General features: G+C 65.5%; 53 protein-coding genes (1 of these 53 cut by a window edge). 22 read left to right on the forward strand and 31 right to left on the reverse strand.

Going from position 1 to position 55,375, the window contains the following annotated elements:
• Positions 1-187: 187 nt before the first annotated feature.
• The 6 genes from speB to gabT all read right to left on the reverse strand — a co-directional run bounded on the left by speB (position 188) and on the right by gabT (position 6,988).
• Entirely contained in the window at positions 188-1,144 is a 957-nt protein-coding gene (gene speB, locus D3F03_RS16655) for an agmatinase (protein ID WP_119110604.1), read from the reverse strand.
• Positions 1,145-1,155: 11 nt separating this feature from the next.
• Positions 1,156-1,977 (reverse strand): ABC transporter permease, encoded by an 822-nt coding sequence (locus D3F03_RS16660; RefSeq protein ID WP_119110563.1) that lies wholly within the window; start codon positions 1,975-1,977, stop codon positions 1,156-1,158.
• A 183-nt stretch (positions 1,978-2,160) separates the two neighbouring features.
• Positions 2,161-3,414: an ABC transporter permease gene (locus D3F03_RS16665; protein ID WP_119110605.1), complete on the reverse strand. Its 1,254-nt coding sequence runs from the start codon at positions 3,412-3,414 to the stop codon at positions 2,161-2,163.
• A 48-nt stretch (positions 3,415-3,462) separates the two neighbouring features.
• Entirely contained in the window at positions 3,463-4,497 is a 1,035-nt protein-coding gene (locus D3F03_RS16670) for an ABC transporter substrate-binding protein (protein WP_119110564.1), read from the reverse strand.
• Positions 4,498-4,549: 52 nt separating this feature from the next.
• Positions 4,550-5,659 (reverse strand): ABC transporter ATP-binding protein, encoded by a 1,110-nt coding sequence (locus D3F03_RS16675; protein ID WP_119110565.1) that lies wholly within the window; start codon positions 5,657-5,659, stop codon positions 4,550-4,552.
• Between the two features lie 36 nt (positions 5,660-5,695).
• A complete protein-coding gene (gene gabT / locus D3F03_RS16680; RefSeq protein ID WP_119110606.1) occupies positions 5,696-6,988 on the reverse strand; it encodes a 4-aminobutyrate--2-oxoglutarate transaminase in 1,293 nt (430 codons plus the stop codon).
• A gap of 218 nt (positions 6,989-7,206) precedes the next feature.
• On the opposite strand from gabT, the gene D3F03_RS16685 reads away from it, so the two are divergent.
• Both D3F03_RS16685 and D3F03_RS16690 read left to right on the forward strand, forming a co-directional pair.
• The gene (locus D3F03_RS16685) at positions 7,207-8,619 is read left to right on the forward strand and encodes an aminotransferase-like domain-containing protein (RefSeq protein WP_119110566.1); all 1,413 of its coding nucleotides are present in this window, start codon (positions 7,207-7,209) and stop codon (positions 8,617-8,619) included.
• Between the two features lie 77 nt (positions 8,620-8,696).
• Positions 8,697-9,257, forward strand: coding sequence for a BON domain-containing protein (locus D3F03_RS16690; RefSeq protein ID WP_119110567.1), 561 nt, complete (start codon positions 8,697-8,699; stop codon positions 9,255-9,257).
• Between the two features lie 98 nt (positions 9,258-9,355).
• On the opposite strand, the gene D3F03_RS16695 is transcribed toward D3F03_RS16690, so the two are convergent.
• Positions 9,356-10,780: an FAD-binding oxidoreductase gene (locus D3F03_RS16695; protein WP_119110568.1), complete on the reverse strand. Its 1,425-nt coding sequence runs from the start codon at positions 10,778-10,780 to the stop codon at positions 9,356-9,358.
• Between the two features lie 90 nt (positions 10,781-10,870).
• On the reverse strand, positions 10,871-11,269 hold the full coding sequence (locus D3F03_RS16700) for an EF-hand domain-containing protein (RefSeq protein ID WP_245960665.1): 399 nt from the start codon (positions 11,267-11,269) through the stop codon (positions 10,871-10,873).
• Between the two features lie 196 nt (positions 11,270-11,465).
• On the opposite strand from D3F03_RS16700, the gene D3F03_RS16705 reads away from it, so the two are divergent.
• Entirely contained in the window at positions 11,466-12,041 is a 576-nt protein-coding gene (locus tag D3F03_RS16705) for a cob(I)yrinic acid a,c-diamide adenosyltransferase (RefSeq protein WP_119110569.1), read from the forward strand.
• A 287-nt stretch (positions 12,042-12,328) separates the two neighbouring features.
• Here the strand turns inward: D3F03_RS16705 and D3F03_RS16710 are convergent, their stop codons facing one another.
• From D3F03_RS16710 to D3F03_RS17330, 5 genes are all read right to left on the reverse strand, one after another.
• Entirely contained in the window at positions 12,329-12,751 is a 423-nt protein-coding gene (locus D3F03_RS16710; RefSeq protein ID WP_119110570.1) for a hotdog fold thioesterase, read from the reverse strand.
• 88 nt (positions 12,752-12,839) lie between these two features.
• Complete coding sequence (gene scpC / locus D3F03_RS16715) at positions 12,840-14,357, reverse strand: succinyl-CoA:acetate CoA-transferase ScpC (RefSeq protein ID WP_119110571.1); 1,518 nt, start codon at positions 14,355-14,357, stop codon at positions 12,840-12,842.
• A gap of 92 nt (positions 14,358-14,449) precedes the next feature.
• Positions 14,450-15,766: a solute carrier family 23 protein gene (locus D3F03_RS16720; RefSeq protein WP_119110572.1), complete on the reverse strand. Its 1,317-nt coding sequence runs from the start codon at positions 15,764-15,766 to the stop codon at positions 14,450-14,452.
• An 86-nt stretch (positions 15,767-15,852) separates the two neighbouring features.
• The gene (locus D3F03_RS16725; RefSeq protein WP_199665499.1) at positions 15,853-19,158 is read right to left on the reverse strand and encodes a carboxyl transferase domain-containing protein; all 3,306 of its coding nucleotides are present in this window, start codon (positions 19,156-19,158) and stop codon (positions 15,853-15,855) included.
• On the reverse strand, positions 19,159-20,772 hold the full coding sequence (locus tag D3F03_RS17330; RefSeq protein WP_199665500.1) for an AMP-binding protein: 1,614 nt from the start codon (positions 20,770-20,772) through the stop codon (positions 19,159-19,161).
• A 92-nt stretch (positions 20,773-20,864) separates the two neighbouring features.
• Between D3F03_RS17330 and D3F03_RS16730 the strand changes: the two genes are divergently transcribed.
• Complete coding sequence (locus D3F03_RS16730; protein ID WP_119110573.1) at positions 20,865-21,545, forward strand: TetR/AcrR family transcriptional regulator; 681 nt, start codon at positions 20,865-20,867, stop codon at positions 21,543-21,545.
• A gap of 28 nt (positions 21,546-21,573) precedes the next feature.
• On the opposite strand, the gene D3F03_RS16735 is transcribed toward D3F03_RS16730, so the two are convergent.
• Positions 21,574-22,308 (reverse strand): TetR/AcrR family transcriptional regulator, encoded by a 735-nt coding sequence (locus D3F03_RS16735; protein ID WP_119110608.1) that lies wholly within the window; start codon positions 22,306-22,308, stop codon positions 21,574-21,576.
• Between the two features lie 89 nt (positions 22,309-22,397).
• Between D3F03_RS16735 and D3F03_RS16740 the strand changes: the two genes are divergently transcribed.
• Both D3F03_RS16740 and pssA read left to right on the forward strand, forming a co-directional pair.
• Positions 22,398-24,473 carry an acetoacetate--CoA ligase gene (locus D3F03_RS16740; RefSeq protein WP_119110574.1) on the forward strand — a complete coding sequence of 692 codons (2,076 nt, stop codon included), beginning with the start codon at positions 22,398-22,400 and terminating at the stop codon, positions 24,471-24,473.
• Positions 24,474-24,725: 252 nt separating this feature from the next.
• Entirely contained in the window at positions 24,726-25,358 is a 633-nt protein-coding gene (pssA, locus tag D3F03_RS16745; protein ID WP_119110575.1) for a CDP-diacylglycerol--serine O-phosphatidyltransferase, read from the forward strand.
• A gap of 67 nt (positions 25,359-25,425) precedes the next feature.
• Here the strand turns inward: pssA and D3F03_RS16750 are convergent, their stop codons facing one another.
• Positions 25,426-26,364, reverse strand: coding sequence for a DMT family transporter (locus D3F03_RS16750; RefSeq protein ID WP_119110576.1), 939 nt, complete (start codon positions 26,362-26,364; stop codon positions 25,426-25,428).
• A 97-nt stretch (positions 26,365-26,461) separates the two neighbouring features.
• Here D3F03_RS16750 and D3F03_RS16755 point away from each other — a divergent pair, with 97 nt between their 5' ends.
• From D3F03_RS16755 to minE, 4 genes are all read left to right on the forward strand, one after another.
• Positions 26,462-27,352, forward strand: a complete 891-nt coding sequence (locus tag D3F03_RS16755) for an ion transporter (protein ID WP_119110577.1) — start codon at positions 26,462-26,464, stop codon at positions 27,350-27,352.
• Between the two features lie 87 nt (positions 27,353-27,439).
• Positions 27,440-28,186: a septum site-determining protein MinC gene (gene minC / locus D3F03_RS16760; protein WP_119110578.1), complete on the forward strand. Its 747-nt coding sequence runs from the start codon at positions 27,440-27,442 to the stop codon at positions 28,184-28,186.
• Positions 28,187-28,557: 371 nt separating this feature from the next.
• Entirely contained in the window at positions 28,558-29,373 is an 816-nt protein-coding gene (gene minD, locus D3F03_RS16775) for a septum site-determining protein MinD (protein ID WP_119110579.1), read from the forward strand.
• Positions 29,374-29,376: 3 nt separating this feature from the next.
• Positions 29,377-29,643 (forward strand): cell division topological specificity factor MinE, encoded by a 267-nt coding sequence (gene minE, locus D3F03_RS16780; RefSeq protein WP_119110580.1) that lies wholly within the window; start codon positions 29,377-29,379, stop codon positions 29,641-29,643.
• Positions 29,644-29,726: 83 nt separating this feature from the next.
• On the opposite strand, the gene D3F03_RS16785 is transcribed toward minE, so the two are convergent.
• The 3 genes from D3F03_RS16785 to D3F03_RS16795 all read right to left on the reverse strand — a co-directional run bounded on the left by D3F03_RS16785 (position 29,727) and on the right by D3F03_RS16795 (position 31,767).
• Positions 29,727-30,302 carry an MOSC domain-containing protein gene (locus tag D3F03_RS16785; RefSeq protein ID WP_119110609.1) on the reverse strand — a complete coding sequence of 192 codons (576 nt, stop codon included), beginning with the start codon at positions 30,300-30,302 and terminating at the stop codon, positions 29,727-29,729.
• A 35-nt stretch (positions 30,303-30,337) separates the two neighbouring features.
• Entirely contained in the window at positions 30,338-30,775 is a 438-nt protein-coding gene (locus D3F03_RS16790) for an SH3 domain-containing protein (RefSeq protein ID WP_245960666.1), read from the reverse strand.
• Between the two features lie 548 nt (positions 30,776-31,323).
• Positions 31,324-31,767 (reverse strand): flavin reductase family protein, encoded by a 444-nt coding sequence (locus D3F03_RS16795; protein WP_245960667.1) that lies wholly within the window; start codon positions 31,765-31,767, stop codon positions 31,324-31,326.
• 147 nt (positions 31,768-31,914) lie between these two features.
• Here D3F03_RS16795 and D3F03_RS16800 point away from each other — a divergent pair, with 147 nt between their 5' ends.
• The 5 genes from D3F03_RS16800 (at position 31,915) to D3F03_RS16820 (ending at position 36,863) form a co-directional block, all read left to right on the forward strand.
• Complete coding sequence (locus tag D3F03_RS16800) at positions 31,915-32,697, forward strand: alpha/beta fold hydrolase (protein WP_119110611.1); 783 nt, start codon at positions 31,915-31,917, stop codon at positions 32,695-32,697.
• Positions 32,697-33,620: a M14 family zinc carboxypeptidase gene (locus D3F03_RS16805; protein WP_119110582.1), complete on the forward strand. Its 924-nt coding sequence runs from the start codon at positions 32,697-32,699 to the stop codon at positions 33,618-33,620. Before D3F03_RS16800 ends, D3F03_RS16805 begins: the two co-directional genes overlap by 1 nt.
• A gap of 97 nt (positions 33,621-33,717) precedes the next feature.
• On the forward strand, positions 33,718-34,929 hold the full coding sequence (locus D3F03_RS16810) for an ABC transporter substrate-binding protein (RefSeq protein ID WP_119110583.1): 1,212 nt from the start codon (positions 33,718-33,720) through the stop codon (positions 34,927-34,929).
• Between the two features lie 290 nt (positions 34,930-35,219).
• Complete coding sequence (locus D3F03_RS16815; RefSeq protein WP_119110584.1) at positions 35,220-36,128, forward strand: LysR family transcriptional regulator ArgP; 909 nt, start codon at positions 35,220-35,222, stop codon at positions 36,126-36,128.
• Positions 36,129-36,248: 120 nt separating this feature from the next.
• Positions 36,249-36,863 carry a TetR/AcrR family transcriptional regulator gene (locus D3F03_RS16820; protein ID WP_245960668.1) on the forward strand — a complete coding sequence of 205 codons (615 nt, stop codon included), beginning with the start codon at positions 36,249-36,251 and terminating at the stop codon, positions 36,861-36,863.
• Between the two features lie 55 nt (positions 36,864-36,918).
• Here D3F03_RS16820 and D3F03_RS16825 read toward each other — a convergent pair whose 3' ends face one another.
• From D3F03_RS16825 to D3F03_RS16840, 4 genes are all read right to left on the reverse strand, one after another.
• Complete coding sequence (locus D3F03_RS16825; protein ID WP_119110585.1) at positions 36,919-37,341, reverse strand: universal stress protein; 423 nt, start codon at positions 37,339-37,341, stop codon at positions 36,919-36,921.
• Positions 37,342-37,570: 229 nt separating this feature from the next.
• Entirely contained in the window at positions 37,571-38,419 is an 849-nt protein-coding gene (locus tag D3F03_RS16830) for a metallophosphoesterase (RefSeq protein ID WP_119110586.1), read from the reverse strand.
• Between the two features lie 35 nt (positions 38,420-38,454).
• Positions 38,455-39,456, reverse strand: coding sequence for a hypothetical protein (locus D3F03_RS16835; protein WP_119110587.1), 1,002 nt, complete (start codon positions 39,454-39,456; stop codon positions 38,455-38,457).
• Positions 39,457-39,628: 172 nt separating this feature from the next.
• The gene (locus D3F03_RS16840) at positions 39,629-40,603 is read right to left on the reverse strand and encodes a LysR family transcriptional regulator (RefSeq protein ID WP_119110588.1); all 975 of its coding nucleotides are present in this window, start codon (positions 40,601-40,603) and stop codon (positions 39,629-39,631) included.
• A gap of 162 nt (positions 40,604-40,765) precedes the next feature.
• Between D3F03_RS16840 and D3F03_RS16845 the strand changes: the two genes are divergently transcribed.
• The gene (locus tag D3F03_RS16845; RefSeq protein WP_147414733.1) at positions 40,766-40,972 is read left to right on the forward strand and encodes a hypothetical protein; all 207 of its coding nucleotides are present in this window, start codon (positions 40,766-40,768) and stop codon (positions 40,970-40,972) included.
• 57 nt (positions 40,973-41,029) lie between these two features.
• Here the strand turns inward: D3F03_RS16845 and D3F03_RS17185 are convergent, their stop codons facing one another.
• On the reverse strand, positions 41,030-41,296 hold the full coding sequence (locus D3F03_RS17185) for a hypothetical protein (RefSeq protein WP_147414734.1): 267 nt from the start codon (positions 41,294-41,296) through the stop codon (positions 41,030-41,032).
• A 14-nt stretch (positions 41,297-41,310) separates the two neighbouring features.
• Between D3F03_RS17185 and D3F03_RS16850 the strand changes: the two genes are divergently transcribed.
• The 5 genes from D3F03_RS16850 to D3F03_RS16870 are packed head-to-tail and all read left to right on the forward strand — an operon-like array spanning position 41,311 to position 45,864.
• The gene (locus D3F03_RS16850; RefSeq protein ID WP_119110590.1) at positions 41,311-41,856 is read left to right on the forward strand and encodes an iron transporter; all 546 of its coding nucleotides are present in this window, start codon (positions 41,311-41,313) and stop codon (positions 41,854-41,856) included.
• Between the two features lies 1 nt (position 41,857).
• Positions 41,858-43,267 (forward strand): carbohydrate porin, encoded by a 1,410-nt coding sequence (locus tag D3F03_RS16855; protein ID WP_119110591.1) that lies wholly within the window; start codon positions 41,858-41,860, stop codon positions 43,265-43,267.
• The gene (locus D3F03_RS16860; RefSeq protein WP_119110592.1) at positions 43,267-43,605 is read left to right on the forward strand and encodes a cupredoxin domain-containing protein; all 339 of its coding nucleotides are present in this window, start codon (positions 43,267-43,269) and stop codon (positions 43,603-43,605) included. The genes D3F03_RS16855 and D3F03_RS16860 overlap by 1 nt, the downstream gene beginning before the upstream one ends.
• 10 nt (positions 43,606-43,615) lie before the next feature.
• Positions 43,616-44,437, forward strand: a complete 822-nt coding sequence (locus tag D3F03_RS16865) for an FTR1 family iron permease (protein WP_119110593.1) — start codon at positions 43,616-43,618, stop codon at positions 44,435-44,437.
• 47 nt (positions 44,438-44,484) lie between these two features.
• On the forward strand, positions 44,485-45,864 hold the full coding sequence (locus D3F03_RS16870) for a 4Fe-4S binding protein (RefSeq protein ID WP_425453168.1): 1,380 nt from the start codon (positions 44,485-44,487) through the stop codon (positions 45,862-45,864).
• A 244-nt stretch (positions 45,865-46,108) separates the two neighbouring features.
• Here the strand turns inward: D3F03_RS16870 and D3F03_RS16875 are convergent, their stop codons facing one another.
• The 7 genes from D3F03_RS16875 to D3F03_RS16900 all read right to left on the reverse strand — a co-directional run bounded on the left by D3F03_RS16875 (position 46,109) and on the right by D3F03_RS16900 (position 52,566).
• A complete protein-coding gene (locus D3F03_RS16875; RefSeq protein ID WP_119110594.1) occupies positions 46,109-48,001 on the reverse strand; it encodes a phosphoenolpyruvate carboxykinase (GTP) in 1,893 nt (630 codons plus the stop codon).
• 255 nt (positions 48,002-48,256) lie between these two features.
• Positions 48,257-48,967, reverse strand: a complete 711-nt coding sequence (queC, locus tag D3F03_RS16880; RefSeq protein WP_119110595.1) for a 7-cyano-7-deazaguanine synthase QueC — start codon at positions 48,965-48,967, stop codon at positions 48,257-48,259.
• A 61-nt stretch (positions 48,968-49,028) separates the two neighbouring features.
• Positions 49,029-49,169: a hypothetical protein gene (locus D3F03_RS17335; RefSeq protein WP_199665501.1), complete on the reverse strand. Its 141-nt coding sequence runs from the start codon at positions 49,167-49,169 to the stop codon at positions 49,029-49,031.
• A 48-nt stretch (positions 49,170-49,217) separates the two neighbouring features.
• On the reverse strand, positions 49,218-50,417 hold the full coding sequence (locus D3F03_RS16885) for a threonine ammonia-lyase (RefSeq protein WP_119110614.1): 1,200 nt from the start codon (positions 50,415-50,417) through the stop codon (positions 49,218-49,220).
• Between the two features lie 143 nt (positions 50,418-50,560).
• Positions 50,561-50,794 (reverse strand): thioredoxin family protein, encoded by a 234-nt coding sequence (locus tag D3F03_RS16890; protein ID WP_425453167.1) that lies wholly within the window; start codon positions 50,792-50,794, stop codon positions 50,561-50,563.
• A gap of 62 nt (positions 50,795-50,856) precedes the next feature.
• Positions 50,857-51,903, reverse strand: a complete 1,047-nt coding sequence (locus D3F03_RS16895; RefSeq protein ID WP_119110597.1) for a permease — start codon at positions 51,901-51,903, stop codon at positions 50,857-50,859.
• A gap of 114 nt (positions 51,904-52,017) precedes the next feature.
• Positions 52,018-52,566, reverse strand: coding sequence for a sigma-70 family RNA polymerase sigma factor (locus tag D3F03_RS16900; RefSeq protein ID WP_119110598.1), 549 nt, complete (start codon positions 52,564-52,566; stop codon positions 52,018-52,020).
• Between the two features lie 409 nt (positions 52,567-52,975).
• Between D3F03_RS16900 and D3F03_RS16905 the strand changes: the two genes are divergently transcribed.
• Positions 52,976-54,418, forward strand: a complete 1,443-nt coding sequence (locus D3F03_RS16905; RefSeq protein ID WP_119110599.1) for a diguanylate cyclase domain-containing protein — start codon at positions 52,976-52,978, stop codon at positions 54,416-54,418.
• 434 nt (positions 54,419-54,852) lie between these two features.
• Here D3F03_RS16905 and D3F03_RS16915 read toward each other — a convergent pair whose 3' ends face one another.
• A protein-coding gene (locus D3F03_RS16915; protein WP_158606176.1) for a methyl-accepting chemotaxis protein crosses the window boundary here: on the reverse strand, positions 54,853-55,375 show its 3' end. Its footprint extends 1,097 nt past the window's final position; the window shows 523 of its 1,620 coding nt (coding positions 1,098-1,620); its start codon lies beyond the right edge, outside the window; its stop codon occupies positions 54,853-54,855.

Here is a 55,375-nt window from a genome sequence, read left to right on the forward strand (position 1 = left end):
ACGAGCTTGGCGCCGGTGGCGGGGTCATGGACGGCGAAGCGGCTGGCGCCGGCGATCCACTCTCCGTTGATGAGGGCGTCGGTCTTGAGGAGGGTTGGGTCGTTCAGCAGCGCGAGGGGAGAAGTCTTGGTGTCCATGGTGTCGTGTCGTCTCGGAAGGAATGAGTAACCGGTGCGGGCAGCCCGTGTCAGCGGAAGGGAACGCCGGGAAGCACGCAGAGCATTTCGTAGAGCAGGTTGGCGCCGAGCAACGCGGTGTTGCCGCTCGTGTCGTAGGGCGGGCTGACCTCGACCAGGTCGGCGCCCACCACGTTCAGGCCGCGGCAGCCGCGCACGATCTCCAGCGCCTGCGGCACGGTGAGCCCGCCTATCTCGGGCGTGCCGGTGCCGCCAGCGAAAGAAGGGTCGATGCCGTCGATGTCGAAGCTGATGTAGACCGGATGTGTCGGCCCGATGCGCTCGCGCACCTGCGCCATCAGCGGCGCGAGCGACTGGTACCAGACCTCGTGCGCCTGCACCACAGTGAAGCCCTGCGCGCGCGGCCAGTCGAAATCATCGGCCGCGTAGCCGGTGCCGCGCAGGCCGATCTGCCAAACCTTGTCGCAGGCCAGCAGGCCTTCCTCGACGGCGCGCCGGAACGGCGTGCCGTGGGCGATGCGCTCGCCGAACATGTCGTCGTTCACGTCCGCATGCGCATCCACGTGCACCAGCGCGACCGGGCCGATCCTGCGCGCCACCGCGCGCAGGATCGGCAGCGCGATGGTGTGGTCGCCGCCAAGCGTCAGCGGGGCGCATCCGGCGGCCAGCACCGTGTCGTAGAAGGCCGAGACGATGGCCAGCGACTTGTCCAGCGAATAGGTGTTGATCGGCACGTCGCCCAGGTCGGCAACGTTCAGCCGGTCGAAGGGCGCGGCGCCGGTGGCCATGTTGTAGGGGCGCAGCAGTGCCGATTCGGCGCGGATCTGGCGCGGCCCGAAGCGCGCGCCCGGGCGGTTGGAGGTGCCGATGTCCAGCGGCACGCCGATGAACGCGGCATCCAGTCCCTCCGGCGAGGTTGCCGAGGGCAGCCGCATCATCGTACCGGGGCCGGCGAAGCGCGGCATGGTGTTGCCGCCTAGCGGCTGGTTCGGAGTTGCAGTGTGCATCGTGCGTGTGTTCAGCGCCGCCGGCCGCGCAACCACTCCAGCGCCAGCAACAAGCAGGTCGTGAAGATGATCAGCAAGGTGGCCACGGCGGCAATGGTGGGCGAGATGTTTTCGCGAATGCCGGTGAACATCTGGCGCGGCAGCGTGGTCTGCTCGGCACCGGCCAGAAACAGCGTGACCACCACCTCATCGAACGACGTTGCAAAGGCGAACAAGGCGCCCGAAATGACCCCCGGCGCAATCACCGGCAGCGTCACCCGAAAGAAGGTTCTGAGCGGCGTCTCACCGAGGCTGAGCGAGGCGCGCACCAGGTTGTGGTTGAAGCCCGCCAGGGTCGCCAGCACGGTGGTCAGCACAAAGGGCGCCCCCAGCGCGGCGTGCACGATGATCAGGCCCAGGTAGCTATCGGCCAGGCCCAGCGGCGCAAAGTACAAATAGGTGGCCACACCCACCACGATGAGCGGGACCACCATGGGCGAAATCAGCACGGCCATGAGCAGGCCCTTGAAGCGAAATTCGGTGCGCGAGAGGCCCACGGCCGCCATCGTGCCCAGCACGGTGGCAATGACCGTGGCGGAGGGCGCGACGATGAAGCTGTTGCGCGTGGCGCGCGTCCATTCCTCGGCCTGAAACAGGTTGCGGTACCACTTGAGCGACCAGCCGGGGATAGGGTAGGTAAGGAAAGAGCTGTCCGAGAACGACAGCGGCACCATCACCAGGATGGGTGCCAGCAGAAACAGCAGCACCGCCACGCACAGGGCGCGCACCAGCCACCAGCCAATCTTGTCGGCCAGGGTGGCGTAGCGCGGAAATTCAGGCATTCGAAGAAACATGGTCACCGTTCTCTCTCTCTAAGGCAATGCTGAATAAGTCACCGCGATGACGCGCGCCGTGCGTCGGGATGGGAAGCAAGGCGCAAACCGCAGTCATAGCCACCGCTATGGCGAGGATTGGCAACGCCGCAGACCGCCCGAGGGACGGATGCGCGGCGCGTGAGGGGCTTGTTCAGCATTGCCCTAACCCAGACTGAGCTCGGCCTTGCCAAAGCGCCGGTACACGCTGTAGAGCAGCAGCGTCGCGACCAGCAATACGGCGCCCAGCGCAGACGCCATCCCCCAGTTCACCACCACGTTGGTGTAGCGCGCGATGTAGTAGCTGAGCATCTGGTCGTCCGCGCCGCCCAGCAGCGCGGGGGTCACGTAGTAGCCGATCGACAGGATGAACACCAGCAGCACGCCCGCGCCTATGCCTGGATAGGTCTGCGGTACGTACACCCGAAAGAACGCCGCCAGCGGCGAGCTGCCCAGCGACACGGCCGCGCGCACGTAGGTGCCAGGCACGCTTTTCATCACGCTGTAGAGCGGCAAGATCATGAAAGGCAGCAAGATGTGCACCATGGCAATCACCACGCCGGTGCGGTTGAACAACAGCGCCAGCGGCTCGTGGATGATGCCCAGCCCCATCAAGCCCCGGTTGACCAACCCCTCCGACTGCAGCAGCACGATCCACGCGGCCACGCGCACCAGGATGGAGGTCCAGAACGGCACCAGCACCAGAATCATCAGCACATTGGCCGGGCGCGGCGGCAAGTTCGCCAGCCACCAGGCCAGTGGATAGCCCAGCAGCAGGCAGATGGCCGTGACCACCAGGCTGATGTAGAAAGTGCGCAGCAGGATGGCACCAAAGGCGCGCTGCTCCACGGGCATGCGCTCCACGTCGCCCATGGCATCGCGGCGCAGGTCCACCGACGCCAGCAGGTAGTCGGGCGTCCAGCGTGCGCCATTTTTCGCAATGGCGCGCCAGAATGGCGCCTCGCCCCAGCGCGGGTCGGCGTCCAGCAGGCGCTGCTTGATGGCCTCGGCGTTGCCCTCGAAGGGCAGGCCGCGGTAGGCGCCCATCACCATGGAGCGCGCGCCGGGCACTTCGGCATTCAACCTGCGCGCCAGCGCTCCGGCGTCGGAGATGTCGGGCAGCCGAGCCAAATCGCCCACCAGTGCCGCATAGGCGGCCGCTGGGGGCGCGGCACGGCGGTCCCATTTTTTAAGCACGGGAATCGTCGCCGGCAGCGCACTGGCGACTTCCGGGTTTTCCACCGCACGCATGAGCAGCGCGGCGATCGGCACCAGCAAGGTGAACACCAGGAACACCAGCAGCGGCAGCGTCAGGCTGAAAGCCCGCCACTTGCGCCGCAGTTGCGCGCGCGCCAAAGCCTTGCGCAAGGCGGCGGGGTCGGTGCCATCCAGCCCTGGCCCAGAGAGGGGCATGGCCATGGCGTCTGAAGCTGCCTGCATGGTGTCGCTCACCGCAATGCCGTGCAATTACTGCGTGGCCCAGGAGGCAAAGCGCTTTTCAAGCGATTCGCCCTGGTCGGCCCAGAAGGCGACACTGAACTGCAGAGCCTCCTTGGCGTTAGCAGGCGAAGTCGGCAGGTCGTCCAGCACCTTCTTGTCGAGCTTGGCCAGCGCCTTGTTGTTGGCGGGGCCGTAGGCAATGTTCTGCGCGTACGCCGCCTGTTGCTGGGGCTGCAGGGTGTACGAGATGAACTTGAGCGCCGCGTCCTTGTTGGGCGTGCCACGCGGAATGGCCCAGTAGTCCAGGTCGTAGATGCCGCCGGGCCAGTAGATCTTGAGGTTGCGGCCTTCGCGGTTGGCGGCGTCGATGCGGCCGTTGTAGACCGTGGTCAGCACCACGTCACCCGCGACGAGAAATTGGGGTGCCTGGGCGCCGGCTTCCCACCACTGGATGTTGGGCTTGAGCTCGCTCAGCTTCTTGAAAGCGCGGTCGGCGCCCTCTTTGGTGGCCAGCACCTTGTACACGTCGGCGGGCTTGACGCCATCGGCGAGCAGAGCAAATTCGAGGTTGTAGCGAGCCCCTTTGCGCATGCCGCGCTTGCCTGGGATCTTCTTGGTGTCGAAGAAGTCGGCCCAACTGGTGGGCGCCGTCTTGAGCTTGTCGCCGTTGTAGGCCATGACGGTGGACCAGACAAAAATCCCCACCCCGCAATCGGTGACAGCAGCCGGCTGCAAGTCGGCCTTGTTGATGATTTTGCTGTAGTCGAGCTTTTCAAACAGACCTTCGTCGCAACCGCGTGCCGCGTCGGGCGATTCGACTTCGACCACATCCCAGGTGATCTTCTTCGTCTCGACCATGGCCTTGATTTTTGCCTGCTCACCGTTGTATTCAACCGCCACGAGCTTGTTGCCGGCCTTCTCATAGGGCTCGTAGAACGCCTTCTTCTGGGCGTTGGCGTTGGCGCCGCCAAAGTTCACGACGGTGAGCGACTGCTCGGCAAAGCTGGGCAGCGCCACACAGGCAGACAGGGCTGCGCAGGCGATCAGGCTCTTGTGTTTCATGGTGTGTCTCCTTGGGTGTTATCGAACGGAACGGGAAAGCGCTAATAAAAGGCTAATGGAGCGCGGGTGCGGTGTAGATGCGCGTCGACCCAGGCGGGAACTCCAGCCCTACGGCATCGCCCGGTTGCGGCAGTGCGCTGGCACCGACACTGCTGAGTGCCAGCCGCACTGTGGCAAGAGACTGGCCGGCGCCCACATCGCACATCAGGCGCAGGTGGTCACCGTGGTAGATGGCACGGCTGACCGTGGCGCGCAGCACCTGCCCGGCAGGCGCACTGGATGCGGGGTGCAGCACGATGCGCTCGGGGCGCACACAGGCTTCTGCGCGTGCGCCGTCCGCTGCGGCGTTCACGTTGACGCCGGCGAGGCGCTGCCCATCGGGCAGAACCAGAGCGGCACTGCCGGCGCGGATTTCAAGCTTGCCAACGAGCACCGTGCTGTCACCGACAAAACCCGCCACAAAACGGTTGGAGGGCGTTTCGTACAAAGACGAGACATCGGCGAGCTGCTGAATCACGCCCTCGTTGAACACGGCCACGCGGTCGCTCATGGTCAGCGCCTCACTCTGGTCGTGCGTCACGTAGACAAAGGTCACGCCGAGCTGCTGGTGCAGTTCCTTGAGCTCTATCTGCATGTGCTCGCGCAGCTGCTTGTCGAGCGCGCCCAGGGGCTCGTCCATCAGCACCAGCTGCGGGTTGAAGACCAGCGCGCGCGCCAGCGCCACACGCTGCTGCTGGCCGCCAGAGAGCTGCGAAGGCAGGCGATCGGCCATGCCGACAAGGCGCACCATGTCGAGCGCCTTGGCCACGCGCTTGGCCTGGTCGTCCTTGGAGACCTTGCGCACCGTCAGCGGGTAGGCGACGTTCTGGCCCACGCTGAGGTGCGGAAACAGGGCGTAGTTTTGAAACACCATGCCGAAGTTGCGCTTGTGCGGCGGCGTGCTGGTGATGGGCGCGCCATCGAGCAGGATGTCGCCCGCCGTGGGCGATTCAAACCCTGCCAACATCATCAAGGTCGTGGTTTTGCCGGAGCCCGAGGGCCCCAGCAGGCTCAGAAACTCGCCCCGCTGGATATCGAGGTTCAGCGAGCGCACCACGAGCTGCACGCCGTCGTAGGTTTTCTGCACGCCGCTAAAGCGGACCAGGGGTTCTGCGTGGCTCATGGCTTGGGCAATCGATGCGGGTAGAGGGCGCGCGCGTCAGGCGAGTGCCGCCAGGGTGTCGGCCAGGATCGCCAGGCCTTCTTCCAGCAGCTCGTCGGATGCCGTCAGCGGCACGAGGATGCGGATCACATTGCCATAGGTTCCACAGGACAGCAAGATGAGGCCCCGGCGCGCCGCCTCGGCCACCACTTTTTTCGCCAGCGCGGCATCGGGCCGGTGCACGTCACCGCCTTCGAACAGCTCAATGGCCACCATGGCGCCCAGTCCCCGCACATCGCCGATGCTGGGCTGCTTTTCTGCCAAGGCCTTGAGCCGCGTGACCAACAGCGCGCCCATGGCACGGCTGCGCGCCAGCAGTTGCTCCTGCTCAAACGCCTCGAACACGGCGAGGGCCGCGGCGCAGGCCACAGGGCTGCCAGCGTAGGTGCCGCCAAGCCCACCGGGGGCGGGTGCGTCCATCACCTCGGCGCGCCCCACCACACCGGCCAGCGGGAAGCCGCCCGCAAGCGACTTGGCGGTGGTGATGAGGTCCGGCGCCACGGGCCATTGTTCACAGGCAAACCAGGTGCCGGTGCGGCCGGCGCCGGTCTGTACTTCGTCGGCAATCAGCAGGATGCCGTAGCGGTCAGCCAGTGCCTTGAGGCCGTTGATGAATTCCACTGGCGCCACATAGAAGCCGCCCTCGCCCTGCACCGGCTCGATGATGAAAGCCGCGACACGCTCGGGCTCGACATCGTTCTTGAACAGCAGCTCGACCGATTGCAGGGCCTGCGCGACGCTCACGCCGTGCAGGGCGTTGGGGAACTGCGCGTGGTAGACCTCAGCAGGGAACGGACCAAAGCCGGTCTTGTACGGCACCACCTTGCCGGTCAGCCCCAGCGTGAAGTTGGTGCGGCCATGGTAGCCACCGGTGAACGCAATCACGGCCGGACGCCGGGTGTGGGCGCGGGCAATTTTCACGGCGTTTTCCACGGCTTCGGCGCCAGTGGTGAGCAGCAGCGTCTTTTTGGCGAAATCGCCAGGTGCCAACGCGTTCAGTCGCTCGGCAACCTCCACATACGGTTCGTAGGCGACCACCTGGAAGCAGGTGTGGGTGTAGCGATCGAGCTGCGCTTTCACAGCCGCGATGACACCCGGATGCAGGTGGCCGGTGTTGAGCACGGCAATGCCACCGGCAAAGTCAATGTAGCGGCGGCCCTCCACGTCCCACAGCTCGGCGTTGCGCGCCTTCTGCACAAAGATCTCGTGGGTCTGGCCCACGCCGCGTGCCACGGCCGCATGGCGGCGGGCAAGCAGGGCGGCGTTGGTGAAATGGGGTTCGTGCTGCATGGTGGTCAAAGGCTCTGGCGAGCGGGAAGAAGAGCGATGGGAGGGATTCTGGAAGCCGCCCGGCGCTTCGTCCATGTACACGCGCGCAGGTTTTTCCGCGCACTGTGCAGGTCTAGAATCCTCTACAGGCAAACCCCTATACGGCGCCGCCCATATGGCACAAGGCGCCACCCTGGCTGCGGCACACTCGCTGCACTTTCCCTTCCTTGGTTCGTCCGATGCTCACCCTCCGTGCAGACCTTCCGACACCGCTGGTGAGCCAGATCGTGGACGGCCTGCGCGAGCAGATTGCCGGCCACGTGCTCAAGCCTGGCAGCAAGCTGCCGTCCATCCGCGCCTTTGCTGCGGCGCACGGCGTCAGCGTGTTCACCGTCGTCGAAGCCTACGACCGCCTGGTGGCGCAGGGTTGGCTGGTTTCGCGCGCCAACGCCGGTTTTTTCGTCAAGCGGCGCGGCGACGAAATCGCGCAAGTGGGCGCTGCCGAACGCCCTGCCCCGCGCTTCGATACCCGCTGGTACCTCAAGCAGATCTTTGAAAACCGCAATTTGCCGATGAAACCCGGCTGCGGCTGGTTGCCCAACGACTGGCTGTTTGGCGATGCCGTCAAGCGCAGCATGCGCCACCTGTCCACAGGGAGCGCCGACCTCGCCGGCTACGGCCTGCCCCACGGTCACATGCCGCTGCGCAGCGTGGTGGTCGAATCACTGGCAGAACACCAGGTCAGTGTGGGAGCCGACCAGGTGCTGCTGACGCAAGGCTCCAGCCAGGCGCTGGACCTGATTGCGCGCCGCCTGGTCAAGCCCGGCGACGTGGTGCTGGTGGACGACCCCGGCTATCCCAACCTGATGTTCATGCTGCGCTTCGTTGGCGCGCAGGTCGTCGGGGTCCCACGCACCCCCACTGGGTACGACCTGGGCGCGCTCGAAGCCTTGCTGACGGCGCACAGGCCGAGCGTTTTTTTCACGCAGCCACGGCTGCAAAGCCCGACCTGCTCGCTGGCCTCGGTAGCGCACCTGCACCGCCTGCTGCAACTGGCCGAGCAGCACGGTTTCATGCTGGTCGAGAACGACCTCTATGCCGACATGGACACGGGCGTGCGCCCGTCGCTCGCAAGCCTGGACCAGCTCAACCGCGTGCTGTACGTGGGCAGTTTCTCCAAGACCATTTCACCCAACCTGCGCACCGGCTTTGTGGCCGCCCGGCCCGGCCTGGTGGAGGAACTGGTGCAGCTCAAGATGATTTCGGGCCTTACCTCGTCAGAGATCACCGAGCGCATCACGCTGGGCGTGGTGACCGACGGGCGCTGGCGCAAGCACCTCAAATCCTTGCGCGAACGGCTGGCCGAAGCACACCGCACGGTGGGGCGCCGCCTGGAGGGTTTGGGTTTCGAGCTGTTCCATGAACCCGAAGCCGGCATGTACCTCTGGGCACGCCACCCCGACATGCCCGACAGCGCCGAACTCTCGCGCGCAGCCACCAGCGCCGGCATCATGCTCGGGCCGGGCGAGCTGTTTCTGGTGGAGCCGCGCACCACGGGGTGGCTGCGCTTCAACGTGAGCTTCAGCCTGGATGAGCGGCTCTGGTGCTTTCTGGAAGAGCGTATTGAACAAGGTGCGCAGACAGCGCTGTGAGCGCTGTCTGCACCTGCTCCCGCCCATCGAAAGGCGTACAGTCGCGCTCGCCCCATGTGACAGCAGAAGGTAGCGCCATGACTTCTTCCCCCAACTTAAGGCTTCTACGGCGCGCCGCCCGCGCCGGCGCCTTGGGAGCGCTGTTGATCGCTTGGCTGTGCACGGCCAAGGCTCAGCCTGCGGCACCCACTGCCAGCACAGAACCGCGCAGCAACGCCTTTGGCGATCCGTTTCTTCAGGTCACCGACGCAATGCCGGGTTGCCCCATGCCCGAAGGCCCGCTCTACACCGCGCAGCAAGTGCGCGAACTCGCCCATGTGCGCGCCCAGCACGGCGGCAGCTGTTACAGCGCGGGACGCTGCAGGCTCCCCAATTCCTACTTGTACGACGCAGACATCGCCCCACGCTTGCAGCGCTACCTGCGCCAGGACGGCCGCTTCAATGACACCAGCGTGTGGATACTGAGCCAGCGGCGTATCGTCACCCTCATGGGCTGCGTGCAAACCGCCACGCAGTCCGAGTCGATGGAGCACGCGGCCGCACTGGTGGACGATGTGATGGGCGTCGTCAACCTGCTCTCGGTGGGAACAGCGCCGCAAGCAACCCGTTACCCAGTAGCAGCGCAGAAGCGGCCTTGAGGCCTGGACAGGCCTTGGGCGCCGCTCACCAGGGACAGCTTTGCGGGGCGTTCCCAACCGTTCCTTGCAAGTTTGAAGCCTTCCTCTGAGCCGAACGCTCAAAGGGCAAAAATCTTCCCCGGGTTGAGGATGTTCTTCGGGTCCAGCGCCTGCTTGATGGCGCGCATCGCGCCCACGGCGCCAGCGCCGGTCTCGTCCAGCAGAAAACCCATCTTGTGGATACCCACACCGTGCTCGCCGGTGCAGGTGCCGCCGAGCTGCAGGGCGCGGGCGACGAGTTGGTGGTTAAGCTGCTCAGCCCGGCTGCGCTCGATGGGGCTTTCGGGGTCGATCAGGTAGCCGAAGTGAAAGTTACCGTCGCCCACGTGACCAACGAGAAAGTAGGGGATGCCGCTGGCGTCGGCCTCCTGCACCGAATCGAGCAGGCAGTCGGCCAGGCGGCTGATGGGCACGCAGGTATCGGTGGAGATCGCACGGCAGCCGGGGCGGCTTTGCACCGCAGCGAAATAGGCGTTGTGCCGCGCCGCCCACAGGCGCGTACGCTCTTCCGGCGTGCTGGCCCATTCAAAAGCCTGGCCGCCAAATTCGCTGGCAATGTCCTGCACGGTCTCGGCCTGCTCCTTGACGCTGGCGGGTGAGCCATGGAATTCCATCAGCAGCAGGGGCTCTTCGCGCAGCGTCAGTTTGCTGTACGCATTCACCATGCGCACGCTGTTGGCGTCAATCAACTCGCAGCGCGCAATGGGCACACCGAGCTGAATGGTCTGAATCACCGTGCGCACCGCCGCCTCAATGCTCGGGAACGAGCAAATGGCGGCCGATACGGCTTCCGGCAAGGGGTAGAGCCGCACCGTCACTTCGGTCATCACGCCCAGCGTGCCTTCGCTGCCGACCAGGAGGCGCGTGAGGTCATAGCCAGCGCTGCTTTTCTTGGCGCGCGTGCCGGTGCGAATCGCCTCGCCGCTGGCCAGCACCACTTCGAGCGCCAGCACGTTCTCGCGCATGGTGCCGTAGCGCACGGCGTTGGTGCCACTGGCGCGGGTCGCTGCCATGCCGCCAATGCTGGCGTCGGCGCCGGGGTCTATCGGGAAAAACAGGCCGGTGTCTTTCACCGCCTCGTTGAGCTGTTTGCGCGTGATGCCGGGCTGCACGGTGACGGTGAGGTCTTCGGCGTTGACCGAGAGGACCCGGTTCATGCGGTTCACATCCAGGCTGATGCCCCCCTGCACGGCGAGCAGATGGCCTTCGAGCGAGGAGCCTGCGGCGTAGGGAATAACCGGCACACCGTATGCGTTTGCCAGGCGCAAGGCATCTTGTACGTCCTGCGTGGTTTCGGCAAACACGACAACGGACGGCGGCGGTGCCTGCATGGAGCCCTCATCGCGGCCATGCTGTTCGCGCACAGAGAGCGCCGTGGAGCATTGCGCGCCAAAGCGCTGCTGCAGCGCCTCCAGAAAAAGCTGCGGCACGGGCCGCAGGGCGATGGTGGGAAGCAGGTGGGCGGCTTGGGCGGGGGCGTTCATCGGTGGTCTCCAGTGCGGGAAAAAGAATACCACCGCACCCCCACCTTGTACCCTGACCCGTCATCGGTGCGTCAGGGTCCATGGGCTGCCTCAGGGCTTGGCACCCTGGTCGAATTCTTCGCGTGACAGAGCGCCGTCGTGGTCGGTGTCGATCTGCTCAAAGCGGTTGTCTATGGCGGGCAGCACTTTGGCCTCCTGGGGGCTGAGTTTGCCGTCGTGGTTGGTGTCGGCGCGGGCAAAAGCAGCGCTGGCAGGGCCAAATGTGGCTGTGGGGGCAGCGTGGCCCGAGGAAGCTTGGGAAGTGCCACCGGTGGCGAAGGAGCTTTGCCCTGTGGAATGTGCGGGCGCGGCGGGCGTCTGGAGTGGCGGCTTGGTTTGGGCATGCAGCGAGGCACTGCCGCCCAGCGCCATGGCCGCGATCAGCATGACGCTGCGGGTGTCAAAAAAGTGGTTGGTACGGGGCATGGTGCGGGGAGCGGTACTTTTCATGGGTGGCGCCTTTGCCAGAGTTGAACAGGCCTGCATTGCACTGCAGCATGAACGCCGAGACCAGCACTTTTGCCACCTGTTGCCTGGACCAACATTTCGGCGCACGGTGTAAAGGCCTGTGCTGGCGGGAACCCACCGCCGTTGGGGGTATCGGGTGTCACGCACAATGCGGCCCACATTGCGAGGAGGCATCTACATGGGCAAACGACTCACACAAATCGCCACGCGCACCGGCGACGACGGCACCACCGGCCTGGGCGACAACACCCGCGTGCCCAAGTACCACCTGCGCGTGCAGGCCCTGGGCGACGTGGACGAACTCAACTCCCATATCGGCCTGCTGCTGTGCGAACCATTGCCGGCTGAGGTGCGCGAACTTCTGATCGACGTGCAGCACCAGCTCTTCAACCTGGGCGGCGAACTGTCGATTCCGGGGTTCGAGTTGCTGAAAGAAGCGGCTGTGCTGCAGCTCGACCAGGCGCTGGCGACCCACAACAGCACACTGCCGCGCCTGCAGGAATTCATCCTACCCGCTGGCACGCGCGCCGCAGCCCAGGCCCACATCTGCCGCACCGTAGCGCGCCGCGCCGAGCGCGCCGTGGTGGCGCTAGGCGCCCAGGAGGCGGTGCGCGAGACGCCGCGCCACTACCTCAATCGCCTGTCGGACCTGATGTTCGTGCTCTCGCGCGTGCTCAACCGCATGGACGGCGGCGACGATGTGTACTGGAAGAGCGAGCGGCTTGCACGCAGCGAGGCGGACGACGCGGCGTGAGGCGAAATGCTATTGAAATAATAGCTATTAGCGCTTTCTGAATAAGCGTGAGGGGCTCTTTATCTTCCATATTCCAGGAGCCGTAAAGCAGCCATGCCCCATGCCAGCGGCCACCGTGCCAGCGCCAGCCCGCCGCGCTGGTAGCGCCCCCTTCCGCTGCGTGCAGCGCTGCAAGAGGGGGCTGAGGGGCGCGGCTCCAAGCTTGCTCGCGCAGGCTTGGACGTCCCCGAAGGGCCGTTGCCTCTGGCAAATCCACGGAGGCGCGAAACGCCATGGGGGGATGTTTCCTATCTTGGTGCCAGCATTGCCATCGTGATCCGCGAAACGCAGGTCAGCTCGCCCGCGTCGTTCACCATTTCAATGGCCCACACCTGCGTGGTGCGGCCGATGTGCACCGGGCGCGCTGTGCCCGTCACCCAGCCACTGGTGGCGGCGCGCAGGTGGTTGGCGTTGATGTCCAGGCCCACGCCACGGTGGCCTTCGGGGCTGGCGTAGAAGGCGCCGATCGAGCCCAGGGTTTCGGCCAGCACCACGCTGACGCCGCCGTGCAGCAGGCCAAAGGGTTGGCGCGTACGCTCATCCACCGGCACGCGACCGCGCAGGTAGTCGTCGCCAACTTCGGTGAACTCAATGCCCAGATGGGTGACGGCGGTGTTATCGCTGGTGCGGGCGCACTCGGCGAGCGTGATGGGTTTCTTCCAGATCGACATCGTGTTCCCTCGTATGGCAGCGCGCCACAGGTGCGCCAGCAGGCCGGAAATTACCAGAATGGCGCCTGCCCTGTGCGTCGCAGGGGTGTCAGCCGCGCATGCTGCCCGTCTGCACGAAGCGCTGGTGCCAGGACAGCGCTTCGCCTAGCAGGTGCGGCGTGTGCCGGCCCACGGGGTTGGCCTTGGCACGCTCCACATAGTCGCGAAGTTGCGGGCGGAAGTCCGGGTGCGCACAGTGCTCGATGACCAGCTCGGCACGCTGCGTGGGCGACTTGCCGCGCAGGTCGGCCAGGCCTTGCTCGGTGACCAGGATCTGCACGTCGTGCTCGGTGTGGTCCACGTGGCTGACCATGGGAACGATGCAGGAGATGGCGCCACCCTTGGCGAGCGAGGGCGTCATGAAAATCGACAAATAGGCGTTGCGCGCGAAATCGCCCGAGCCGCCGATGCCGTTCATGATGGCCGAGCCCATTAGATGGGTGGAGTTGACGTTGCCGTAAATGTCGGCCTCGATCATGGCATTCATCGCAATCAGGCCAAGGCGGCGAATCACCTCGGGGTGGTTGCTGATCTCCTGCGGGCGCAGCACGATGCGCTGGCGGTAGAAGTCGATGTCGGCCAGAAAGCGCTCCATGGCCGCCGGGCTCAGCGAGAGCGCCGTGGCCGAGGCGGAATCGAGCGTACCGCTCTTGAGCATGGCGAGCATGCCGTCTTGCAGCACCTCGGTGTAGGCACTGAGGTGCTTGAAGGGCCCGGCGTCCAGCCCGGCGAGCACGGCGTTGGCGATGTTGCCTACTCCCGACTGCAATGGCAGCAACTCGCGCGGCATACGCCCAAGCGCCACTTCCTGCTGCAGGAAGTCGACGATATGGCCGGCAATGCGCTGCGAGCATTCGTCCGGCGCGTTGAAGACCGAGTTGCGGTCGGGGTGGTGGGTAGAGACCACGGCGACGACTTTTTCAGGGTCTACGCGCAAATACGGCTCGCCAATGCGGTCGTGCGGCTGCACCAGCGGAATCGGCACGCGGTGCGGCGGCAGGTCGGTGCCGTAGTAGATGTCGTGCATGCCGTCGAGTTCGGCGGGCTGCCACTGGTTCACCTCCAGAATGACCTTGTCGGCCTGGTCCAGCCAGGTCTTGTTGTTGCCCACCGAGGACGAGGGAACCAAGCGCCCGTCGGGCAGCACACCAGCCACTTCCACCACGGCCACGTCGAGCTTGCCGAAGAAGCCGAACCACACGAAGGGTGCGACGTGCGAGAGGTGGATATCCATGTACTGCATGTCGCCCGCGTTGATCTGCTTACGGCAGCTCGGGTCCGACTGGTAGGGCATGCGCATGTTGATGCCGTGCGCCTGGGCCAGCACGCCGTCGAGTTCAGGGGCCGTCGATGCGCCCGTCCACAGGCCAATGCGAAAGTCTTCGCCGCGCGCATGCGCCGCCTGCATGCGCCGTGCCAGCGCACCCGGCACGGCCTTGGGGTAGCCCGCACCCGTAAAGCCACTCATGCCGACACGGTCACCCGGTGCGATCAGGGCAGCGGCCTCGTCGGCCGACACCATGCGGGCGCGGAATTCGGGATACAGAACACGGTCTTCGAACAACATGCAGCCTCCGGCAGACAAACAAATATGCGCCTGGGCAGGCGCATAGACGGGAGTATTTTATCGGCACCTAGGCCGAATCCAAGGGTTTTCCCTTAGTTGTCAATTCTGGCGCCAGGGCCAGGCCCCTTGTCGCGGTTGAGAAGCGCATAGAGCACGATGGCGCCGAAGGTGGCAGTCCCGATACCGCCCAGCGCAAACTGGCCGAATTTGAGCGTGAAGTCGCCCGTGCCCAGAATGAGCGTGATGGCGGCCACGATCAGGTTCTTGTTCTGCGAGAAATCGACCTTGTTGTCGACCCAGATCTTGGCACCGGCGACGGCAATCAGACCAAAGACGACGATGGAGACGCCGCCCATCACCGGCAGCGGAATGGCCTGGATGACGGCGCCAAATTTGGGCGAGAAGCCGAGCAGCACGGCAATCAGCCCGGCGACAAAAAACACCGCCGTGGAATAGATTTTGGTCGCGGCCATCACGCCGATGTTCTCGGCGTAGGTCGTCACGCCCGTGCCGCCTGCGGCGCCGCTGACCATGGTGGCAATGCCATCGCCAATGAAGGCGCGGCCCATGTACTGGTCGAGGTTCTTGCCGGTCATGGCGGTGACGGCCTTGATGTGGCCCAGGTTCTCGGCGACCAGAATGATGACCACCGGCACGATCAGCAGCATGGCGTTGGCGTTGAACACCGGCGAGGCGAAATGGGGCATGCCGATCCAGGCGGCGTTCATCACACCCGAAATGTCCAGGGGCTTGCCCAAGCCGAGGCCGTTGGTGAGCACGGCGTAACCAAGGCTGGCCAGCACCAGACCCACCAGAATCAAGAGGCGCTGCAGCATGCCGCGCGTGAACACCGCCACCAGGCCCACGCTGACGAAGGTGAGCACCTGCATCCAGCTGTCGAAGTTGCTCGCCGCCATGTTCTTCACCGGGATGCTGGCCAGATTCAAGCCGATGACCGCGACCACGGCGCCCGTCACCACGGGTGGCATGAAGCGCTCGATCCACCCGGTTCCCACGGCCTGCACGATGCATCCGACCAGCGTGTACACCGCCCCGCAGGCAATGATGCCGCCCAGCGCCAGGCCGATGTTGGCGTTCGGCCCTTTGCCGGCGTAGGCCGTGGCGGCGATCACCACGCCGATGAAGGCAAAGCTCGAACCCAGGTAGCTGGGGACCTTGCCGCCGGTAATGAGGAAGAAGATGAGCGTGCCGATGCCGCTCATCAGAATGGCCAGATTGGGGTCAAACCCCATCAGGATCGGCGCGAGCACCGTGGAGCCAAACATGGCAATCACGTGCTGCACGCCCATGGCCCCGGTCTGCGGCCAGGGCAGGCGTTCGTGCGGGCCAATGACGCCGCCGCTGGCGAGTACGGCGGCGCTTTTCTCCTGCCAATGGAACATGGACATGCCTGGTTTCCCCTCGAATTGATTTGGTGGCCGCGATGCTACGCGAAGGCGGGGGAAATGGCGCGCATTGCGCAGCAAAGGGGTTATTACCAAGGGTCTACGAAACGGCTGCTGGCAGCGGTGCGCACGCGCGGCTTTGCGGCCGCAGATTCGAGTCCGCGCACCAGCCAATCGCGCGTCTCCATGGGGTCGATGACCGCGTCGATCTCCAGGCCCTGGGCCATGTGGATCGCCTCGCCATTGGCGTACTGCTGGGCAACCAACTTCGCAAACAGCGCATCGCGTTCGGCGCCGGGCGCGGCGGCTTCCAGCTCTTTGCTGAAACCCAGACGCACCGCGCCTTCGAGGCCCATGGGGCCGAACTCGCCGGTGGGCCAGGAGAGCGTGAAGATGGGCGTGTCAAACCCCCCCGCCGTCATGGCCTGCGCGCCCAGGCCGTAGCCCTTGCGCAGCACCACGGCAAAGAACGGCACGCTCAGATGCGCAGCGACGACAAACATGCGGCAGACGTGGCGCACCTGCGCCTGCGCCTCGATGTCGGGCCCCACCATGAAACCGGGCGTGTCGGTCAGCGAAATGATGGGCAGGCCATGCGCCTCGCACAGCTGCATGAAGCGGGCGCTCTTGTCGGCTGCGTCCACGTCGATCGCGCCGCCCAGGTGCGTAGGGTTGTTGGCCATGATGCCCACCGCTCGCCCCTGCACCCGGGCCAGTGCCGTGACGATGCCGGCGCCATAGCCACGGCGCAGTTCCAGCAGCGAATCGGTGTCCACCAGCGTGCGCATGAGCGCGCGAATGTCGTACACGCGCAGGCGGTTTTCCGGCACCGCGTGGCGCAGCAGGCGCTGGTCGGCGCATTCCCATTGCGCTGCCGGCCCCTGGAAGTACGAGAGGTACTTCTGGGCGACCCCCACCGCCTCGGCTTCGTCCTTGACGAGGATGTCGATCACGCCATTGCGCGATTGCACGTCGCTGGGCCCGATCTGCTCGGGCGTGTAGCTGCCCAGGCCGCCGCCCTCGATCATGGCCGGGCCGCCCATGCCGATGTTGCTGGCCTCGGTGGCGATGACCACGTCGCTGCAACCGAGCAGCGCCGCGTTGCCGGCAAAGCAGCGGCCATGCACGATGCCCACCACCGGCACCTTGCCCGAGAGCGAGGCAAACTGGCGGAAGGTGTGGTTGTTCAGCCCGGCCACGATGGGTTTGTCGATATCGCCCGGCCGCCCGCCCCCGCCCTCGGCAAACAGCACCACCGGGAGGTTCAGTTGCAGCGCGAGGGCCAGCATGCGGTCGGTCTTCTGGTGGTTCCAGGCGCCCTGCGTGCCGGCCAGCACGGTGTAGTCGTAGGCCATCACCACGCAGCGCGACTTTTCCTTGCCGAACGGCTCGGCATTGACCGTGCCGATGCCCGTCACCATGCCGTCGGCCGGTGTGTTGGCGATCAGGTCCGGCAGGCTGCGGCGGCGCGTCTGCGCGGCAATGGCCAGCGCGCCGTATTCGATGAAGCTGCCGCCGTCGCACAGCTGGGCAATGTTTTCGCGCGCGGTGCGCCCGCCGCGTGCGTGGCGCTTGGCAACGGCCGAGGCGCGGTTCTCGTCCAGCAGAAAGGCGTGGCGGTCGCGCGTTTTTTGCAGGTCTGCGCGGAGGGTGTTGAAGTCCGCGAGAGCTTCATCGTGCTGGGTCTGCTCCCCTGCCTCCATGGGTTCAAGCACCAGCACCAACGCGGCCTCGGTCAAGTAGCTGCCCACCTCGCAGCGCACTTCCAGCACTCTGCCCGCCGATTCGGCCAACAGCACGTGCTCCATTTTCATGGCTTCGAGTACGGCCAATTGCGCGCCCTGGGCCACCACCTCGCCCACAGCGACATCCATCTGCACCAGCTTGGCCGGCATGGGCGCGCGCACGGCAAGCAGGCCTTCGGCCACTTGCGCATCCGGCTGCGCCTTGGCGGCAGCGCCCGGCGTTGCACTGGTGGGGTGGCGCTGCGCCCGCTGTTGCTCCAACTGCTGCGCCATTCCCACCAGGGCGGGCAGATGCTCTTCCACAAACCGCGTGTGTACGGCTTGGGTATCGAACTCTTCCCGCGAGACGATGGCCTGGAGCAGCGCAAGGTTGGTGGGCACGCCAGTGATGCGGCACTCGTCCAGCGCGCGGCGCGCCCGGCGTGCGGCGTCGGCAAACACCGGGCTGCGGGACGACACCACCAGCTTGGCCAGCAAGGTGTCGTAATGGGGCGAGGGCGTGGCGCCCGCGTAGCCATGCGTATCCACGCGGATGCCGGGGCCGGACGGCAGATCGAACTGGGCCAGCGTGCCGGCGCCGGGCCGGGCCTGCCCATCGGCACCCAGCGTTTCGGCATTGATGCGCACTTGAATAGCATAGCCCGTGGAGGCCGGCGGCGCCTGGGGGTCAAGCCCCAGACTGCTAAGCGAGCGGCCTGCGGCCACGGCCACCTGCAACTGCACCAGGTCGAGGCCGGTGACCTCTTCGGTCACGGTGTGCTCCACTTGCAGGCGCGGGTTGGCTTCGATGAAGACCCAGGCCAGCTTGCTGGAGCCTTCATCCACCAGGAACTCAAACGTGCCCAGGCTGCGGTAGCCGACACCACGGGCCATGGCCAGCGCGGCCTGCGTGATCTCGTGGCGGAGCTTCTCGGAAAGCGACGGGCTGGGAGCGATTTCCACCAGCTTCTGAAAGCGCCGCTGCAGCGAGCATTCGCGCTCGCCCAGACTCATCACGGCCTGCCCGTCACCGAGGATCTGGATCTCGATGTGGCGTGCGTGCAGCATGAGCCGCTCGACGTACACGCCCTCGACACCAAACGCCGCCCGCGCCTCAGACACGCAGCGGGCATAGGCTTCGGGCAAGTCGGCAGCCTGCAGCACCGCGCGCATGCCGCGCCCGCCGCCGCCGCCAATGGCCTTGACCATCACCCCGGCGCCGTTTTGTGCGGCAAAAAAGGCTTGCGCCTCTTCCAGTGTCACGGCGCCCGCGCTGCCCGGCATCAGCGGCACACCACAGCGCTCGGCCAGGGTGCGGGCGGCGGCCTTGTCGCCGAACAGCGCCAGGTGCGCGGCGTCAGGGCCGATGAAGGTGAGGCCCGCCTCGGCGCAGGCGCATGCGAAGTCGGCGCGCTCGCTCAGGAAGCCGTAGCCAGGGTGCACGGCGTCGCAGCCGGTCTGGCGTGCAATGGCAATCAGCCGCGCGCCATCCAGGTAGGCGCCAGGGCCCGTGGCGCCGAGCGCCACGGCCTCATCGGCGGCGCGCACATGCGGCGCCTGGGCATCGTCCTGCGCAAACACGGCCACGCTGGGCACATTGAGGTCGTAGAGCGCGCGTACCAGGCGCAGGGCAATCTCGCCGCGGTTGGCGACCAGGACTTTCTTGAACATTCAGATGCTTTCCTTGAGCAGGCGGCGCAGCAGCTTGCCGGCGCCGGTGGCCGGCAGGGCGTCCACAAAACGGATGTCGCGCGGGGCCTTGTAGCTGGCCATGTTCTCGCGCGACCAGGCCAGCAGTTCTGCGGCGTCCGGGTGCTGCCCTGCCTTGGGCACGATGAAAGCCACCACCACCTCGCCCTTGTCGGCGTCGGGCTTGCCGATGACGGCCGCTTGCGCCACGGCCGGGTGTTTGATGAGGATGCCCTCGACCTCTTCCGGGAACACGCTGTAGCCGGAGACCTTGATCATTTCCTTGAACCGGCCGATAAAGGTCAGGTAGCCGTCTGCATCCATGCGGCCCATGTCGCCGGTATGCACCCAGCCGCCGCGCAAGGTCTGGGCCGTGGCTTCGGGCTTGTTCCAGTAGCCCTTGAAGACGCCCGCGTTGCGCAGCACGATTTCACCGATGTCTCCAGCAGGCAGTTCTGCGCCCGTGTCGGGGTCCAGGATGCGAATCTCGTTGCCGTCCACCGCGACGCCATGCGTGCCCCAGCGAATGGCGCCGTCCGGCATGTAGGTGTCCATGGTGTGGGTTTCGCTCAGGCCATAGGCCGCTTCCATGGCGCGGCAGTTGGGCGCAAAAGCCTGCCATTGCTGGGCCAGCGCCTCGGTGAAGCTGATGCCGAAGCTGGTGACCGAGTTCTGGCGCAGGCTGCTGCGGTCGTAGCGCGTGGCGTCCGGCACCGCCATCACGGCCACGTTCATCGGGGCAATGCTGTACCACCAGGTAACCTTGTGGCGGTCGATGGCCTGCAGCACGGCCACGGGGTCGAAGCGGTGCAGCAGCACCGTCGTGGCACCCGACAGGATCGGGATATTCACCCCCATCAGCATGCCGGCAATGTGGTACAGCGGCGCAATCGCCAGCAGCACGTCGTCCGCCGTGACATGCTTGGTGTTGACCGACACGGCGGTCTTGTAGAGCGCATTGCGAAAAGTGAGCATCGCCCCCTTGGGCAGGCCGGTCGTGCCCGAGGTGTAGGTCATCAGGGCGACATCGTTGTCGATGTCGATGGTGACGGGCGGCGGCTTGCCACCGCTGCGCGCGACCCACAGGAAGTCTTCAGCACTGGCGGGCAGCACGGGCGCTTCGCGCACTTGCAGTTCAGCCGGCAGATCGATGGTCGGCGTGGACGGCAGAAGATCGCCGTAGCGCACGGCAAACACATGCTGCAGACCAGTGCGCTCGCGCACCTTCTCGACGATGGGCAGCAGGCTGTCGGCGGCGACGATCACGCGGGCCTGCAGGTCTGAGAGCTGGTATTCGAGCTCATGCTCTTTGTTGAGCGGCCCGCAGGGGCAGACGATGGCGCCCAGCTTCTGGATGCCGTAGTGCGCCATCACGTACTGCGGGCAGTTGTTCATGAACAGCGCCACCGGGTCGCCTTTGCGCACCCCCAACTGGTGCAGGCGCGCGGCAAAGGCGTCGCTCGCCTGATCCAGCTCGGCAAAGCTGATGCGCGCGCCGTACCAGAGGTAGGCCGCCTTGTCGGGCGTGGCCCGCGCATGGGCGCGCAGATGCTCGTGCAGGGGAATATCGGACGGCAGCAAACCGGTGGTGGTCATGGAGTCTCCTTGGGGCGCTCTGGGGAAGTGGCGGGCTTGTTTCTGTCAATATATACCTCTCGGTAGATTCAACCTACCAACAGGTATAACGTATGCGACAAGACACCAAGAGCCCCAAGCGGCCAGCATCCAGAAGGTCACCACAAGCCAAGCCTGGCGAGGGCTCGGACGAGAAGCGCGAGCGCATTCTTCGCGCGGCCGAGGCGCTGTTTGCCAAGCAGGGCTATGCGGCCACCACCATGGAGCAGATCGTGGCGGCGCTGGGCATGACCAAGCCCTTCGTGTACTACTACTTTCGCAACAAGCAGGAAATCTTCGAAATGCTGTCGTGGGCGCCGACGGTGGCGTGCTTTACCAGCATGGACTTCCCTGCGGACGACCCGAGGCCGGCGCACGCCAAGCTGGAGGACGGCCTGCGGCGCTTGATCGGGGCCACCTTGACGCATTACCCCTCGGCCTTCTTCCCCTACCGCGAGCCCCAGGCGTACCGCCCCGAATACCGCGCGGCGCAGAAGGAGATTGCCCGGCATTTCTATGACCGCCTATGCGCACTGTTGGAGCAGGGCCGCGCGGACGGCATGCTGGAGTTCAACGAACCCAAGATCACAGCGCTGGCGGCCTGCAGCCTGCCAGGCTTTCTCTTCCACTGGTACCGCCCGGATGGCCGCCTGCCACAGGAGGCCGTGGTGGAGGAACTGACGCAGCTGGCCTGCCGCGTCATCGGCCTGCGCACGCGCCGCAAGACGGCCGCAGCGCCAAGCGCGCCCCACTGAGCGATCTGCCGCGAGGCAGGCCAAACGCTCACGAAACAAGCGCTGCAGGCGCCATGGGGGCGCAACGGACTGCTTCAGCCTCTGGGATCGGCGCCGTCGGCAGCAGCAACGCAGCGATTCCTGCCGTGAGGAACGCCGTCAGCAGCGGGGCCGCCTGCGGGTCGTGCGGCGTGTTGGCACCGAGCGACAAGCGCTCAACCCGGCTGTCGATCAGGTGGTGCAGCAGCACACCTATGGTGAACTGGTAGGCCCATGCGGTCTGTGCCCGCGTACTGCCTGGGCAGGCCGCTTGCAACGCCGCAATGAAGGCATGGGCCATGGGATCGAAGAAGTCGGCCAGCACCTGCTCGGACCCGGGCGTGCGGTACAGGAGTTCGCGCGCCACCAGCAGCGCGTAGTACTCGCCTTCGCTGCTGGCACGCAGTTGCAGCACGGGCTGGACAAAGGCGTGGACGATTCGGTGCAGGTACTGCGCATCGCGCGGCCCCGCTTCCGCCTCGGCAAGCAAGGCCAGCCGCTCGGCAATGGTGCTGCGCCAATGGGCAAAGATGGCGTGGAAAAGTTCGTGCTTTTGCCCAAAGTAGTAGCCCACCAGCGCCAGCGGAACGCCAGCTTCCTGGGCAATCTTCCGGATGGATACCGCGTGGTAGCCATGCTCGGCAAACAGCCTCTCGGCGGCCAGCAGGATAGCCGCACGGCGGTCCGGCCGCTGGCTGGCAGTGGGTCGCACGCGGGCTCCGCGCGAGAGTTTGGGCGTTGGCATGTCGGCATTGAACGTTCGTACAAATTTCTTGTACAACCGTGCAAACCCTAGTCGCCCTCTGCGGCGCACAGCGCTACCCTGCACCTCCTATGCAAGCGCCCCATATTCCCCAGATCCGCCTGTACCAGGATTGGCTGCGTGCCGAGCGCGGCCTGCACTTTGGCGACTACGACGCGCTGTGGCGCTGGTCCACCACCGAGCTGGACGTGTTCTGGCAGAGCATCTGGGAGTTTTTCGACATCCAGTCGCCCACGCCGCATTTCGGCGTGCTGGCAAAGAATGTGATGCCAGGCGCGCAGTGGTTTCCCGGCGCGCAGCTCAATTACGCGCGCCAGGTGCTGCGCCACGTCGCAGGGGCCGACGCGGCGGGCATGCCCGCCATCGTCGCGCGCAACGAGCGCGGCGAGCAGCGCGAGCTCTCCTGGCCCGCGCTGCAGCAGCAGGTGGCGGCTTTCGCCTTGCATTTGCGCGCGGCAGGCGTGCAAAGCGGCGACCGCGTGGCAGCCTACCTGCCCAACACGCCCGAGACGGCGGTGGCCTTCCTGGCGACGGTGGCTGTGGGCGGCGTCTGGAGCATCTGCGCGCCCGACATGGGCACGCAGGCGGTGCTCGACCGCTTCCGCCAGATTGAACCCAAGGTGCTCATCGGCGTCGATGGCGTGGTGCACGGCGGGCGGGCGTACGACCGCCTGCCCGTGCTCGCACAGTTGCGCGAGAGCCTGCCCAGCGTGCGGCACGCGGTGGTCGTGGGCAATCTGGACGCTTCTGTTTCCATAGCTGGTTGGGCAGACTGGGCAAGCGCCAGCAGCCAAAATGATGCTGAAACCGCCGCATTCGAGCCGCTCTGGCTGCCGTTCGACCACCCGATCTGGATCGTTTATTCCAGCGGCACCACGGGTCTGCCCAAGCCCATCGTGCATGGCCACGGCGGCATGGTGCTGGTGCAGATGGCGCTCGGCGCACTGCACAACGACGTGGGCTGCAGCTACGCACCCAACAGCTGGGGCGAGCGCTACCACTGGTACAGCTCCACCGGCTGGGTGATGTGGAACGCGCAGATGGCGGGCCTGCTCTCGGGCACCACCTGCGTGATTTACGACGGCAACCCCGGCGGATCGAAAGACCAGCCCGACTGGACGGTGCTCTGGCGCTTTGCCGCCGACACCGGCACCACCTTCTTCGGCGCGGGCGCCGCTTTCTACGCCAATTGCATGAAGGCCGACATTGCGCCCGCGCAATGCGGCGACCTGACGCGCATCCGCGCACTTGGCTCGACCGGCTCGCCGCTCTCGGCCGAGGTGCAGCAATGGGGCACCCGCTTTATGGCGCGGGCTGGCGTGGATGGCGAGCGACCCGATGGCATCTGGTGGGCCAACATTTCCGGCGGCACCGACTTCGCCGGCGCCTTCCTCGGTGGCAACCGTGAACTGCCGCAAACCCCCGGCCGCATGCAGTGCCGCATGCTGGGCGCCGCCGTCGAGGCCTGGGACGCGCAAGGCCGTCCGGTGCTGGACGCGGTGGGCGAGCTGGTGTGCACCCAGCCGCTGCCTTCGATGCCGCTGTATTTGTGGGGCGATGACAGCGGCGAGCGCTATGTGAGCAGTTACTTCGACAGTTTTCCTCCCGGCCACGGCCGCCAGCCCGGCGGGGGCGACGGCCCGCCAGCCATGGGCGCCGTCTGGCGCCATGGCGATTGGATCGAGATTGGCGGCCCCGCCCACCCGGGCTGTGTCATCTACGGCCGCTCGGACGCCACGCTCAACCGCCACGGCCTGCGCATGGGCACGAGCGAGCTCTACAGCGCCGTCGAGGCCCTGCCCGAAGTGCTCGACAGCCTGGTGGTGGACCTGGAATACCTGGGGCGCGAGAGCTTCATGCCGCTGTTCGTCGTGCTGCGCGCCGGTGTGGTGCTCGACGATGCGCTGCGCGCGCGCCTGACAGCCGCCATCCGCACGGCACTCTCACCGCGCTTCGTGCCCGACGCCATCGTGCAGGTGGCGCAGGTACCGCGCACCCTCAGCGGCAAGAAGCAGGAACTGCCCATCAAGAAGCTGCTGCTGGGCCAACCGCTGGACAAGGTGCTCAACCGCGACGCCATGGCCAACCCGGAGTGCCTGGACTGGTACGTGGCCTACGCCGCCGAGCACGCAGCGCGCCACGCCTAAGGGAATGCAGAACAAGTCCCTCACGCGCCGCCGCGCATCCGTACCTCGGGCGGTCTGCGGCGTTGCAAACCCTCGTCATCGCGTTGTGATGGCTGCGGCTTGCATCTAGCATCCGCTGGGCGCGGCGCGCAGAGGGTTCTGCAGCGCTGTCATTTTTGAACCTCTCTGCAGACGCAAATGCGCATTTCACCGACAGCGCATATGCGAAGCGCTCTTCCATAATCAAGCCCCGACCTCTGCCGGAAGGCCCCCATGACCGCCCCCACCGCTGAACGCCCCAAGCGCTTTTCCATGATTCGCGAGTTCCACCTCGCCGACTGGTTCACGCTGGGCAATGCCGTCTGCGGCGTCGGCGCGCTGTTTTCCGCCATGACCTACCTGGAAAACGGCAACCGGCAGCATGTGTATTACGCCGCCGCACTGGTGCTGGCCGCGCTCATTTTTGATGTGCTCGATGGCCGCGTGGCGCGCTGGCGGCAAAAGAGTTCGGCCATGGGCCGCGAGCTCGACTCGCTGGCCGACGTCATCTCCTTCGGCGTGGCCCCTGCGGTGCTGGCCTACGCCTGCGGCATGCAGGGCGGCTGGGACCGCATCGTGCTGGCCTACTTTGTCGCCTGCGGCGTCTCGCGCCTGGCGCGCTACAACGTGACGGCCGAAACGCTGTCGGGCGACGATGGCAAGGTGAAGTACTTCGAAGGCACGCCGATTCCGACCTCCATCGCGCTTGTCGCCCTGCTGGCGCTCGTCGCAGCCTTGGGCGCGGTACGCGAGTCGCTGTGGTTCGGCCACTGGCAGCTGGCCGGCTGGCGCCTGCACCCGCTGGTGCTGCTGTTCGCGCTGTCGGGTTCGCTGATGATCAGCCGGATTCGCATTCCGAAATTTTGATTGTTTTTGGCCTCTAGCGCTTTACTGTCATGCGTTAGCAGCTACGAAATCAGAAGCAATCTTCGGTTCAGGCAGCTGCCGCGCGCGGGCGCCGGTTGACCACCACGATGCCCACCGCTACCAGACCAAGCGCCGCCAGCAAACCGGGCGTGATGTGCTCGCCCAGCCAAAGCGCGCCGAACAGCAGGGCAAACACTGGCGTGAGAAACACGAACGAGGACATCTTGGTCGCGTTGTAGTGCGCCAGCATCCACATCCACGCCAGGTAGCTGGCAAAGGCCCCCACCAGCGACTGCAGCAGCAGCGACATCCAGGCAAAGGTGCTCAGGTCCAGCGACCAGCGCTCGCCCAGCGCCAGCGAGAGCAGTGGCAACACCGCTGTGCTCACCCCCACCTGGTAGAGCAGTTGCTTGGCGGGCGGCAAACGCCCGACAGGCGTGCTGCGGATGACCACGGTGGTCAGCCCCCACATCAAGCCGGCGGTCAGCCCGAGCAAGTCGCCTAGCCAGGCCAGCGGCTGGGCCTGCACGGCGGGGTGCCACAGCCCGTCGCCCAGGGCAAGCGCGGCGCCGACGAAAGCACCGGCGAGGCCCAGCCACTGCCAGCCAACCAGACCTTCGCCGGCGACGAAGCGCGGCAGGATCAACGCCACCCAGAATGGCGCGCAGTACAGAAACACCGTGAGACGCGAGGCCTGCGTGTACTGCAGGCCGATGTAGATGCAGGCGAACTCGCCAGCAAACAGCGCGCCAGCCAGCAAACCGCTCCACAGCGCGCCGCGAGCGGCCTGGGACTGCCGCTCCGGCAGCAACGGCACGCGGCGCCACAAACACCACAGAAGGACCGCGACCGTCGCCATGGCAAAGCGCACAAAACCCTGGAACACCGGCGCCACCTCGGTCACCGTGGCTTTGATCAGCACCTGCTGGAACCCCCAGAACATGCAGCAGGCGAGCAGCAGCGAAATGGCGAGCGTGTCGAGATGGGCTTTGCGCGTATCGGGCATGCAGCGATTATGGGCGGCGGTCCCATTCGGCGCTGGGCCCGTGCACCGCTGCGGAGGCGGCAAAGGGCCTTGTTCCACAGTGCCTTACAGTGCCCGCATGAGCGCACTGCCTGACAACCCTGCCAACGCGCTGCACGGCTGGCGCCTGCGGGTCTACACCATCATTTTCGAGGCCGACACGCGCGCCGGGCGCTGGTTCGACCAGGTCTTGATAGCGTGCATTCTGCTGAGCGTGGCGGTGGTGATGGCCGACAGCGTGCCCGCCCTGGGCGCCCACTACCACCGCGCGTTCCAGGTGGCTGAGTGGATCTTTACCGTACTCTTCACGCTGGAATACCTGGCGCGCCTGGCCACGGTGCAGCGCCCGCTGCGCTACGCGACGAGCTTTTTCGGCATCGTCGACCTGTTGGCCCTGCTGCCGACCTACCTGGCGCTGCTGCTGCCGGGCGCGCATGCACTGATCGACGTGCGCGTGCTGCGCCTGCTGCGCATCTTTCGCGTGTTCAAACTCTCGGCCTATGTGGTGGAGTACCGCAGCCTGGCGCACGCGCTGCGCGCCAGCCGGCGCAAAATCGTGGTCTTCATCTCCGGCGTGCTGATGATTGTGCTGGTCATGGGCACGGTGATGTACGTGGTGGAAGGGCCGGAAAACGGTTTCACCAGCATTCCCACCGCCGTGTACTGGGCCATCACCACCATGACCACGGTGGGTTTTGGCGACATCACGCCGCGCACCGAGCTCGGGCGATTCTTCTCGTCGGCGATGATGCTGCTCGGCTGGGGCACCCTGGCCGTGCCTACCGGCATCGTGACGGCGGAGATGGCCGCGCAGCGCTTCTCGTCCCCGACCACACTACCCACGCCGACCACGCGCACCTGCCACGAATGCCTGACCGAGGGCCATCTGCCCGAAGCGCTCCACTGCCACCACTGCGGCGCCCACCTGCCGCCCTGGCAGCACGAGCCGGGCGGCCAGGGGCATCCCTAGACTAGATCGCGGGCGCCTGCCCGGTACACTCGGGCCTTTTCGCGCGCGATGGGCTCTCAATCCTTGCGCGCCCCTGTTTCACACCCCATGGCCGCAGACACGGCGGGCACGGCCCGCACCCGTTTGGAACTCAAAAGCGCGTCGCTCCCCGTGGTGGCGGTGCTGCTGCGCTCCCCCGACCCCGCACAGCTCGCCGCCGATCTGGCCGATCGGCTGGCGGACGACCCCGGTTTCTTCGACCACGACGCGGTGCTCATCGACCTGACACTGCTGCGCGAGCTGGACGGGGCGCTCGACTTCCCCGCCCTCTGCGCTGCGCTGCGCGCCCACTGCACGCTGCCGGTGGCCGTGCGCGGCGGCAACCCGGCGCAGATGGCCGCCGCCGCCGAGGCGGGCCTCGCGCCCGCGCCCGACGCCGCCTTCCAGCGTACCGAGGCCGCGCCGCGCGAGGTGGTGCGCGAGGTACAAGTCGAGGTCCCCATTGAAGTCCCGGTGCCCGGCCCCGGAACCCTGGTGATCGACAAACCCCTGCGCTCAGGCCAGCAGGTGTACGCGCGCGGCGCCGATCTGGTGGTGCTGGCGGTGGTGAGCTTTGGCGCCGAGGTGATTGCCGATGGCAACATCCACGTCTATGCCCCACTGCGGGGCCGCGCCATTGCCGGCGCGCGCGGCAACACGGCGGCGCGCATTTTCACGACCTGTCTGGAACCCCAGCTCGTCTCCATCGCCGGCATTTACCGCACCACGGAGGTGGCCATGCCGCCCGAGGTGCTGGGCAAACCGGCCCAGGTGCGGCTCGACGGCGAAAAGCTGCTGATCGAGCCGCTCAAGTGAAACACCCCCCTATGTCGCTTCGCTCCTTCCCCCCGCTCTCGCAGCGCTGCGCGCCGCGGGCAGGGGGACGCTCCCAGCGCGGCGGGGCGGCCCTTGCGCGGGAGCCCTGGCATGGGCCGCGACCATGCCGAGCGCCACTGCGGTGCATGTACCCTGAAAACTGATGAAACACCCCCCTATGTCGCTTCGCTCCTTCCCCCCGCTCTCGCAGCGCTGCACGCTGCGGGCAGGGGGACGCTCCCAGCGCGGCGGGGCGGCCCTTGCGCGGGAGCCCTGGCATGGGCCGCGACCATGCCGAGCGCCACTGCGGTACATAGACCCTGAAAACTGATACTTCATTCAACAGCAAACCCATCGAGAGACCTCTACACATGGCCAAAATCGTCGTCGTGACCTCCGGCAAGGGTGGCGTGGGCAAGACCACCACCAGCGCCGCCTTTGCCTCCGGCCTCGCCCTGCGCGGCCACAAGACCGCCGTGATCGACTTTGACGTCGGCCTGCGCAACCTCGACCTCATCATGGGGTGCGAGCGCCGCGTGGTGTACGACCTGATCAACGTGATCCAGGGCGAAGCCAACCTGCACCAGGCGCTGATCAAGGACAAAAACTGCGACAACCTGTTCGTGCTCGCCGCCAGCCAGACGCGCGACAAGGACGCGCTCACGCTGGACGGCGTGGGCAAGATTCTCGAAGACCTGGCGGCGATGGACTTTGAATACATCGTCTGCGACTCGCCCGCCGGCATCGAGAGCGGCGCGCTGATGGCCATGCACTTTGCCGACGAGGCGCTGCTGGTGACCAACCCCGAGGTGTCGTCGGTGCGCGACTCGGACCGCATCCTGGGCATGCTCGGCAGCAAGACCAAGCGCGCCATTGAAGGCGGCGAACCCATCAAGGAGCACCTGCTCATCACGCGCTACAACCCCGGCCGGGTGCAGGAAGGGCAGATGCTGAGCTTGGAAGACATCCAGGACATCCTGCGCATCAAGCTCATCGGCGTCATCCCCGAATCCGAGGTGGTGCTGCAGGCCTCGAACCAGGGGTTGCCTGCCATTCATTTGCAGGGCACCGATGTGTCCGAGGCCTACAAGGACGTGATCGACCGCTTCCTGGGCGAAGACAAGCCGCTGCGCTTCATAGACGCCGAGAAACCTGGTTTCTTCAAACGCCTGTTCGGGAGCAAATAAGCCATGGCGTCCTTCCTCTCCTTTCTGCTGGGCGAAAAGAAGAAAACCGCCAGTGTCGCCAAGGAACGCCTGCAGATCATCCTGGCGCACGAACGCAGCGGCCGCAACGCCTCCGAGCCCGACTACCTGCCCGCGCTGCAACGCGAACTGGTGGCGGTGATCAGCAAGTACGTGAAGATCAACCCCGAAGACCTCAAGGTGAGCCTGGAGCGCCAGGACAACCTGGAGGTGCTGGAGGTGAAGATTGAACTGCCTGAGGCAGCGCGCTGACTTTTTAAACGAAATTGGGCTCTAGCGCTTGTGCGACAAGCGCTGGCAGCTATCAAAAAATGATTCTTTTTGGGTGGGCCGCGCTAGCGCGCGTGCTTGGCCCACTTGCCCGCGATGGCCTGCGCAATGCTCAAGGCCCGCTGGCCGGGCTGCAGCCAGGCGCTCTGGCCGGCGGCAATGGTCCCTGGCTGGTCCACAGCCAGGTAGTAGCCGCAATGTCCCGTCTGCGCCATGGTGCGGCCCGCCTGGACAAAGCCCATCACCACATTGAATTTGTAGCAGGGTTCGCGGGGCGCAGTGATGCGCAGCACACAGTCCGGGAAGTGCAGCCGGTCGCCCACAAACACCTCATGCTCCAGCAGGCCGTCGACCGTGAGGTTCTCGCCCATAAAGCCCGGCGGCAGGTCTTCGCCCAACAGGCCGACACCCCGTGCGCGCCGTTCGGCCTGCCAAAACGGGTAATGCGACGCCGGGTAGGCATAGACGGCCTTGTCCAGGCCGCCGTGCACGCTCAGGTCGGCCTGCTCGTCGCCGCCGAGGCCCAGGCGGCGCACGGCGACTGGACCCGCCACTGGGCGCTTGCCAATGCCCGAGAGCACCGAGCGCTCACCAGCGCGGAGGCGCTGGCACAGGCCGACATTGAGGCTAAGCACGCGCAGCCCAGGTGAAGGCCGAGGCGCACCAGGCTCGGCGTCTACCAGCCCCACACCAGTCGCCTCGACACCCAACCCATGGGGCCGTCTTCCTGCTTGATCTTGACCCAGTCGCCCTTGCGGCCCAGCGTTTTGAGGATTTCGCCGCGCGCCGCCTTGGCCAGCACGCGGCTGTGCAAGCTGGGCTTGCTGCGAATGTTGAGCACCTGCACTTTCACCACGTGGTGCGGACTGTGGGTACTGGTCAGCGGCTTGAAAACCCAGCCACGGTCGTTCTCAAAGTCGCGAACCTGCAGCCATTGGCCTTTGTGCGACAGCACCTGCAGCGGGTAGCCCCGGCTGAGCACCCACAGCGCTTGGTGGTGGGTTCCGGCGCCGGAACGCATGTTGATCTCGGTGCGGTTGACGGCCACCATCTCGCGTGCCGTGGCGGCCGTGCTGCCCGCCAGAAGGGCCAGCGCGGTGAGAAGGGTGGGCAAGGGGTTGGCTCGAAACATGGATCTCCAGTGGGTGGGCAGCGCAGCGCGCTGCATGGGGGACAGACGCGGCCCATTTTTTCAGCCTGAGCACGAATGTCAAAACGCGCCCTCCCTTTTCGCAGTGCAGCAAAGGGGCTTATGTCCAAACCATGCACAGCAGACATCCGTGACAGTGCTCAGAACGTGTTCAAGGTCTCGCAGGAGCAGCGGATTCAACCCCCGTGGTGCCAAGGCGGGGCAAAAGCATGCTGGCACCCTTTTGCCCAACCCTGTTGCCGCATGGCCAGCACACGACAGGGTGCCTACATCCCACGGATCCGTCTGTTCCTGCCTAACCCGATGATGGGCAAGCAAGGCGCCACGGCGCAAACCCCAAAGCAGAGCTTCGGCTCCGCTTTTTGACTTTAAGGCAATGCCTGAAGCGAACGCGCCCTACCCAGCGCCCCCCGCGCAAGGGCCGCCCGACCGGGCTGGCAGTGTCCCCTTCCCGGAGCACGCAGCGATGCGGGAAGGGGGATGGCGCCGAAGGCGACGCAAGGGAGAGCTGCCTACAAAGGGTGCTCGGTATAGAAGCGCCCACCGTGGTAGAGCAGCGGCGCCACGCCTGGGCGATGGACGCAGTGCTCCACCTGGCCGACAAAAATGACGTGGTCGCCCTCGTCGTAGCGGCTGCGGTTGAAGCATTCGAAATGTGCCACCGCACCTTCCAGCAAGGGGGCTCCGGCAACGCCTGGCGTGTGCCGCACGCCGGCCCAGCGGTCCACGCCACGCGCGGCAAAGCGCTCGGCCAGCGCTTGCTGATCCGCCGCAAGCACATTGATGGCGTAGTGCGAACCCGCCGACAGCGCCGCCATGGAGGCGGCGGCATGGGCCAGGCTCCAGAGCACCAGGGGCGGCGAGAGCGAGACCGAATTGAACGAGTTGGCCGTCAGCCCCACGAGGTGCCCGTCGGCCGCGCGCGCGGTCACAATCGTCACCCCGGTGGCAAACATGCCAAGGGCAGCGCGAAACTCGCGGGTGGAAAATGCGGGAGAGCGGGGCTGTAGGAGGCTAGGCACAGGGAACGGCGGCACAGGGCGGGCTATTATGTGCCCCTGATCGAAAACGTGCCGACACCTGCGGCGCCGCTGCCCCCGTCGATGTCCCTGCTCCCCACGTTTACCACTCTGGGTTCCGGCCCGACCGTGCTCATGCTGCACGACGCTGACAGCGGGCACCTGAGTTTCTCCCCCCAAGTGGAAACCTTGGCCAGCCAGGGCTACCGTGCCGTGGCCTGGGACATGCCGGGCTACGGCCACAGTGCCCCGGTGGAACCCTACAATTTTCTCGGGCTGGCACGCCGCTGCCAGACGCTGATCGCAGCGCTCGAATGCGAGCACCTCACCCTGGTGGGCCATGGCCTGGGCGCCATGCTGGCGCTTGAGTTGGCGCTGCGGGCCGGCGACACAAGGGTTGACGGCCTGGTGCTGTGCGCAGGGGGGCCGCCGCTCAATGCACAGGCGCTCGCGCATTGGCACAAGGCGCGCAAGCAGACGCTGGCCGCGGGCCACTCCATGGAACAGTTGGCCGAGCGTCTCGTGCCCCAACAGGTGGGTTCTGGCGCGCTGCCCGAAGGCGCACGCCTGGCGCAACACGCCATGGCTATGGTGCACCGCGCGACCTATGCGCGCGCGCTGGACGCCATGGGCGCGTTCGGCCGCACGGCCAGCGAGCTTGCGCGCATCCACCAGCCCGTCCTGGTGATTGGCGGCGCGCAAGACCGAAGTCTCGCGCCCGAGGCCCTGGACGCCCTGGCCCGGCTTCTGCCGGATGCCCAGCGCGTGAGCCTGCCGGGCATCGGCCACTGGCCCCAACTGGAGGCACCCGAGGCCTTTGATGCTGCCCTGCTGAGCTTCCTCGCGGCGCCGCGGGTGCTGCACTGATGCGCGGCGCTCCCCTGCGGCGCGCGCTGCGCTGGCTCGCCACCTGTCTGCTGGCAAGTACCTGCCCCCTGGCCTTCGCGGAACCACGTCTGCCCATGCCGGCAGCGGCCGCTGCCTGCAGCTTGCTGGTGCCACGCCTGCCCAGTGTCTCCTACGCCACCTGCGCGGCAGCCAGGCTGGAAGAAAGCGGCGCCTTCTCGCGCAACGGTGTCCCCCTGTACTGGCGCGACGTGACCCGTGAGGCGCCGGGCAGCGCCGCGCAGGCTGACCCCTTGCGCGTGCTGGTGATTGGCGCCATCCATGGCGATGAACTCACTGCCGGGGCTTTGGCACTGCGCTGGATCACGCTGGCCGGCAAGACGCCACGCGCCGTGCACTGGCGCTTTGTACCAGTGGCCAACCCCGACGGGCTGCTGGCCAAGAAGCCCCAGCGCACCAATGCCCATGGCGTGGATCTGAACCGCAACTTCCGCACCCCAGGCTGGGACCACGACGCACCGTTGCACTGGCAAAGGCGCGCCCACAAGGACCCGCGTCGCTGGCCGGGGCCGTCGTCCCTGTCAGAACCCGAAACACGTTTTCTGAACAGCCAGATCGAGAGCTTCAAGCCGCAGCTCGTGGTGAGCATTCACGCGCCGTATGGCCTGCTCGATTTCGACGGCCCCATGGCGCCGCCACGCCAGCTGGGCGCGCTGCGCCTGGAGCAGGTGGGCGTGTTTCCAGGATCGCTGGGCTATTTCGGCGGCCTGAAAAAGGGCCTTCCGGTGGTAACCATCGAGCTGCCCAACGCTCTGCGCATGCCCAAGGAAGGGGAACAGCGCGACATGTGGGCCGATTTGCTTCGCTGGATGGATGCCCACTTGCTCACCGATGTGCGCGAGGCGCACGAAAAACCCGAACCCGGCAAGCTTTCGGTTCACTGACAACCCCCATAGACACAGGGTAAACGCCGGACACGGCGCTGCGTGCTTGGCATCATGCTGTGCGGGCGGCCGGCAGGTGCCGCACTTCGGAGACACCATGAGCACTACGCACCACCCGCGCGCCCGCGCACTGCGCGGCCTGTTGGCCTTGTGCGCCGCTCTGCCACTGTTGGCAGCAGCCCAGCCCGCAACGTCTGTGAAGCTGGGCGTCATTGGCCCCTTCACCGGCGCTTCTTCGGATTTCGGCACCCCGCTCCTCCAGGGCATCAAGCTGGCCGTCGATGAAATCAACGCCGTCGGGGGCTACCTTGGACGCCCGCTGGAATTGGTCATTCGCGACGACCAGGGGACGCCCGATGTGGGCCTCAAGGGGGCGCAAGACCTGGTCGCCCAAGGCGTGCTCGGCACCATTGGTTTTTGCAATACCGGGGTCGCGGAAAAATCCTTGGCCGTATTCCAGAACGCCAAGGTTCCGTTGATCATCCCCTGCGCCACGGGCACACCGCTCACCGCCAAGTACCCACCGGCCGAGAGCTATATCTTCCGCAACTCGGCGCGCGACGCCATCCAGGCACCCTTCGTGGTCAACGACCTGGTCAAGCGCGGCTGGACCAAGGTGGCGATCTTTGCCGACACCACCGGCTACGGCGAGGCGGGCTTGAAGGACGTGGAGGCCGCCCTCGCAGCACACCAGCTGCGGCCCGTGAACATCACCCGCTTCCCGCTGGGCGTCACCGATCTGAAAGACGAACTCAAGACCGCCCGCGATGCGGGCGCCAACGTGGTCTTCAGCTACACCGTGGGCCCGGAAAACGCGGCCATTGCCAACGGCAGACGCGACATTGGCTGGAAGGTGCCACAGGTAGGTGCCTGGCCGCTGTCCTTCCCCTTCTTCATTGACGGAGCAAAAGAGGCCGCCGAGGGCGCGTTGATGGCGCAGACCTTCATTGCCGAGCCGAGCAACGAACGGCGCGCGGCGTTTCTGAGTGCCTACACCCACAAGTGGGGCAAGAAACTGGTGGTGCCCATGGCGGCGGCCCAAGGGTACGACGCGGTCTATCTGTTCACCTACGCCCTGCTGGGCATCCGCGATGGCAAGCTCAGCGGCCCGACCATAAAGACAGCCCTGGAGAATATTCCGCGGGTGTACTACGGCGTGGTGGCCACCTACGAGCATCCATTCAGCAACAAGGACAAAGATGCACTGACCGCCAACATGCTGGTCATGGGCAAGGTACAGGCTGGCGCCGTGACATTTGCCTACCCCGAAGACGCACGGCGCAACCTGATCGTGCAGCGCAAGAAGTGAATTGGCAGCGCAGGTTTCGCCACCCTAGATTTCAGTGTTTTTTTGGCCTCTCACGCATACTTACATTGAATTGTTAGCTATATAAATTCTAGCTGCCTGGTATTTATTCAGGCTCCCTGCCGTGTGCTGCGGCACAGACCACAAGCCCCTGCCCTGCAGATGCCGGAACGGATAGCCGGCAGCGCTGTGGTTTTTCGGGTTCATCGCCACTCGACAGCGTGCCACTAAAAAAACACAATCAGCGCCGTTCACCTGCCATCAGTTTTGCTGATGCACCCAACTGCGCCGCCATGAGCACCTTTGACCCGATTGCCCTTGAATGTCTTGCCGCCATCATTGAGGAGGGCGGCTTCGAACGCGCAGCGCAGCGCCTCAACGTGACGCAGTCAGCCGTCTCGCAGCGCCTGCGGGCGCTGGAGGCGCAGGTGGGGTCGGTGCTGATCGTGCGCAGCCGCCCGCTGCGACCTACCAGTTCTGGGCAAATGCTGCTCAAGCACACCAAGCAGGTGCGCCTGCTGCGCGCCGACCTGGAGCGTGATCTGCAGGAGCTCACGCCAAGTTCGCAGGGCGGCGGGCGCGAGGAAGAGCGCATCGCCATCGCCGTCAACGCCGACAGCATTGCCACCTGGGCGCTGGAGGCGCTCGGCCCCCTGGCGCGCCAGCGCCTGCCGCTGGAAATCATCGCCGACGACCAGGATTTCACACAGGAATGGCTGCGCTCGGGCCAGGTGCTGGGCTGCGTCACCACGGTCAAGCAGGCACTGCGCGGCTGTCGCATGGTGCCGCTGGGCGCCATGCGCTACGTCGCCGTGGCGCAGGCCGAATTTGCCGAGCGCTGCCTGCCCAGGGGCCTGACGCAGCACAGCTTTCGTGAGGTGCCGTTTGTCTCCTTCAACCGCAAGGACGACATGTCGGCCGAATTTGTCGCCCGTATCTTTGGTCTTAAACGGGTTTCGCTGCACCAGCTGTTCGTTCCCAGTACAGAGGGACAGTTGCGTGCGGTTCAGGCCGGCTGGGCGGTGGCCGTGCTGCCCGAGTTGTTGGTGCGGGCGCACATAGAAGACGGCAGCCTGGTCGATCTGGCGCCCGGCAGTTCGCTGCCCATTGCGCTGTACTGGCATTGCTGGAACCTGGAGTCCGCCGTGCTCAATGCGCTGACCGATGCCCTGATTGCTGGGGCTGGCGCGGCACTGGCTTGAACCGCGACGGGCCCGGCCACGCCATGGCCCCTGCCGGGCGAGCGGAAAATGCGAGTAAACCCCATGGTTTTTGTACGACCAACCTATTCACATTTGAACTGATCTGTATACCATTGGGCCATGGACAACGCTCCCCCCAAGGTTTCCTTCAAAGAACAGATGCACCAGGCGCGTGAGCGCGCCATTCTGCAGACGGCCTGCGACCTGCTGGGGTCGAAATCGTTCGACTGCATGACCATGGACGACGTGGCCGGTGGCGTCGGCATCGCCAAAGCCAGCCTGTACAAACATTTTGGCAGCAAGGAAGACCTCTGCTGCGCCGCCATGGTGAAGGTGCTGCACCTGGTGAACGCCCATGTGGCCGGCCTTGACCCCTCCCTTGCAGCCGTGGACAAGCTGCGCGCAGTGGTGCGCTGGTCCCTTGAGCGGCTGCTGGAAGGCGAAATGCCGCTGCTGCCCAGCCACAACTCCACGCTGCGTGCCGTCCTCATGAGCAACAAGGACTATGCCGATGGTGTGGTGCTTCTGAGCGACACATTGGGCGAATGGATCGTACAGGCGCAAACTGAGGGCGTACTGGACCCCCAGTTGCCGCCGCTCGTGGTGCTCTACACGCTCTACGCCCGGGCCTGCGACACCGTCGTCGGCTTTCTGCAGGAAAGCGGGTTGTACAAGAACGACGAAATCATGGATCTGGTGCTCCGCACCTGCTTCGACGGGCTGCGCGCACGCTAAGCGCCTGTTCAAAGCGCGCGGTGCACCTTCCCGCCTACCACCTGCCGAGGCGCGCTCAGCGCACGATCAGCACCGGCACACGGCTGTTGGCCAGCACCTGCGTAGTCACGGACCCCATGACCAGCGTACCCAGCGCGCCATGGCCGTGCGAGCCCATCACCAGCAGGTCGTACTTGCCAGCATCGGCGACCTTGCCAAGGGTGGCGCCGGCCGGCCCAATCTTGACGATGCGCTTGGTGGTGAGGCCTTTGCGATCAAGGAACTTGGTGACGGGGGCGAGCACCTTTTCCGCCTGTTCGGCGTAGTACTCGTCCACGACGTCCTTGCCCAGCGCCGCACGCGCCCTGGCGGGCAGTTCGGCCTGCACCGTGATCACGCTGTACGCGTGTTTGGGGCCCAGCAGTTCATCGTGCGCGGCCAGGTAGGCCAGCATCTTCTTCGTATAGGCACTGCCGTCGACAGCGAGCAGGATATTCATCGCATTTCTCCAGGTACGGTGACAGAAATCGGGCGCACCCGCGGCCGCCTTTGCTCACGCAAGCGCCAAGCCGCTGCGCTCGCGCCATCATACGGGCAGGGGCTCGAAGGGCATCAGGCCCACAGTTCACGTGAAAAAATTAGGTGAAAATGGCCTCTAGCGCTTATGCAGCATGCGCCAGCAGCTATAAAAATAGAAGCTAGCGATCAAAATCGCCGTTCAACCGTGTTCACGATCCAAGCTCGACGCAGCACAAGGGGTCGAAGCACAGCTGCTCGTTCTTGCGCGCATAGCCCAGTGGGTTGGCCCGTACCCGGCAGCGCCAGGAACTGCCGTCGGCGCGCAGGCCTTGCGCCGTGTAGTCGATGGGCGTGTGCAGATGGCCGTGCAGCCACAGGCGCGCATGGGGCAGCAGGGCATCGAGTGCATTGCAAAAACCGGCGGTGCCCGGCTTCAGACCGTAGCGCGGATCGGCGCTGCGCAGGCTGGGAGCGAAGTGGGTGACGGCGACGGTCGGGCCGCCAAAGGGCAGGGCCAAGGCCTGCTCCAGCCACTCCCGGCATTGCAGCGACTGCTGGCGCACCTCGGGCGCCAGCAGCGCTGCGCCGTGCACCGTGGCACCGGTGGTGCGCAGGTAATAGTTGGCGGCGCGAAAGGCCTTCTCGCGCATCTGCAGGCGCCGATCGCCCTCCACGCGGGCGTCGTCGGCCAGTGCGTCGAAATCGCTCCACAGCGTGGTACCGACAAAACGCACGCCGTTCAGCACGGCGGTCTGGCGCTCCAGCCAGATCAGGCCAAGCCGCTCGCAGGTGGCGCGCAGGCGCTCGTGGGCGGCGTGGAAATCCTGCGCGTCGTACTCATGGTTGCCGGGCACGAAAATCACCGGCACCGGCCAGCCGGCGTATTGCGGCAGCGGGGAAAAGTGCTCCAGGCCGAAGTCGTCGCCCATGAGCAGCGAGCCTGTTTGGTACGAGCCGATGTCGCCCGCCAGCACCAGCGCGCCAGCGCCTGGGGCCGGCTGGGGCGCGAAGTCGGGGTGCACCTCCAGGTGCAGGTCGGAGAGCAGCTGAATCTTCATGGGCAGATTCTCGCCCTGCCAGCACCAACAGCCTCCTAGTTGCGCTGGCCAGCCAGCACCTCGTCGAGCGCTTGCGCCACGGCGTGGAATTCGGCATGGCTCAGCGTGCGCGTCTGTTCGTGACCCGACTTGGCCCGTATTTGAAAGCGCCACTGCGTGCGCCTGGCCGGCTGGTACGCGGCAGCAGCCTGGCGGAAGGCGTCCATGTCCACGGGAAAACTGGCGCTTTCCTGGTAGCTGCACTTGCGCTCGAACAGGTCGCGCATGTTGCAGGTGGAGCCCTGCTTGTCCACGCTGAGGGCCACGCTTTTCTCGCCCGCTGCAGCGCCATAGCGCGCCTCGCTCAGCAAATGCATGCTGTAGTCGGTGTACGTGTCGGTGACGACCACCTGCACCGATGGCTGGTGCGTCTTGCGGTCGATGCGCACCCGCAAAAATTCGGTGTTCGGGTATTCGCGGCTCTCGGGCGCGTGCGCAGCGGCGGTGTCCAGCATCAGCGCGGGAGCTGCCGGGTCGTCCTTGAGCGCGATACGGCTCTTGTAGAAATTGCTGTCGTTGCGGCCGACCAGGGCCTCGAACGCTGCCTGGTTGTCCAGGGATTTGAAGAAGTAATCGCCATGCTTCCAGCTGGCGCCTTTTTGCAGCAGGTTGTAGCTCTGCGCCTGGCCGTCGGCAAAGAAGGTGAAGTAGCTGCTCTTGTCGGCTGCTGCGCCGGCCTCGGTGATCTCGGTGGCGGCCAGCGCCTTGCAGGCGTTGGCGCGGTCCGATCCCGGTTTGGGCAGCAAGCGCAGTTCTGCGCTGCAAACCCCCTGGGCGTCGCTGGTGCAGGACCAGGGCGCTGGCAGCTTCTGGCCGCCAAAGAAGCTGCCATCGTCCGACTGGCAGGCACCGCGCACGGTGGCGTGCACGACGGGTTGCTGCTGCGCGTCAAGCAAAAGCAAATGGATGTGGCCAGTCGCCGGACTTTCCGCCCAGACGCCGGAGGTCAGTGCCAGCGCGCTCGTTGCGGCCAAGGCAAGCGCCAGAATTTTGTGCATGGGAAGCTCCAGAAAGTGGGGTCTTGGCGCCAGCCGACGCATCGGGCCGCAAACGCGCGTGGCGCATGGTAGCGGGTGCACCACGCGTTCTGTACGCAAAACCTACGCCGTGCAGGGCCGAAGCAGGGTACGGCCTGAGAAGGTGTTCACGATCCGGGGACGCGTCGATGTTCTACGGCGCACCAGAGGTCTGCTGAGGCAGGTGCTCCGCCTTTGCCGCGCGGGCCACCACCTCGCGCAGCCAGCGGTGCGCTGCGCCGCTGGCGCGACGCTGGTGCCACAGCGCATCCACATGCACCGTGGGCAACTGCAGGGGCAGCGCCCGCCATACCAAGGCACCTTCGAGGCCGGTGACGCCAAAGAAATGCAGCGGCAGCACGGTCAGCAAATCGGAGTTGGCAACGATGCGCCCGGCCGTGAAAAACTGGTTCACGGTGAGCACGATACGGCGCTCGCGCCCCATCGCTGCCAGCGCCTCATCGGTAAAACCGTAGGGCCGGCCGGAAAAGCTCACCAGCAGGTGGCGCGCCGCGCAGTACTGGTCCAGCGTCAGCGGGCTGGCAGCCAGCGGGTGGTCCTTGCGCATCAGGCAGACGTATTCGCCGTCGTACACGCGCTGGTGGGCGTAGCTCACCGCGTCGCCGGTCTGGTTGCGCGCGGTCAGATCCGCCAGCACCGCAGGGAAGTAGCCGATGGCGAGGTCCGCCGTCTCGTCGTCCAGCAGGCGGCGCGGGTCGCGCGTGGCCAGTGGCAGTACGCGCATGGAGACGCCCGGCGCTTCGGCGGCCAGGATGCGCACCATGTGCGGAAGCAGCGCCGCAGCGGTGGCGTCCGCCATGGCCAGCACAAAGCTGTTGTCGGCCAGCAGGGGAGTAAAGCGCTCGGGTGCCAGTGCGGCTTCGAGCTGCGCCAGCGCGGTCTGCACCACGGGCCAGAGCGCCTGCGCGCGCGGTGTGGGTTCAACGCCGGTGCCACTGCGGCGCAGCAGTTCATCGCCCAGGGTTTCCCGCAAGCGGCGCAAGGCATTGCTGACGGCGGGCTGGGTCAGCGCCAGCTTGTGGGCCGCCCGCGTCAGGCTGCGCTCGGCCATGACCGCGTCGAACACGCGCAACAAATTCAGGTCGAGACGGCGAAAGGCGTCAGGCATGGCAGGGGAGCTTGCTAAGAGCCTGTTCAAAAGAGGAGGAAACGCATGATATTCACGATAGGAATGAGCATCATCACAAACATAAAGTTGAATAACACGCGGGTAAACCCTAGTATTCACCCATCACACCAATTGGTGCCGTTGTTTGCCAGGAGTTTCACCATGTCCACGCTTGCCCACTCGCCCTTTTTGCGCACCCCTTCCTTCTCCGCAGCGGCGGTCAACCGGGTATCCGGATTGGGCACCATGCTGGCCGCTTGGCGGGTTGCACGCCGCAAGGCCCGCGAAGACCGCGAAATGTGGGCGCTGGCCCAGCAAGATCCACGCCTCATGAACGACCTTGTCTGCGCCCTTCAGCGCCAAGACTGAGTAGCGTCTCCCAGGAGGGCATCAGCCTGGTGCTTCCGGTTTCCGCATCGGAGGCCGCTAGCTGCTTTGTTCAGCCTGTCTGCCTTGATAAAGGTTCACGCTTTCAGCAAAAAAGCCGCGCTCTAGCGCGGCTTTTTTGCGTCCTGCGGGAGCAAAGTAGGCGCGCCTGCCCATGCGCAGGCACTTCTCCCAGCACAGAGGCACGCCAGCAACGCATTCTTGATCCTGCGCAAACTTTCTCCACAAAATACTTTTAGAATGCGAGTCGTTCTCAATCGCATGCACCTTTACTGAACTCCGATTGAGCCCTTTTTCAACATCCATCAAAGGCTCGCAACATGCTGCTTCGCTCCCTCGCCCTGACCGGCGCTCTCTGCCTCAGTCTGCCTGCTCTGGCGCTGGAGTACCCGATCGGTGCGCCCCAGAACGTCTCCGGCATGGAAGTGGGGGCCGTCTATCTGCAGCCGGTCGAGATGGAACCCGCAGGCATGATGCACAAGGTGTCGGAATCCGACATTCACCTCGAAGCCGACATCCACGCCTTGAGCAGCAACGTCAATGGCTACTCCGAAGGCACCTGGATTCCCTTTCTGCTCGTGAAATACGAGCTGACCAAACAAGGTTCGGGCGAAGCCATCCGTGGCGACATGATGCCCATGGTGGCCAGCGACGGCCCGCACTACGGCGACAACGTCAAGCTCGCAGGTCCCGGAAAGTACCACGTGAAGTTCACCATCTACCCGCCCAACGCCAAGGAAAATGCCACGGGTATGCACTTTGGCCGGCATACCGACCGCGCGACCGGCGTGCGCCCTTGGTTCAAGACGGTCGATCTGGAATGGGACTTCACCTACGCTGGCATTGGCAAGAAGGGCGGCTACTGACATGCGGCGCAAGCTCCCTGCGCACAAGGCCGTCGCGCTGGCTGCGGCCCTGTGCGCTGCGACCCTGCCGCTTGCCAGCGAGGCCGCAACCGACTCCGACGCGCTGATGGCGCAAGTGAAGGCGCTGGCCGATCGCGTGGAACGCCTGGAAGCGCAAAACGCGCAATTGCGTACCGCGCTGGAAAGTGATCGCATCAGCGAAAACGAGCCCGAACTGGCCACCCGCCTCAAGGCCGTGGAAGCACAGCAGGATGCGCTCAAAGGCCCGGCCAGCAAGTTGGCCGATGCATTGGGCGGCATCAGGGTCGAAGGCAGCCTGACCGGCATGGTGCAGCAGACAGGGCGCAGTTCACTTGCCGATCCGGGTTCGAGCGGCAGCCGTGCCAACTACCGCGGCGACGTGGCCGCGACCTTGCCTGGGGGTGACTTTGGCGCCAACAAGGGCAAGGTGTTTCTGCATGCACGCTTTGGGCAAGGTGATGGCTTGGCGCTGCGACCCACCTACACCGGCACCGCCAACACCACGGCCTTTGCCGGCAACGACACGGATGACACCCAGTTCACGGTGGCGCAGGCCTGGTACCAGCTGGAGGTGCCGCTTGACCAGAAAGCCTCTGACAAGGCGGTGTTCACCGTCGGCAAGATTGACCCGTTTGCTTTCTTTGACCAGAACGCCATCGCCGACGATGAGACACGGCGCTTTGCGAACAACGTGTTCGTCCACAACCCTCTGCTCGACTCCGGAGGTGATACGGGTGCCGACCACTTCGGCTTCGCCCCTGGGGCGATAGCCGCGTACGAAAACTCCAGCGAGAAAACCATGCCATGGGGCACTTCGCTGGGCGTGTTTGGCTCGGGCGACGGCGCCAACTTCCGCGGTAGCAGCGGAAAACCTTTCGTGATCGCGCAGGCCTGGGTCTCGCCACGCATCAACCATCTGCCTGGCACTTACCGCGTCTATGCATGGAGCAATGCGCGCGGCACCGATTTCGATGGCAGTCAAGCTCGCCACGCTGGCATGGGTCTCTCGATGGACCAGCGCGTCACAGACGAGCTGACGCTATTTGGGCGTTACGGCCACCAGACCTCCGGGCATGTGCTGTTCAACGGTGCATTCACCATCGGTGGAGAACTCGACGGTTCGGCCTGGCGGCGCGGCTCCGATGGCCTGGGCCTGGCGTTCGGCATGCTGCGCACCAGCGGGCGCTACGCCTCGGCATCGGCAGCGGATCCCGCCAACTATGGTTTTGCCGCACGTGGTTCCGAGCGCATTGGCGAGCTGTACTACCGCATGCATTTGAACGATCACGTAGAGATCACACCCAGCCTGCAATATATTTCGCGGCCGGCGGCCAATCCCGATGCCAAGGGGATCGCGCTGGTTGGCCTGCGCGCCCGGGTGGGGTTCTGATGCGAGTGCCCAAACACTTGCTACTCACCGCCGCGGGGCTGCTGCTGGCGGCGAGCGCAGCACAGGCACAGGAGCTGCCCACCTTCCGGCTGGAAATGAAAAACGGCCGCTTCGAACCCACCGAGATCGTGGTGCCCGCCAATACGCGCTTCAAGCTTGTGCTGCACAACGCCGGCCCAGAGGCCGAGGAGTTCGAGAGCCTGGAGCTCAAGAAGGAAAAAGTGCTGGCGCCTGGCGCCACCAGCTTCCTGGTGTTCGTGCCGCTCAAGCCCGGAAGCTACCGCTTCTTTGGCGATTTCCATCCCGATACGGCGCAAGGCCATATCGTCGCGCGCTGAAAGCCCCTCCATGCTCAATGCCCTCGTCATCGTCTGGCGCGAAAGCCTGGAAGCCATGCTGGTCATCGGCATTCTTGCGGCCTGGTCCACCGGCCGCGGTGGCGGGCGTACGACCCGTGCCGGACTCTGGGGCGGCGTGGCAGCGGGCCTGGCACTCGCGGTGGCGCTGGCTGCCGTGATGCAGGGAACGCTGGGCAACCTGTCGGACCGCGGGCAGGAAATCTTCCAGGCGCTGCTCATTCTCTTTGCTGCGGCGCTGATGACCCAGATGGTGCTATGGATGCGGCGCCACGCGCGCGGTCTGCGCCGGGAAATGGAGAGCGCGCTGGACCGCGCTGCCGAGCGGCGCGGCGCCTGGGGCATTGCTGCCGTCGCCGCCGTTGCCGTGGCGCGCGAAGGGTCGGAGACCGTGATCTTCCTCCAGGGCATTGCCTCGGGCGTCGGCTGGGGTGCTCTCCTGCCCTCGGCGCTGACAGGGGTTGCGTTGGCGGGGATCACCGCCTGGGCCGCAGCGCGCGGCCTGCGTTTTCTGCCGCAGCAGCAGGTGCTGCGCGTCAGCGCCAACCTGCTGCTGCTGTTTGCCGCTGGCATGCTGGTGCTGGGGACGGATCGGCTGATTGGCCTGGAGTGGATTCCACCCGGCCCCGACCCACTCTGGAACACCAGCGCGCTACTGGACGACGGCAGTGGCGTCGGCAAGTGGCTGGCAAACCTGTTGGGCTACCGCGCACGCCCTTCGGCGGCCGACGTGCTGGTGTTCTTTGGTTTCTGGGCCCTGATGGTGGCGCGGCGCTGGTGGCCCCGGCGTGCCCCCCAGCAACCGAGCGCATGACGATGCAGTCCACAAGCTTCACACGCACCCGTGCTGGCGTGAGCACCGTGCATGTCATGGCAGGCGCGCCGCGCACACGGCTGGCACGCCTTGGCGACTGGATGGCACGCAACCGCAGCCGCATCGCGCAGTTGCAGTGGGGCATCGTCGTGCTGTATTTCGTGCTCGTAGCGGTGCCGGCTTTCCTGCCCATGCCGCCCGAAGACGCGCGCATGTTCACCAGCCTCACACGCTTTGCCCAATTTGCTTTCTGGGGCGTGTGGTGGCCGTTTGTCATTGCCTCCATGCTGCTCATCGGACGCTTCTGGTGCGGCGTGATGTGCCCTGAAGGGGCCTTGACCGAATTTGCCGGTCGCCCCGGCAAGGGCCTGCCGATTCCGCGCTGGATGCGCTGGCCCGGCTGGCCGCTGGTGGGCTTCCTGGGGACCACGCTCTACGGGCAACTCATCAGCGTGTACGAGTACCCAGGCCCGGTTCTGGTGATTCTCGGTGGCTCAACGGTGGCGGCCATTGCCGTGGGCATCGTCTATGGCCGGGGCAAGCGCGTGTGGTGCCGCTACCTGTGCCCGGTCACCGGCGTTTTCGCGCTGCTCGCACGCCTGGCACCGGTGCATTTCAAGGTGGACCGTGCGGCCTGGGATTTGCAGCCGGCCCACATTCCCGCCGTGGATTGCCCGCCGCTACTCAACGTGCATGCGCTCAACAGTGCGTCACAGTGCCATTCGTGCGGGCGCTGCAGCGGCCACCGCGATGCCGTCGCCTTGACCCTGCGCTGGCCCGGCAGCGAGATCGTGGGCAGCCAACCCGGCGACGTGGGGCGCTACGAGGCGTTGCTGCTGCTCTACGGCATGCTGGGCTTTGCCCTTGGGGCTTTCCAATGGACCATGGCACCGGGCTTTGTAGAAGGCAGGCAGTGGCTGGCGACCTGGCTGGTGGACCACGACATTTTCTGGCCGCTGGCCAGCAACGCACCCTGGTGGGTGCTGACGCACTACCCGCAAGTCTCTGACGTGTTCAGCTGGCTCGATGGCGCCGGCATCGTGGCCTGGCTCACCGGCACCGCCGTGCTGGTGGGCGGCTTTGCCCACCTGGTCACCGCCTTGGGCGCACGGGTGGTGCGCACCGATTGGAAAGTGCTGGCGCTAGGCCTCGTGCCCATGGCGGCTGCCAACCTGTTCCTGGGGCTCTCCATGCTCACGCTGACGCAGCTGCGCACCGAAGGCATTGTGTTTCACTGGCTGCCGCAGGCCCGCCTGACACTGCTGGCCGTAGCCTGGCTCGGGTGCGTGGCCCTGTGCGTAGGGCAGCAGCGGCGCGCGGGCATGCCCGTCTGGCGCACAGCCATTGCCACCGCCCTCGTTGGTGCGGCCGCCGCCTTGCCGGTGCTGCTGTGGGTGCGGACGCTGGATCTGCTCTCGGTGTTCTGAAATTCCACCCGCAAGAAAGCCACCCGAAGGCGATGCTGAATAAGTCGCCGCGATGACGCGCGCCGTGCATCGGGATGGGATGCAAGGCGCAAACCGCAGCCATAGCCGCAGCTATGGCGAGGATTTGCAACGCCGCAGACCGCCCGAGGTACGGATGCGCGGCGCGTGAGGGACTTGTTCAGCATGGCCCGAAGGTGGCTTTCTTGCTTGCAGGTCCGCATCACAGACCTGCTGCTTGGCCGGTTCAAGCGTCCAGCCGTGCCTCGATGGCAGCGCGCGTTGCCAGCAGTTCCTTGGGCAGGTGGTAGGCAAGCTTGGCGAAATGCTCGTCGTGGAGCTTGAGCTCATCCTTCCATGCTGCCTTGTCGATGGCAGTCACGGTATCGAACTGCGCGGCGCTGAAGTCGAGCCCCGCCCAGTTGATTTCGCCATACGTAGGGGCAATGCCGAACATGGTCTCGTGCCCGCTTGCCTTGCCTTCGATGCGATCAAGCATCCACTTGAGCACGCGCATGTTCTCGCCATAGCCGGGCCAGACGAACTTGCCAGCATCGTCCTTGCGGAACCAGTTGGTGGTGAAGATGCTCGGCAACGTGGCGCCCGAGGCCTTGAGCTTGGCGCCCAAATCCAGCCAGTGCTGGAAGTAGTCGCTCATGTTGTAGCCGCAGAACGGCAGCATGGCGAAGGGGTCGCGGCGCACCACGCCTTGCGCGCCAAAGGCGGCGGCGGTCGTCTCGCTGCCCATGGTGGCGGCCATGTAGACGCCGTCCTGCCAGTTGCGCGCCTCGGTCACCAGCGGCACCGTGGTCGAGCGGCGGCCACCGAAGATGAAGGCGTCGATGGGCACGCCCGCCGGGTCGTCCCAGGCAGGGTCGAGCGCCGGGTTGTTGGTGGCGGCCACGGTGAAGCGCGAGTTGGGGTGCGCGGCCTTGGCGCCGGTGTCCTTGGCGATTTGCGGCGTCCAATCCTGGCCCTTCCAGTCGATCAGGTGGTCGGGCAGTTTGCCCGTGTCTTTTTCCATGCCTTCCCACCACACGTCGCCGTCGTCGGTCAGTGCGACGTTGGTGAAGATCACGTCGCGGTCCAGGGAGCGCATGCAGTTCGGGTTGGTGTGCATGTTGGTGCCGGGCGCCACGCCAAAGTAACCCGCTTCGGGGTTGATGGCGTACATCTTGCCGTCGGCATGGGGTTTGATCCAGGCGATATCGTCGCCGATCGTGGTCACGCTCCAGCCCTCAAAGCCAGCCGGCGGCACCAGCATCGAGAAATTGGTCTTGCCGCAGGCACTGGGGAAGGCGGCGGCGACGTGGTACTTCTTGCCTTCGGGGTTGGTCACGCCCAGCACCAGCATGTGTTCGGCCAGCCAGCCCGGGCTACCGGAGGGCCCCTCTGAGGCCGCGCGGCCCATGTTCGAAGCGATGCGCAGCGCCAGGCACTTCTTGCCAAGCAAGGCATTGCCGCCGTAGCCAGAACCGTAGCTCCAGATTTCGCGCGTTTCAGGGTAGTGCACGATGTACTTGACCGTGGGGTTGCAAGGCCAGTTGGTCTGGTCCTTTTCACCCGCAGCCAGAGGCGCGCCCACGCTGTGCATGCAAGGCACGAATTCGCCCTCCGCGCCCAACACGTCGTACACCGCCTTGCCCATGCGCGTCATCAGGCGCTGGTTCACGGCCACGTAGGCGCTGTCGGTCAGCTCGACGCCGATGTGGGCAATGTGGCTGCCCAGTGGTCCCATGCTGAACGGCACCACGTACATGGTGCGGCCGCGCATGCAGCCGTCAAACAAGGGCTGCAGCGTGGCGCGCATGTCGCTTGGCGCCATCCAGTTGTTGGTCGGGCCGGCGTCTTCCTTCTTGTTCGAACAGATGAAGGTGCGGTCTTCGACGCGCGCCACATCGGACGGATCCGACAGCGCCAGGAAGCTGTCGGGGCGCTTGGCGGGGTTCAGGCGCTTGAAGGTGCCGGCGTCCACCAACTGCTGGCACAGGCGGTCGTACTCTTCTTTCGATCCGTCGCACCAGACGATGCTCTCGGGCTTGCACAGGGCCGCCATGTCCGCTACCCAAGCGAGCAGGCGCGTATTTTTGACATAGGCAGGCGCGCTGAGGTTCAGGCCCGGTGAGGTGGGTGCGTTCATGGAGGCTTCCTTAAGTTGAAAACGGTTTTTCAAAGGAAGCGGACGAACCGGAGGGCGGGCGAGGCCGCGCGGGTGGCGTTGCTGAGCGGCCTTTGAAAAAACGGCTCCAGGCTCAGTCGGCTCTCGGGGCGCGCGGTGCTCGACAGGCAAAGCGCATTCACGGGCTCCGTGGGTCGGCTGGGAGGTCGATTCTAAGAAGACCAGCCCACGCTGTCTGTCAGACAGCTGCAATATTCATGCAAAACTTGCATAGGGTTATGCCGCCATAAGGTCTGCCGACCAGCGCTCGAAGCCGCCTTTGCGCAGTTCGCACGCCGGGCAGTGGCCGCAGCCATAGCCCCAGGCGTGGAGCACACCGCGCTCCCCTTCGTAGCAGGTATGGGTGTGCTCCACGATCAACGCCACCAGCGCCTCGCCGCCCAGCGTGCGCGCCAGCGCCCAGGTCTGCGCCTTGTCCAGCCACATCAGCGGTGTCTCGATGGTGAAGCTCTGGCCCATGCCCAGCGAAATCGCGGCCTGCAAGGCCTTGAGCGTGTCGTCACGGCAGTCGGGGTAGCCGGAATAGTCCGTCTCGCACATGCCGCCCACCAGGGTGCGCAGCCCGCGCCGGTAGCCCACGGCGGCTGCCAATTGGAAGAACAGCAGGTTGCGCCCCGGTACGAAGGTGTTGGGCAAGCCGGCTTCGCCGAGCGCAATGGCCGTGCCTTGCGTCAGGGCGCAGTCGCTGATCTGGCCCAGCACCGCCAAGTCGATCACATGGTCGTCCCCCAGACGCCCCTGCCACTGGCCAAAGTGCTCGCGCAGGGCAGCCAGGACGCGCAGGCGGGCATCGAGTTCGATGCGGTGGCGCTGGCCATAGTCAAAGCCGATGGTCTCCACGTGCGCAAAGTTCTCGAGCGCCCAGGCCAGGCAGGTGGTGGAATCCTGCCCACCGGAAAAGAGCACCAGAGCGTGGCTGTTGCGCATGGAAACTTCCTTGAATAAAAAAGCCCCGCGGTGCGGGGCCTCGGGGTGAGCCAGAAAGGGCTCACGCCATATAAACGGCAATCATTGCCAGCAGAAAAATCATGATGGCGCCGACGGCGGGAAGCACGAAGGGGATCACATGCACCACCGATTCCACGGGGTCGACCGGGTGGGCGGGCACGGGGCTGTGAGAATCGGTCATGGCGGGGCTCCTGAAACGGGGACGGGAAAAATCACGATTCTAGGCTGCTCAGCGCAAAACCGCTTCCATGCCGGCCGCGCGCAGCTTTTCCAGCACCTCTTGCACGTGGGCCTTGCCGCGCGCCTGCAGCACCAGCTCGATCTCCACGTTCTGTGCCGCCAGCAGCGTGAACGCCCGCTGGTGGTGCACTTCCTCGATGTTGGCGCCCGCGTCGGCCACGGTCTTGGCAATGGCCGCCAGCACACCGGGCACGTCGCGCGCGCTCACCTGGATGCGCGCCAGCCGCCCGGAGCGGACCATGCCGCGCTCGATGATGGCGGCCAGCAGCAGCGGGTCGATGTTGCCGCCGCACAGCACCAGACCCACGCGCTTGCCTTTGAAGCGCTCCGGGTAGCGCACCAACGCCGCCAGGCCGGCGGCGCCCGCGCCTTCCACCAGCGTCTTCTCGATCTCCAGCAGCATCAGTACGGCCTGCTCGATGTCGCCTTCATCGACCAGCACCAGGTCGTCCACCAGCCGGCGCACCACCTCCAGCGTGACCGTGCCCGGCGTGCCCACGGCAATGCCTTCGGCGATGGTGGAGGTGCCCTGGCTGTGGTGCGTGCCCTTGACGGCGTTGACCATGGCAGGAAAGCGCTCGGTCTGCACGCCGATGATCTCGATGCCGGGGCGCAGCGCCTTGGCCGCCGTGGCCACGCCGGCAATCAGGCCGCCACCGCCCACGGCAATGACCAGCGCGTCGAGGTTCGGCACGGCGGTGAGCATCTCCAGGCCCAGCGTGCCTTGGCCGGCCGCAACAGCCTCATCGTTGTACGGGTGGACGAAGACCAGGCCCTGTGCCTCGGCGAGGGCATAGGCATGCTGACTGGCTTCTTCCAGTGAGCTGCCGTGCAACACCACCTCAGCACCAAAGCCGCGCGTGCGCTCGACCTTGACCCCAGGGGTGTAGCTGGGCATGACGATGACGGCGCGAATCCCCAACCGCTGCGCGTGGTAGGCAACGCCCTGGGCGTGGTTGCCGGCGCTCATGGCAATCACGCCGCGCGCGCGTTCCTCTGCGGTCAACTGCGCCAGCTTGTTGCAGGCGCCGCGCTCTTTGAAGGAGGCCGTGAACTGCAGGTTCTCGAACTTGAGAAAGACCTGCGCACCGACGATTTCGGAGAGCGTGCGGGATTCGACGCAGGGGGTGTCCAGCACCTGGCCTTGCAGGCGGGAGGCGGCGTCCTGGATGTCTTGCAGGGTGATCATGTTCAGCATTGTGGCGGGGAATGCCACATGGCGGGACCGAACACTTTTTTATCATCAAACTTGATAGCAATTAGCGCTTGCCTGGAAAGCGCTAGCGCCTGATTTTGCTCAAAACCAAGGATGCCAGTGTGACCTTTTACTGATTAGGCGCTGAGCCAACCCTGCACTTGTTCGCGACTGGGTACGCCACCGGCATGCACCACTTTGCCGTCGATCACAACGCCCGGCGTGCGCATGACGCCATAGCGCGCGATGTCGCGCAGGTCTTCAAGCTTCTCCAGCGTCACCGTCACGCCATTGGCCTGCGCCACCTGGTCGATCAGCGCGATGGTGTTTTTGCAATTGGCACAGCCAGTGCCGAGTACCTTGATGTCCATCATGGGCTCCTTTTGAAATGAAGAGAGAGGGATTGACCGGGGGGGTTGGCCACGCGAGCGGGTCACAGCACTGCGTTGAAGACAAAGCCCACCAACAAAATGCCAAAAGCCACCACCCCTGCGAAGGTGGCGATCAGGCGCACCTTGAGCACCTTGCGCAAGATGACCATCTCGGGCAGCGACAGCGCGATCACGCTCATCATGAACGCCAGTACCGTGCCCAGGGCGGCGCCCTTGGCCAGCAGGGCCTGCACGATGGGAATGACACCCGCCGCATTGGTGTACATGGGCACACCGATCACCACGGCCAGGGGAACCGACCACCAGACGTCCTTGCCCATGAAGCTGGCCATAAAGTCCTGGGGTACATAGCCATGAATACCGGCACCGATGGCGATGCCCGCCAGGATGTAGGGCCAGACCTTGCCCACAATTTCGCGCACGGAGGCGAACCCCGCCTGCACACGGTCGGCCAGCGTGGTGTCCGTGGCTTCAAAGTCAGCCGACATCTTGGGAATCTCACGGACCCAGTCTTCCAGATGCGCCTCCATCTTCAAGCGGCCAATGACCCAGCCGGCCACCACGGCCACGCCCAGGCCCAGGCTCAGGTAGAGCAAGGCGACCTTCCAGCCGAACATGCCGAACAACAGCGCCAACGCCACCTCGTTGACCATGGGTGCGGAGATCAGGAACGAGAAGGTGACCCCCAGCGGTACGCCCGCCTGGACGAAACCGATGAACAGTGGCACCGCAGAACAGGAGCAGAACGGGGTCACGATGCCCAGGCTGGCCGCCATCACATTGGCCAGACCCTCGGTTCGCCCCGCCAGCAAGGCCCGGGTACGTTCGGGCGTGAAATAGCTGTTGACCATGCCCATGACGAACACCACACCCGTCAGCAGCAACAGCACCTTGGGGGTGTCGTAGAAAAAGAACTGGAGCGCTCCACCCAGATGGCTGCTGCGCTCCACCGGTAACAGGGCGGCCAGCGCTTCGGATACGGGCATCAGGGTCTGGTACGCGGCAAACCACACCAAGACGGCCAGCGCCAGAAAGGCCGCTGGCTGGCGGGTTGGCCAGGTTTTGAACGAGAGGGTTTGTGCGGTCATGCCTGTGAAGACGATGGACACAGGAAAAAGACGCACCAGATCGCCGATATTTATGCAATAACTGTGCGAAACCATCTCCTGCAGGCTCGAATGGGGCCTGACAGAGGTGCGGCTTTAGCTTTGTTGAGGGGACTCAAGCGGTGGCCGGGGAACAAAGTCTTCCACCTGCCCGCCCGTGCCCATCGTGACCTGACAGGCGGTGGCCATGCGATCGCGAAGGCGCAGCCGGGCGCGCTGGAGGCGGGACTTCGCGGCGCTGAGCGTCAATCCGACCTGGGCCGCATAGTCCGCCTGCGGCATGCCGCCCAGGTCGCACAGCACGATGGCTTGCCGGTCTGCATCATTCAGCTCTGACAGCACCCGAGGCAGACAGGCGGTAAGACCGTCCACGGGCGCGTCCTCAGGAGCAGGCGCCGCCAAATCGTCCGGCAGCGCAAGCGCTTCGCGCTCGGATTTCAAGCGATCAGCCAGTGCATTGCGGGCCACTTCAAACAGCCAGGCTCTTGGGTTTTGAATCTTGCAAAACCCACTTCCCTGGCGCAGGGCTTTCATGAACAGGTCCTGCATCATGTCTTCCACGTCTTGCGGCTGGTTCAGCCGACGGCGCAACCAGCCGCGCAGCTCGGCGGCGTGTTGTCTCCAGGCGGTATCCAGGCAATTCATGGCGTGCCTCTTGACGGCAATGCAGAGGTATGGCGCTGCCCTGCTTCACGAAGGACAGGTTCATGGTCCACGGTCCGCAACAGATCTGGTGGGGGTTGTGTCATCGGGCAGCAGGAATGGATTTGGGGCAATGCTGTTCATAGGCTCTCGCACCAGCACAGGGATGATCATGACCCAGGTCAGGAAACCCACGGGCAGATTGGCCTGCGCGGCCGCCATGCTGCCAACCACCGGGAAAAACCCAGGAAAGAACCACCCCAACGCAATTTCCGATTCCCAACCTCCCAAATCTCTTCACTTGCCTGTCAAAGGCGATCGCGCAGAAGTTACAAATTGCATCAAAATTGGGGGGTTTCTGTGAGAATGCGCATGGGCCAGAGCCGCCACGCACACCAGGATTGCCAGCACCATGCACCAGGATCGCCAGCGCAAGATTCGTGAGCTGTTTGACGAGTACATCGCGTTGTACGCCGCACGGGACGACCGCCTGACCGCGCGCTTCAGCCAGAACTTCAGCGGCTACCCCGGCAGCGGCAATCGGCTGATCCACGACCGCGACGAATGGGTCCGCATCACCCGGCAGGACTTTGCGCAGGTGCCGGGCCGCATTCGCATCGAAATGCTGGATCTTTCGCTGCAGGACCTCAGCCCTGACGTGGTGGTGGTGACAGCCTTCTTTCACATCCATTTGCCCAGCGACGGCCAACTGTTGTCCAGAGAAGTCGCGCGGCTGGTGCTGATCTTCCGCCAGGAAGGGGCCGAGTGGATGATCGTGCACAGCGGCATTTCCATTCCATACCGTAGCGCGCAGGACGGCGAGGTCTACCCCCTCAAGAGCCTGCAGGAGCAGAACAGCGCCTTGCAGGCCCTGGTAGACGAGCGCACCCGGGCGCTGCACGAAAGCCAGGCCCTCTACCGCATGTTGACGGAGGATGCGCAGGATGTGCTCTGGAAGACAGACAGCCGGCTCGTCATGACCTACATCAGCCCGGCGGACGAACGCCTGCGGGGCTTTCGGGCCGACGAGGTGGTGGGGCACCATGTTTTTGAGATGTTCACCGACCAAGGCGTCGCCCTGGTCAAAGGCCTGCTCAAGCGCAGGGCCGCAGAAGACCCATCCGATACGTCGGAAGGATTCCTGACCTTCCAGGCGGAGCACCGCTGCAAGGACGGCCGCGTCATCTGGGGCGAGGTGCTGGCGAAACCCGACCGCAATGCGCAGGGAGAGATCGTGGGGTACCACGGCATCACCCGCGAGATCACCGAGCGCAAGCGCCTGGAAGAACAGGTCCGTCAACTGGCGTTCCACGACACGCTCACCCACCTGGCCAACCGCCGACTGCTGGTGGAGCACCTGGACCAGACCATGTCGGCCAGCAAGCGCAGCCACCGCCATGGCGCACTGCTGTTTCTGGATCTCGACAATTTCAAGCCGCTCAATGACACCCACGGCCATGGGGTGGGCGACCTGCTGCTGATCGAAGTGGCCGAACGCTTGAAAGACTGCGTGCGTGAAGCGGACACCGTGGCCCGCTTTGGCGGCGACGAGTTCGTCGTGCTGCTGTGCGAACTGGACACGCTGCAAGACGAAGCCACCACGCAAGCCGCCGCCATTGCAGAAAAAATCCGCACCCGCCTGGCCGAGCCCTATGTGCTGCAGGCCGCCCCCTCCGGCCCGGCGACCGGCACCATCGAGCACCAATGCACCGCCAGCATCGGCGTAGCGGTTTTCCGCGGGCGCGACGAGGATCAGAACAGCGTGATTGACAGGGCGGATGCGGCGATGTACCAGGCCAAGGAGGATGGGCGCAACCGCATCCGGTTCGCACCCAGTCCGATTTCGGCGGCTTGATGCGCGCAAGTGTTCTTTGCCATTCCTGTCTGAGAACGTGTTTACGATCTCCCAGGAGCCGCGTTGGAGCGCAATCGGGATGAGTGGATGCTTCGGATGCGCCGCATGGGCTCATGCCCATGCAAGCAGCCGGGGCGTCCAATCGCCCGATTTCGCTCCAACCCTTTGGGCAGTGGTCTTTGCGGGCGGTCTGCGGTGTTGCGGCGCTTGCCAATAGCGGGGCTATTGGCCGCCCACCGCGCCTTGCATCCCATCCCGCAAAGACCGCTGCGCGGCCCCTGGAAGATCGTAAACACGTTCTGAGACAGCGCACCAAAGCCAGAGACGCAGTGAGGCTGCGGTCAGCCAGGAACGGCAAGACGGAACAGCGCCATCGGCGCACGCGTGCCCCTCCGCCCCGTATCGACCCGCACGCCGTATGAAAGGGCGCCGGTTCAGCCTGGCAGCGACACGGCTGGCACTGCGCCTACCCGCACTGCCACGCCCTGCCCCAGCTCAAACCGGCTCACCAGCAAGCCTAACTGGCTGGCCTGCTGGCGCAGCGACGCAGCCGCGGCGGCCGATTCTTCGGCCAGGGCGGCGTTCTGGTGCGCCATCTGGTCGAGCTGGCCGACAAACTGGTTCACCTCGCCGATGCGCCCCATCTGCTGGTTGACCTCGGTGGCGATGGCGGAAATCCGACCCGAGACGCTTTCGACCGAGGCTGTCACCTCGGCGGTGGTCTGACCGGCACGCCCGACCTGCTGCGTGCCCGAGGCCACCTTGGCCAGCGAGGTGTGGATCAGGCTGCTGATGTCTTTGGCGGCGGCGGCGCTGCGGCCGGCCAGGGCGCGCACCTCGCTGGCCACCACGGCAAAGCCCCGGCCCTGCTCACCCGCGCGTGCGGCTTCCACGGCCGCGTTGAGCGCCAGGATGTTGGTCTGGAACGCAATGCCGTCGATGATGGAAATGATGTCG

It is taken from the genome of Simplicispira hankyongi, from assembly GCF_003570885.1.
In the GTDB taxonomy this organism is placed as follows: Bacteria; Pseudomonadota; Gammaproteobacteria; order Burkholderiales; family Burkholderiaceae_C; genus Simplicispira; species Simplicispira hankyongi.

Excerpts from the sequence above, each read along its gene's own strand:
- scpC (WP_119110571.1), bottom strand. The coding sequence starts at position 14,357 with ATGTTGTTCGAAGACCGTGTTCTGTATCCCGAATTCCGCGCCCGCATG.
- minC (WP_119110578.1), top strand. The coding sequence starts at position 27,440 with ATGGCCGCAGACACGGCGGGCACGGCCCGCACCCGTTTGGAACTCAAA.
- D3F03_RS16660 (WP_119110563.1), bottom strand. The coding sequence starts at position 1,977 with ATGTTTCTTCGAATGCCTGAATTTCCGCGCTACGCCACCCTGGCCGAC.
- D3F03_RS16730 (WP_119110573.1), top strand. The coding sequence starts at position 20,865 with ATGCGACAAGACACCAAGAGCCCCAAGCGGCCAGCATCCAGAAGGTCA.
- D3F03_RS16805 (WP_119110582.1), top strand. The coding sequence starts at position 32,697 with ATGCGCGGCGCTCCCCTGCGGCGCGCGCTGCGCTGGCTCGCCACCTGT.
- D3F03_RS16690 (WP_119110567.1), top strand. The coding sequence starts at position 8,697 with ATGACTTCTTCCCCCAACTTAAGGCTTCTACGGCGCGCCGCCCGCGCC.
- D3F03_RS16755 (WP_119110577.1), top strand. The coding sequence starts at position 26,462 with ATGAGCGCACTGCCTGACAACCCTGCCAACGCGCTGCACGGCTGGCGC.
- D3F03_RS16750 (WP_119110576.1), bottom strand. The coding sequence starts at position 26,364 with ATGCCCGATACGCGCAAAGCCCATCTCGACACGCTCGCCATTTCGCTG.
- D3F03_RS16700 (WP_245960665.1), bottom strand. The coding sequence starts at position 11,269 with ATGAAAAGTACCGCTCCCCGCACCATGCCCCGTACCAACCACTTTTTT.
- D3F03_RS16835 (WP_119110587.1), bottom strand. The coding sequence starts at position 39,456 with ATGCACAAAATTCTGGCGCTTGCCTTGGCCGCAACGAGCGCGCTGGCA.
- D3F03_RS16845 (WP_147414733.1), top strand. The coding sequence starts at position 40,766 with ATGTCCACGCTTGCCCACTCGCCCTTTTTGCGCACCCCTTCCTTCTCC.
- D3F03_RS16795 (WP_245960667.1), bottom strand. The coding sequence starts at position 31,767 with ATGTTTGCCACCGGGGTGACGATTGTGACCGCGCGCGCGGCCGACGGG.
- D3F03_RS17330 (WP_199665500.1), bottom strand. The coding sequence starts at position 20,772 with ATGACCACCACCGGTTTGCTGCCGTCCGATATTCCCCTGCACGAGCAT.
- minE (WP_119110580.1), top strand. The coding sequence starts at position 29,377 with ATGGCGTCCTTCCTCTCCTTTCTGCTGGGCGAAAAGAAGAAAACCGCC.
- D3F03_RS16705 (WP_119110569.1), top strand. The coding sequence starts at position 11,466 with ATGGGCAAACGACTCACACAAATCGCCACGCGCACCGGCGACGACGGC.
- D3F03_RS16675 (WP_119110565.1), bottom strand. The coding sequence starts at position 5,659 with ATGAGCCACGCAGAACCCCTGGTCCGCTTTAGCGGCGTGCAGAAAACC.
- D3F03_RS16875 (WP_119110594.1), bottom strand. The coding sequence starts at position 48,001 with ATGAACGCACCCACCTCACCGGGCCTGAACCTCAGCGCGCCTGCCTAT.
- D3F03_RS16905 (WP_119110599.1), top strand. The coding sequence starts at position 52,976 with ATGCACCAGGATCGCCAGCGCAAGATTCGTGAGCTGTTTGACGAGTAC.
- D3F03_RS16855 (WP_119110591.1), top strand. The coding sequence starts at position 41,858 with ATGCGGCGCAAGCTCCCTGCGCACAAGGCCGTCGCGCTGGCTGCGGCC.
- minD (WP_119110579.1), top strand. The coding sequence starts at position 28,558 with ATGGCCAAAATCGTCGTCGTGACCTCCGGCAAGGGTGGCGTGGGCAAG.
- D3F03_RS16695 (WP_119110568.1), bottom strand. The coding sequence starts at position 10,780 with ATGAACGCCCCCGCCCAAGCCGCCCACCTGCTTCCCACCATCGCCCTG.
- D3F03_RS16850 (WP_119110590.1), top strand. The coding sequence starts at position 41,311 with ATGCTGCTTCGCTCCCTCGCCCTGACCGGCGCTCTCTGCCTCAGTCTG.
- D3F03_RS16810 (WP_119110583.1), top strand. The coding sequence starts at position 33,718 with ATGAGCACTACGCACCACCCGCGCGCCCGCGCACTGCGCGGCCTGTTG.
- D3F03_RS16710 (WP_119110570.1), bottom strand. The coding sequence starts at position 12,751 with ATGTCGATCTGGAAGAAACCCATCACGCTCGCCGAGTGCGCCCGCACC.
- D3F03_RS16840 (WP_119110588.1), bottom strand. The coding sequence starts at position 40,603 with ATGCCTGACGCCTTTCGCCGTCTCGACCTGAATTTGTTGCGCGTGTTC.
- D3F03_RS16830 (WP_119110586.1), bottom strand. The coding sequence starts at position 38,419 with ATGAAGATTCAGCTGCTCTCCGACCTGCACCTGGAGGTGCACCCCGAC.
- D3F03_RS16865 (WP_119110593.1), top strand. The coding sequence starts at position 43,616 with ATGCTCAATGCCCTCGTCATCGTCTGGCGCGAAAGCCTGGAAGCCATG.
- D3F03_RS16725 (WP_199665499.1), bottom strand. The coding sequence starts at position 19,158 with ATGTTCAAGAAAGTCCTGGTCGCCAACCGCGGCGAGATTGCCCTGCGC.
- D3F03_RS16890 (WP_425453167.1), bottom strand. The coding sequence starts at position 50,794 with ATGGACATCAAGGTACTCGGCACTGGCTGTGCCAATTGCAAAAACACC.
- D3F03_RS17335 (WP_199665501.1), bottom strand. The coding sequence starts at position 49,169 with ATGACCGATTCTCACAGCCCCGTGCCCGCCCACCCGGTCGACCCCGTG.
- D3F03_RS16885 (WP_119110614.1), bottom strand. The coding sequence starts at position 50,417 with ATGATCACCCTGCAAGACATCCAGGACGCCGCCTCCCGCCTGCAAGGC.
- D3F03_RS16815 (WP_119110584.1), top strand. The coding sequence starts at position 35,220 with ATGAGCACCTTTGACCCGATTGCCCTTGAATGTCTTGCCGCCATCATT.
- D3F03_RS16720 (WP_119110572.1), bottom strand. The coding sequence starts at position 15,766 with ATGTCCATGTTCCATTGGCAGGAGAAAAGCGCCGCCGTACTCGCCAGC.
- pssA (WP_119110575.1), top strand. The coding sequence starts at position 24,726 with ATGACCGCCCCCACCGCTGAACGCCCCAAGCGCTTTTCCATGATTCGC.
- queC (WP_119110595.1), bottom strand. The coding sequence starts at position 48,967 with ATGCGCAACAGCCACGCTCTGGTGCTCTTTTCCGGTGGGCAGGATTCC.
- D3F03_RS17185 (WP_147414734.1), bottom strand. The coding sequence starts at position 41,296 with ATGGATGTTGAAAAAGGGCTCAATCGGAGTTCAGTAAAGGTGCATGCG.
- gabT (WP_119110606.1), bottom strand. The coding sequence starts at position 6,988 with ATGCAGCACGAACCCCATTTCACCAACGCCGCCCTGCTTGCCCGCCGC.
- D3F03_RS16860 (WP_119110592.1), top strand. The coding sequence starts at position 43,267 with ATGCGAGTGCCCAAACACTTGCTACTCACCGCCGCGGGGCTGCTGCTG.
- D3F03_RS16895 (WP_119110597.1), bottom strand. The coding sequence starts at position 51,903 with ATGACCGCACAAACCCTCTCGTTCAAAACCTGGCCAACCCGCCAGCCA.
- speB (WP_119110604.1), bottom strand. The coding sequence starts at position 1,144 with ATGCACACTGCAACTCCGAACCAGCCGCTAGGCGGCAACACCATGCCG.
- D3F03_RS16900 (WP_119110598.1), bottom strand. The coding sequence starts at position 52,566 with ATGAATTGCCTGGATACCGCCTGGAGACAACACGCCGCCGAGCTGCGC.
- D3F03_RS16670 (WP_119110564.1), bottom strand. The coding sequence starts at position 4,497 with ATGAAACACAAGAGCCTGATCGCCTGCGCAGCCCTGTCTGCCTGTGTG.
- D3F03_RS16800 (WP_119110611.1), top strand. The coding sequence starts at position 31,915 with ATGTCCCTGCTCCCCACGTTTACCACTCTGGGTTCCGGCCCGACCGTG.
- D3F03_RS16820 (WP_245960668.1), top strand. The coding sequence starts at position 36,249 with ATGGACAACGCTCCCCCCAAGGTTTCCTTCAAAGAACAGATGCACCAG.
- D3F03_RS16825 (WP_119110585.1), bottom strand. The coding sequence starts at position 37,341 with ATGAATATCCTGCTCGCTGTCGACGGCAGTGCCTATACGAAGAAGATG.
- D3F03_RS16665 (WP_119110605.1), bottom strand. The coding sequence starts at position 3,414 with ATGGCCATGCCCCTCTCTGGGCCAGGGCTGGATGGCACCGACCCCGCC.
- D3F03_RS16740 (WP_119110574.1), top strand. The coding sequence starts at position 22,398 with ATGCAAGCGCCCCATATTCCCCAGATCCGCCTGTACCAGGATTGGCTG.
- D3F03_RS16735 (WP_119110608.1), bottom strand. The coding sequence starts at position 22,308 with ATGCCAACGCCCAAACTCTCGCGCGGAGCCCGCGTGCGACCCACTGCC.
- D3F03_RS16685 (WP_119110566.1), top strand. The coding sequence starts at position 7,207 with ATGCTCACCCTCCGTGCAGACCTTCCGACACCGCTGGTGAGCCAGATC.